The organism is Chromobacterium sp. Ag138 (assembly GCF_055181315.1).
This window is the reverse complement of sequence record NZ_JBUPWA010000001.1, coordinates 3,868,876-3,916,634: the sequence shown is the minus strand read 5'-3', so window position 1 is coordinate 3,916,634 and position 47,759 is coordinate 3,868,876. Positions and strand designations below refer to the sequence as shown.

The 47,759-nt window shown below is 63.9% G+C and carries 46 protein-coding genes, 3 tRNA genes, 1 pseudogene and 1 riboswitch; of the genes and pseudogenes, 17 read left to right on the top strand and 33 right to left on the bottom strand.

The features are described 5' to 3' along the window. A partial coding sequence (locus tag ACY3GB_RS18370; protein WP_463089998.1) for a LysR family transcriptional regulator occupies positions 1-468 on the bottom strand: 468 nt, incomplete at its 3' end. Between the two features lie 103 nt (positions 469-571). On the opposite strand from ACY3GB_RS18370, the gene ACY3GB_RS18365 reads away from it, so the two are divergent. The 3 genes from ACY3GB_RS18365 to ptsG all read left to right on the top strand — a co-directional run bounded on the left by ACY3GB_RS18365 (position 572) and on the right by ptsG (position 5,855). Continuing rightward, positions 572-964, top strand: coding sequence for a DoxX family protein (locus tag ACY3GB_RS18365; protein ID WP_463089997.1), 393 nt, complete (start codon positions 572-574; stop codon positions 962-964). A gap of 440 nt (positions 965-1,404) precedes the next feature. Further along, complete coding sequence (gene ptsP / locus ACY3GB_RS18360) at positions 1,405-3,918, top strand: phosphoenolpyruvate--protein phosphotransferase (RefSeq protein WP_463089996.1); 2,514 nt, start codon at positions 1,405-1,407, stop codon at positions 3,916-3,918. Between the two features lie 173 nt (positions 3,919-4,091). Then, a complete protein-coding gene (gene ptsG / locus ACY3GB_RS18355) occupies positions 4,092-5,855 on the top strand; it encodes a PTS glucose transporter subunit IIBC (RefSeq protein ID WP_463089995.1) in 1,764 nt (587 codons plus the stop codon). A 69-nt stretch (positions 5,856-5,924) separates the two neighbouring features. Here ptsG and cfa read toward each other — a convergent pair whose 3' ends face one another. Both cfa and ACY3GB_RS18345 read right to left on the bottom strand, forming a co-directional pair. Next, positions 5,925-7,079, bottom strand: coding sequence for a cyclopropane fatty acyl phospholipid synthase (cfa, locus tag ACY3GB_RS18350; RefSeq protein WP_463089994.1), 1,155 nt, complete (start codon positions 7,077-7,079; stop codon positions 5,925-5,927). Between the two features lie 139 nt (positions 7,080-7,218). Next, positions 7,219-8,016: a Cof-type HAD-IIB family hydrolase gene (locus tag ACY3GB_RS18345; protein ID WP_463089993.1), complete on the bottom strand. Its 798-nt coding sequence runs from the start codon at positions 8,014-8,016 to the stop codon at positions 7,219-7,221. Between the two features lie 157 nt (positions 8,017-8,173). On the opposite strand from ACY3GB_RS18345, the gene ACY3GB_RS18340 reads away from it, so the two are divergent. After that, a complete protein-coding gene (locus ACY3GB_RS18340) occupies positions 8,174-9,373 on the top strand; it encodes an MFS transporter (RefSeq protein WP_463089992.1) in 1,200 nt (399 codons plus the stop codon). A gap of 68 nt (positions 9,374-9,441) precedes the next feature. Here ACY3GB_RS18340 and ACY3GB_RS18335 read toward each other — a convergent pair. The 6 genes from ACY3GB_RS18335 to hppD all read right to left on the bottom strand — a co-directional run bounded on the left by ACY3GB_RS18335 (position 9,442) and on the right by hppD (position 13,876). Then, positions 9,442-9,517, bottom strand: a tRNA-Phe gene (locus ACY3GB_RS18335). A 6-nt stretch (positions 9,518-9,523) separates the two neighbouring features. Next, positions 9,524-9,599 (bottom strand) — tRNA-Phe (locus tag ACY3GB_RS18330). Between the two features lie 155 nt (positions 9,600-9,754). Further along, entirely contained in the window at positions 9,755-10,399 is a 645-nt protein-coding gene (gene maiA, locus ACY3GB_RS18325) for a maleylacetoacetate isomerase (protein WP_463089991.1), read from the bottom strand. Then, complete coding sequence (locus ACY3GB_RS18320; RefSeq protein ID WP_463089990.1) at positions 10,392-11,369, bottom strand: fumarylacetoacetate hydrolase family protein; 978 nt, start codon at positions 11,367-11,369, stop codon at positions 10,392-10,394. The genes maiA and ACY3GB_RS18320 overlap by 8 nt, the downstream gene beginning before the upstream one ends. 175 nt (positions 11,370-11,544) lie before the next feature. After that, positions 11,545-12,678: a homogentisate 1,2-dioxygenase gene (locus ACY3GB_RS18315; RefSeq protein WP_463089989.1), complete on the bottom strand. Its 1,134-nt coding sequence runs from the start codon at positions 12,676-12,678 to the stop codon at positions 11,545-11,547. 121 nt (positions 12,679-12,799) lie between these two features. Next, positions 12,800-13,876: a 4-hydroxyphenylpyruvate dioxygenase gene (gene hppD / locus ACY3GB_RS18310; RefSeq protein ID WP_463089988.1), complete on the bottom strand. Its 1,077-nt coding sequence runs from the start codon at positions 13,874-13,876 to the stop codon at positions 12,800-12,802. Between the two features lie 424 nt (positions 13,877-14,300). On the opposite strand from hppD, the gene ACY3GB_RS18305 reads away from it, so the two are divergent. Next, positions 14,301-14,786, top strand: a complete 486-nt coding sequence (locus tag ACY3GB_RS18305) for an Lrp/AsnC family transcriptional regulator (protein WP_463089987.1) — start codon at positions 14,301-14,303, stop codon at positions 14,784-14,786. 61 nt (positions 14,787-14,847) lie between these two features. Here the strand turns inward: ACY3GB_RS18305 and ACY3GB_RS18300 are convergent, their stop codons facing one another. The 3 genes from ACY3GB_RS18300 to ahcY all read right to left on the bottom strand — a co-directional run bounded on the left by ACY3GB_RS18300 (position 14,848) and on the right by ahcY (position 17,818). Further along, the gene (locus ACY3GB_RS18300) at positions 14,848-15,405 is read right to left on the bottom strand and encodes a TIGR00645 family protein (RefSeq protein WP_463089986.1); all 558 of its coding nucleotides are present in this window, start codon (positions 15,403-15,405) and stop codon (positions 14,848-14,850) included. Between the two features lie 52 nt (positions 15,406-15,457). Beyond that, positions 15,458-16,294 carry a methylenetetrahydrofolate reductase [NAD(P)H] gene (gene metF / locus ACY3GB_RS18295; protein WP_463089985.1) on the bottom strand — a complete coding sequence of 279 codons (837 nt, stop codon included), beginning with the start codon at positions 16,292-16,294 and terminating at the stop codon, positions 15,458-15,460. 123 nt (positions 16,295-16,417) lie between these two features. Further along, positions 16,418-17,818 carry an adenosylhomocysteinase gene (gene ahcY / locus ACY3GB_RS18290; RefSeq protein ID WP_463089984.1) on the bottom strand — a complete coding sequence of 467 codons (1,401 nt, stop codon included), beginning with the start codon at positions 17,816-17,818 and terminating at the stop codon, positions 16,418-16,420. A gap of 72 nt (positions 17,819-17,890) precedes the next feature. After that, a riboswitch (S-adenosyl-L-homocysteine riboswitch) is annotated at positions 17,891-17,982 on the bottom strand. An 89-nt stretch (positions 17,983-18,071) separates the two neighbouring features. On the opposite strand from ahcY, the gene ACY3GB_RS18285 reads away from it, so the two are divergent. Then, positions 18,072-19,661 (top strand): histidine kinase N-terminal 7TM domain-containing protein, encoded by a 1,590-nt coding sequence (locus ACY3GB_RS18285; RefSeq protein WP_463089983.1) that lies wholly within the window; start codon positions 18,072-18,074, stop codon positions 19,659-19,661. 50 nt (positions 19,662-19,711) lie between these two features. Here ACY3GB_RS18285 and metK read toward each other — a convergent pair whose 3' ends face one another. Continuing rightward, positions 19,712-20,881, bottom strand: coding sequence for a methionine adenosyltransferase (metK, locus tag ACY3GB_RS18280; protein WP_463089982.1), 1,170 nt, complete (start codon positions 20,879-20,881; stop codon positions 19,712-19,714). Positions 20,882-20,957: 76 nt separating this feature from the next. Here metK and ACY3GB_RS18275 point away from each other — a divergent pair, with 76 nt between their 5' ends. The 5 genes from ACY3GB_RS18275 (at position 20,958) to ACY3GB_RS18255 (ending at position 24,583) form a co-directional block, all read left to right on the top strand. Continuing rightward, positions 20,958-21,851 (top strand): lysophospholipid acyltransferase family protein, encoded by an 894-nt coding sequence (locus ACY3GB_RS18275; RefSeq protein WP_463089981.1) that lies wholly within the window; start codon positions 20,958-20,960, stop codon positions 21,849-21,851. Next, positions 21,848-22,714, top strand: a complete 867-nt coding sequence (locus ACY3GB_RS18270) for a lipid A biosynthesis lauroyl acyltransferase (protein WP_463089980.1) — start codon at positions 21,848-21,850, stop codon at positions 22,712-22,714. The genes ACY3GB_RS18275 and ACY3GB_RS18270 overlap by 4 nt, the downstream gene beginning before the upstream one ends. Positions 22,715-22,841: 127 nt before the next feature. Then, positions 22,842-23,510, top strand: a complete 669-nt coding sequence (locus ACY3GB_RS18265; RefSeq protein ID WP_463089979.1) for a CsgG/HfaB family protein — start codon at positions 22,842-22,844, stop codon at positions 23,508-23,510. Positions 23,511-23,542: 32 nt separating this feature from the next. Next, positions 23,543-23,911, top strand: a complete 369-nt coding sequence (locus tag ACY3GB_RS18260; protein WP_463089978.1) for a DUF4810 domain-containing protein — start codon at positions 23,543-23,545, stop codon at positions 23,909-23,911. Between the two features lie 9 nt (positions 23,912-23,920). Next, positions 23,921-24,583: a DUF799 domain-containing protein gene (locus tag ACY3GB_RS18255; protein WP_463089977.1), complete on the top strand. Its 663-nt coding sequence runs from the start codon at positions 23,921-23,923 to the stop codon at positions 24,581-24,583. A 63-nt stretch (positions 24,584-24,646) separates the two neighbouring features. Here the strand turns inward: ACY3GB_RS18255 and ACY3GB_RS18250 are convergent, their stop codons facing one another. From ACY3GB_RS18250 to tpiA, 19 genes are all read right to left on the bottom strand, one after another. Continuing rightward, positions 24,647-25,381 carry a ribonuclease T2 gene (locus ACY3GB_RS18250; RefSeq protein WP_463089976.1) on the bottom strand — a complete coding sequence of 245 codons (735 nt, stop codon included), beginning with the start codon at positions 25,379-25,381 and terminating at the stop codon, positions 24,647-24,649. Between the two features lie 148 nt (positions 25,382-25,529). Then, a complete protein-coding gene (locus ACY3GB_RS18245) occupies positions 25,530-25,826 on the bottom strand; it encodes a DUF2818 family protein (RefSeq protein ID WP_463089975.1) in 297 nt (98 codons plus the stop codon). Positions 25,827-25,836: 10 nt separating this feature from the next. Continuing rightward, complete coding sequence (gene nuoN / locus ACY3GB_RS18240) at positions 25,837-27,291, bottom strand: NADH-quinone oxidoreductase subunit NuoN (RefSeq protein WP_463089974.1); 1,455 nt, start codon at positions 27,289-27,291, stop codon at positions 25,837-25,839. A 21-nt stretch (positions 27,292-27,312) separates the two neighbouring features. After that, complete coding sequence (locus ACY3GB_RS18235) at positions 27,313-28,812, bottom strand: NADH-quinone oxidoreductase subunit M (protein ID WP_463089973.1); 1,500 nt, start codon at positions 28,810-28,812, stop codon at positions 27,313-27,315. A gap of 40 nt (positions 28,813-28,852) precedes the next feature. After that, complete coding sequence (nuoL, locus tag ACY3GB_RS18230; RefSeq protein ID WP_463089972.1) at positions 28,853-30,904, bottom strand: NADH-quinone oxidoreductase subunit L; 2,052 nt, start codon at positions 30,902-30,904, stop codon at positions 28,853-28,855. 33 nt (positions 30,905-30,937) lie between these two features. Beyond that, positions 30,938-31,243: an NADH-quinone oxidoreductase subunit NuoK gene (nuoK, locus tag ACY3GB_RS18225; RefSeq protein ID WP_011134506.1), complete on the bottom strand. Its 306-nt coding sequence runs from the start codon at positions 31,241-31,243 to the stop codon at positions 30,938-30,940. A gap of 28 nt (positions 31,244-31,271) precedes the next feature. Next, positions 31,272-31,916 carry an NADH-quinone oxidoreductase subunit J gene (locus ACY3GB_RS18220; protein ID WP_463089971.1) on the bottom strand — a complete coding sequence of 215 codons (645 nt, stop codon included), beginning with the start codon at positions 31,914-31,916 and terminating at the stop codon, positions 31,272-31,274. A 9-nt stretch (positions 31,917-31,925) separates the two neighbouring features. Further along, positions 31,926-32,405, bottom strand: coding sequence for an NADH-quinone oxidoreductase subunit NuoI (gene nuoI / locus ACY3GB_RS18215; protein WP_199776295.1), 480 nt, complete (start codon positions 32,403-32,405; stop codon positions 31,926-31,928). 29 nt (positions 32,406-32,434) lie between these two features. Further along, positions 32,435-33,481, bottom strand: coding sequence for an NADH-quinone oxidoreductase subunit NuoH (nuoH, locus tag ACY3GB_RS18210; protein ID WP_021476502.1), 1,047 nt, complete (start codon positions 33,479-33,481; stop codon positions 32,435-32,437). A gap of 3 nt (positions 33,482-33,484) precedes the next feature. Beyond that, the gene (gene nuoG, locus ACY3GB_RS18205) at positions 33,485-35,806 is read right to left on the bottom strand and encodes an NADH-quinone oxidoreductase subunit NuoG (protein WP_463089970.1); all 2,322 of its coding nucleotides are present in this window, start codon (positions 35,804-35,806) and stop codon (positions 33,485-33,487) included. 3 nt (positions 35,807-35,809) lie between these two features. Then, a complete protein-coding gene (nuoF, locus tag ACY3GB_RS18200; protein ID WP_463089969.1) occupies positions 35,810-37,105 on the bottom strand; it encodes an NADH-quinone oxidoreductase subunit NuoF in 1,296 nt (431 codons plus the stop codon). Next, positions 37,105-37,605 (bottom strand): NADH-quinone oxidoreductase subunit NuoE, encoded by a 501-nt coding sequence (nuoE, locus tag ACY3GB_RS18195; RefSeq protein ID WP_463089968.1) that lies wholly within the window; start codon positions 37,603-37,605, stop codon positions 37,105-37,107. The genes nuoF and nuoE overlap by 1 nt, the downstream gene beginning before the upstream one ends. Continuing rightward, on the bottom strand, positions 37,605-38,858 hold the full coding sequence (locus tag ACY3GB_RS18190) for an NADH-quinone oxidoreductase subunit D (RefSeq protein ID WP_463089967.1): 1,254 nt from the start codon (positions 38,856-38,858) through the stop codon (positions 37,605-37,607). The genes nuoE and ACY3GB_RS18190 overlap by 1 nt, the downstream gene beginning before the upstream one ends. Next, positions 38,851-39,447, bottom strand: coding sequence for an NADH-quinone oxidoreductase subunit C (locus tag ACY3GB_RS18185; protein ID WP_463089966.1), 597 nt, complete (start codon positions 39,445-39,447; stop codon positions 38,851-38,853). The genes ACY3GB_RS18190 and ACY3GB_RS18185 overlap by 8 nt, the downstream gene beginning before the upstream one ends. Before the next feature lie 10 nt (positions 39,448-39,457). Beyond that, on the bottom strand, positions 39,458-39,934 hold the full coding sequence (locus ACY3GB_RS18180; protein ID WP_011134497.1) for a NuoB/complex I 20 kDa subunit family protein: 477 nt from the start codon (positions 39,932-39,934) through the stop codon (positions 39,458-39,460). Further along, the gene (locus tag ACY3GB_RS18175) at positions 39,925-40,281 is read right to left on the bottom strand and encodes an NADH-quinone oxidoreductase subunit A (protein WP_011134496.1); all 357 of its coding nucleotides are present in this window, start codon (positions 40,279-40,281) and stop codon (positions 39,925-39,927) included. Before ACY3GB_RS18175 ends, ACY3GB_RS18180 begins: the two co-directional genes overlap by 10 nt. A gap of 91 nt (positions 40,282-40,372) precedes the next feature. After that, positions 40,373-40,457: transfer RNA gene (locus ACY3GB_RS18170), tRNA-Leu, on the bottom strand. A 19-nt stretch (positions 40,458-40,476) separates the two neighbouring features. Beyond that, positions 40,477-40,827, bottom strand: coding sequence for a preprotein translocase subunit SecG (gene secG / locus ACY3GB_RS18165; RefSeq protein ID WP_463089965.1), 351 nt, complete (start codon positions 40,825-40,827; stop codon positions 40,477-40,479). A 1-nt stretch (position 40,828) separates the two neighbouring features. Then, positions 40,829-41,575, bottom strand: a complete 747-nt coding sequence (gene tpiA, locus ACY3GB_RS18160) for a triose-phosphate isomerase (protein ID WP_463090956.1) — start codon at positions 41,573-41,575, stop codon at positions 40,829-40,831. 176 nt (positions 41,576-41,751) lie between these two features. Here tpiA and pstS point away from each other — a divergent pair, with 176 nt between their 5' ends. From pstS to ACY3GB_RS18130, 6 genes are all read left to right on the top strand, one after another. Further along, positions 41,752-42,789, top strand: coding sequence for a phosphate ABC transporter substrate-binding protein PstS (gene pstS / locus ACY3GB_RS18155; protein WP_231467264.1), 1,038 nt, complete (start codon positions 41,752-41,754; stop codon positions 42,787-42,789). An 83-nt stretch (positions 42,790-42,872) separates the two neighbouring features. Further along, complete coding sequence (gene pstC, locus ACY3GB_RS18150; RefSeq protein ID WP_463089964.1) at positions 42,873-43,835, top strand: phosphate ABC transporter permease subunit PstC; 963 nt, start codon at positions 42,873-42,875, stop codon at positions 43,833-43,835. Positions 43,836-43,869: 34 nt separating this feature from the next. Continuing rightward, positions 43,870-44,760 carry a phosphate ABC transporter permease PstA gene (gene pstA, locus ACY3GB_RS18145; RefSeq protein ID WP_463090955.1) on the top strand — a complete coding sequence of 297 codons (891 nt, stop codon included), beginning with the start codon at positions 43,870-43,872 and terminating at the stop codon, positions 44,758-44,760. Between the two features lie 3 nt (positions 44,761-44,763). Beyond that, on the top strand, positions 44,764-45,537 hold the full coding sequence (gene pstB / locus ACY3GB_RS18140) for a phosphate ABC transporter ATP-binding protein PstB (RefSeq protein WP_205692664.1): 774 nt from the start codon (positions 44,764-44,766) through the stop codon (positions 45,535-45,537). A 245-nt stretch (positions 45,538-45,782) separates the two neighbouring features. Then, positions 45,783-46,298, top strand: coding sequence for an inorganic phosphate transporter (locus ACY3GB_RS18135; RefSeq protein WP_463089963.1), 516 nt, complete (start codon positions 45,783-45,785; stop codon positions 46,296-46,298). A gap of 11 nt (positions 46,299-46,309) precedes the next feature. Next, positions 46,310-47,236, top strand: coding sequence for an inorganic phosphate transporter (locus ACY3GB_RS18130; RefSeq protein WP_463089962.1), 927 nt, complete (start codon positions 46,310-46,312; stop codon positions 47,234-47,236). A gap of 196 nt (positions 47,237-47,432) precedes the next feature. On the opposite strand, the pseudogene ACY3GB_RS18125 reads toward ACY3GB_RS18130, so the two are convergent. Beyond that, a pseudogene (locus ACY3GB_RS18125) lies at positions 47,433-47,759 on the bottom strand (ATP-dependent DNA helicase RecG); the annotation flags it as partial.

The following is a 47,759-nucleotide window of genomic DNA, read 5'->3' as shown; positions in this document are numbered from 1 at the left end:
GCGCGCCACCAAAGAGGAGTCGCTGAGGTTGGACACCCGCAGCGCCAGGTCGAAGCCTTCCTCCACCAGGTCCACGCGACGGTCGTTCAGGCTCAGCTCCACCTCGATCTGCGGATGGCGCTGGTGGAAGCCGCCGATGATGCCCCCCAGGTAGCGCATGCCGAAGGATACCGGCGCCGACACCCTCAGCCTGCCCACCGGCTCGCTGGCGCCATGGGACAGCAGGGCGTCCAGCTCGTCCAGTTCGCCCAGCAGGCTGCCCGCCTGGGCCAGATAGGTTTCGCCGGCCTCGGTCAGCGACAGCTTGCGCGTGGTGCGATGCATCAGCCGCACGCCCAGCCGGTTCTCCAGCGCCGCCACCAGCTTGGTCACCATCGCCCGCGACAGCTCCAGCCTTTCCGCCGCCGCGACGAAACTGCCCAGCTCAGCCACGCAGACGAAGGCGCGTATCTCGGAGAATCTATCCATATAATTTCTTATAGAGAAATAATAATTTTCAAATTGTAGTATTTATTGAATATAAAGCCGATGGTCAAATAGCGCCATACCAATCTGAACCGGAGCACCCACCATGAACCGACTGCAAAACCCCTACCTGGCCGCCCTGACCCTGCGCGTGGCGCTGGGCCTGATGTACCTGTCCCACGGCGCGCTGAAGCTGTTCGTCTTCACCCCGGCCGGCACCGCCGAGTATTTCGCCAGCCTGGGCTTGCCCGGCTTCGTCGGCTATTTCGCCATCTTGATCGAGATCGGCGGCGGCCTGCTGCTGCTGGCCGGCATCCAGGCCCGTTGGGTGGCGCTGCTGCTGATTCCGCAATTGCTGGGCGCCATCGTCCTGGTCCACGGCGCCAAGGGCTGGATGTTCACCAACGAGGGCGGCGGCTGGGAATACCCCGCCTTCCTGATCGCCAGCTCGCTCGCGCTGTTCCTGCTGGGCCAGCCGGAACGGCAGCGCCAAGCCTGACCCAGTCCGGTCCCCGATCTTCAGCCCCGCCTCCGCGGGGCTTTTCCGCTTTTTAGAGTTGCATTACAAAAATGCAACAGCGCCCGTCTTTCCTACCATTTCCCCAAGTCCGCAATATTCAAGCGCTATCTCGCGCCCGGCCGCCAATATGCTGCGACGCAGCAAACAATCAAGACAATTCCGACTTGCACATTTTCTTGATTGCCATCAAGCTGCTGCGTGATTTGAATGTAGTTAAACTACAAAAATTGGCAAGATACGCACAAGCCCAGCCGCCGGCCCGACATGGCGGCTGCCTGTATATAATTGTCAAAATCCCGTCAGGACAAGCCAGCACAACAAAGCATGCCGCGGCGCAGTCATCGCCCGGCCCCATCCAACGGCTTGATTGACGCTCGTAATAAAACGACTGGAATTATCCACGAATTGAGGAGTTTCTCATGGGCACCACCGCACCAAGACTAGATGTTCTGGCCCCCCTTTCCGGGTGGCTGGTCCCCTTGGACAGCGTTCCGGACCCCGTGTTCGCCGGCAAGATGGTCGGCGACGGCATCTCGCTCGATCCCACCTCGGGCAGTCTGCTGGCTCCGGTCAGCGGCGTGGTCAGCAATCTGCACTCCTCCCACCACGCGCTGACCATCACCACCGCGGAAGGCGTGGAAGTGATGGTGCACATCGGCATCGACACCGTGATGCTGAAAGGCGAAGGCTTTTTCCCGCTGGTCGAACAAGGCCAGCAAGTTGCCGTCGGCCAGCCGGTCATCGACTTCGACCTTGACCTGGTCGGCCGCAAGGCCGCCAGCCTGCTGACCCAGATCATCGTCACCAACGGCGAGTCCGTGGCCAGGATGAGCCTGGCAGACGGCATGGTTGACGCCGGCAAGAGCGTGGTGCTGTCGCTGCAGCTGGCCAACGGCAAGGCGGTGCTGCCTGTCGAAGCCGCCGAACCCCAACTCTCCGCCGACATCGCCATCGGCAACCCCGCCGGCCTGCACGCCCGTCCGGCGGCGGTATTCGCCAGCAAGGCCAAGACCTTCGCCTCGGACATCCAGCTGATCCTGGGCGACAAGGAAGCCAACGCCAAATCCGTGGTCGCCGTCATGGGTCTGGCCACCAAGCTGGGCGACCTGGTGCGCGTGCGCGCCGCCGGCGCCGACGCCGCGGCCGCCATCGCGGAACTGACCCAACTGTTGAACGACCGCTGCGGCGAGAAAGCCGACGAGGCGCCGGTCGCCCCGGCCGCCGCGCCGGTCTTCGCCCAGCAGCAGGACAGCGACAGCCAGCTGGCCGGCGTCGGCGCTTCGCCCGGCATCGCCATCGGCCGCATCGTTCATCACCGCCTGCAGGAATTCGACGTGCCCGAGCACGGCAAGGGCGCCAATGTGGAACAACAGGCGTTCTCCAGCGCCGCCGAAGAAGCCGCCGCCCAGCTGGATCTGGTCAAGGCCCAGCTGACCGACCCGGCCAAGCAGGCCATCCTGTCCATGCACCAGGAACTGCTGCAAGACCCAGACCTGCTGGCGCAGACCTATACCGGCCTCGCCGACGGCAAGTCCGCCGCCTGGTCCTGGCGCGCCGCCTTCAGCGCCTACTCCGCCCGCCTGGAAGCGCAGGACAATCCGCTGCTGCGCGAACGCGCCAACGACATCCGCGACGTGGGCCGCCGCGTGCTGGCACTGCTGGCCGGCGTCAAGCAGGCCGCGCTGGAGCTGCCGGCCGGCTCCATCCTGATCGCCGAAGACCTGGCCCCGTCCGACACCGCCGCGCTGGATCCGTCCAAGGTGATGGGCTTCTGTACCCGCACCGGCGGCGCCACCAGCCACGTGGCCATCCTGGCGCGCTCGCTGGGCATCCCGGCGATCTGCGGCATCTCCCAGGCCGCGCTGAAGCTGCCGAAAGGCCTGCAGGTGATCCTGAACGGCAACGAGGGCACGCTGGCCATCGCGCCGACCGCGGACGACATCGCCGCCGCCGAGCGCGACATCGCCCGCCTGGCCGAGCGCCGCGCCGCCGAAGCCGAAAGCTCGATGCGCCCGGCCGCGACCCGCGACGGCGCCCGCATCGACGTGGTGGCCAACATCCGCAACGCCGCCGACGCGCGCGAAGCGGTGGCCAAGGGCGCCGAGGGCGTGGGCCTGTTGCGCTCGGAATTCCTGTTCGACAACCGCGACACCGCGCCCACCGAAGCCGAGCAAGCCGCCGAGTACTGCGCGGTGGCCGAGGCGCTGGGCAAGGAGCGCCCGCTGGTGGTGCGCACGTTGGACGTGGGCGGCGACAAGCCGCTGTCCTACCTGCCGCTGCCGAAGGAAGACAACCCCTTCCTCGGCCTGCGCGGCATCCGCGTCAGCCTGGAACGCCCCGACCTCTTGCGCACCCAGCTGCGCGCCATTTTGCAAGCGGCCCCGTTGACCCAGCTGCACATCATGTTCCCGATGGTGGCCTCGCTGGAAGAGCTGCGCGCCGCCAAGGCGGTGCTAACCGAAGAGCAAGCCGCGCTGGGCGTGTCCGGCGTCAAGGTGGGCATCATGGTGGAGGTGCCGTCGGCCGCGGTGCTGGCCGCGCGCTTCGCGCCGGAAGTGGACTTCTTCTCCATCGGCACCAACGACCTGACCCAATACGTGCTGGCGATGGACCGCGGCCACCCGCAGCTGGCCAAGCAGGCCGACGCGCTGCACCCGGGCGTGCTGGCGATGATCGCGCTGACCTGCGAAGGCGCCCGCGCCCACGGCAAGTGGGTGGGCGTCTGCGGCGGCCTGGCATCCGACGAGCGCGCCGCGCCGCTGTTGGTGGGCATGGGCGTGACCGAGTTGTCGGTCAGCACCCCGGCCGTCGCCTCGGTGAAGGCCACGCTGGCGCGCTGGAGCATGGACGAGTGCCGCGAGCTGGCGCGCGATGTGCTGGCGCTGTCCACCGTCACCGATGTCCGCCACCACCTGAATCAACTCGCTCGTTAAAAGAATAAGCCTCGGCGCGGGCGCGGCCTGCGGCGCCGGGCGGGGAGACCGCCGGGGAAACCCGGTGCCGTCCGGCGCCGATCAAGCGGCTTGGCGCGCGAAGAGGCTTTATAGAGGGGACGGCGTCACAGCCGCTCGACATTCCATAAGCATGTCAAAGCAGGATAATAATCATGTTTAGTCAATCATTCGCTTTTCTGCAGAAGATCGGCAAGGCGCTGATGCTGCCGGTGGCGGTGCTGCCGGTGGCCGGCTTGCTGCTCGGCATCGGCGCGACCGACTTCCACACCCAGAACACCGTCTTCCTGGCGATCCTGTCGCTGATGAAGAACTCCGGCGACGTGATTTTCGGCAACTTGCCGCTGATCTTCGCCGTCGGCGTGGCCCTCGGCTTCACTGAGAACGACGGCGTCGCCGCCATCGCCGCGGTGATCGGCCACCTGGTCACCACCGTCACCCTGGGCGTGATGGCTACGCTGATGGGCGTGAAAACCGCCATGATCATGGGCTTGCCGTCTATTCAGACCGGCGTGTTCGGCGGCATTCTCGCCGGCGGCCTGGCGGCCTATATGTTCAACCGCTTCTACCGGATCAAGCTGCCCGAATACCTGGGCTTCTTCGCCGGCAAGCGTTTCGTGCCCATCATCACCGCCATCGGCGCCATCGGCCTGGGCGTGGTGCTGTCCTTCGTGTGGCCCCCGATCGGCAATGGCATCAAGTCCTTCTCGCAATGGGCGGCTGTCAGCGATCCGCGCACCGCGGCCACCGTGTACGGCTTCGTCGAGCGGATGCTGATTCCGTTCGGCCTGCACCACATCTGGAACGTGCCGTTCTTCTTTGAAATCGGCGCCTTCCCGGACGCGTCCGGCAAGATCATCCACGGCGACATCAACCGCTTCTTCGCCGGCGACCCGACTGCCGGCATCCTGTCCGGCGCCTTCCTGTTCAAGATGTTCGGCCTGCCGGCCGCGGCCATCGCCATCTGGCACTCGGCCAAGCCGGAAAACCGCGTCAAGGTGGGCGGCATCATGATCTCCGCCGCGCTGACCTCTTTCCTGACCGGCATCACCGAACCGATCGAATTCTCCTTCCTGTTCGTGGCGCCGGTGCTGTATCTGATCCACGCCGTGTTGGCCGCCTCCACCCAGTTCGTGGCCAATACGCTGGACATGCACATGGGCTTCACCTTCTCGCAGGGCGGCATCGACTTCCTGATGTTCAACCTGATCGGCGACAAGGCCAAGCACGCCGGCTACGTGTTCATCCTGGGACCGATCTACGCGGTAATCTACTACTCGGTGTTCCGCTTCGTGATCGCCAAGTTCAACCTGAAGACGCCGGGCCGCGAAGATGAAAGCGCGGAAAGCATCGGCGCCGTCAGCGAAGACCAGCGCGCCCGCGAACTGGTGCTGGCCTTCGGCGGCCGCTCCAATATCCGCAGCCTGGACGCCTGCATCACCCGCCTGCGCATCGCGGTGCAGGACACCGCCAAGGTGGACCAGCCCAAGCTCAAAGCGATGGGCGCGTCCGGCGTGGTGGTGGTGGGCAGCGGCATCCAGGCCATCTTCGGGCCGCAGTCCGAGAACCTGAAGACCGATATGGAGATCTACCTGCGCGGCGCCGGGAGCGACGCCGAACTGTCGTCGGCCCCGGTTGCCGCCCCGGCTCCGGCCGCCGCGCCCGCAGCCTCTTCGGCAGCCGCCGCCAAGGCCGACGTCGCCGCGCTGAAACAGGCGCTGGGCGGCCCGGCCAACCTCGGCAAGGTGGAGGCCATCGCCCACACCCGCCTGCGCGTGGAGCTTAAGGACGCAGCCCGCTTCAACGAGGCCGCAGCCCGCGCCGCCGGCGTCTCCGCCGTCACCCAGGTGGCGCCGGGCGTGCTGCACCTGATCGTCGGCGACCAGGCCACCGCGCTGGCCGCCGCGCTGCAAAGCTGACCGCATCCGGCCACGCCGCAACAAAAACGCCAGCGGATCTCGCTGGCGTTTTTTTATTGCCCCTGCCCTTCAGCGCGCCACTCTCAGGCCGCCCTCGATGCCCTCGCGGCTGAACAGCACCTGCCACAGCTGCAGGTCGCGCGCGCGAAAAGCGCCGGCGCAGGCATTCAGATAATAGGTGAACATCCGGTAGAAGCGGGCTGGGTAGTTGGCCATCAGCAGAGGCCAGGCCTGCTGAAAACGCTGCTGCCAAGCCATCAGCGTCAGGTCGTAATCGGCGCCGAAATTATGCCAGTCCTCCACCACCCAATAGCGCTCGCTGGCCCGGGCGATGTGCGACACCGACGGCAGGCAGCCGTTGGGAAAGATGTATTTCTCTATCCATGGGTCGATGCGCAAATCGGTTGTCTTGGCGCCTATGGTATGCAGCAGGAACAGGCCGTCCGGCGTCAGATTGCGCGCGGCGGTTTCGAAATAGACATCGTAATTGCGCGGCCCGACGTGCTCGAACATGCCCACCGACGCGATGCGGTCCGCCCGGAGCGCCAGGTGGCGGTAATCCTGCAGCAGGATTTCCACATCCAGCCCGGCGCAGCGCTGCAGCGCCAGTTGCCGCTGCTGCTCTGATATGGTGATGCCGGTGACGCGGACGCCGTAATGGCGGGCGGCGTAAGCGGCAAGGCCGCCCCAGCCGCAGCCTATGTCCAGCAGGTGCATGCCGGGTTTGAGCCCAAGCTTGTCGCAGATCAGCCTGAGCTTGGCCTCCTGCGCCTCCTCCAGCGTGGAGGCGTCCTTCCAGTAGCCGCAGGAGTACTGCATGTTCGGATCCAGCATCGCGGCGAACAGGTCGTTGCCCAGATCGTAATGGTGTTCGCCCACCTTGCGGGCCCGCCGCAAGGACTGGTAATTGACCAGCCTGGCCGCCATCAGGTACAGCGTGTCGCGCCAGCGCCGCGGCAGCTTATTCTCCAGGCCGGCGCGCATCACCCGCTGGAAGAACGCGTCCAGCCGCTCGCACTCCCACCAGCCGTCCATATAGCTTTCGCCCAGGCCCAGCGAGCCCTCCCGCAGCACGCGGCGGTAAAACTGCGGATCGCGGACTTGAATGTCGAACGGGCGGCTGCCGTTGACGGCGACGCCGGCGGCGGCCAGCATTTCCTCGATGATGGCGCGCCCCGGCGAGCGGGCGTTTTCGCTCTCGTTTTCCAGACACGATGAATTCATGGCGATCCCCCCGGCATGGCCATTCAGCACAACGAACTCGATCGACGATCAGAAACAGGGACAGACGTTTGCCCAGCTTACCGCGCTCCCGCCCCGCTTGGCCAGCGGGAGGCATTCCAGTCCGCGAACGCGCCGCCGGCTACAGCGTGAACAGCTGGCGCAAGTGCAGCGCCACGCCCGACTCCGCATGGCTGCCGATGCGCCGGGCCTGCGGCAGCATGTCGCTGAGCTGCGGATGCGCGTTGCCCATCACCCGCGGGTGGCCTGCCGTTTGCAGCAGCTCGATGTCGTTCTGGCCGTCGCCGAAAGCGAGGCACGCGTCCGCCGGGATGCCCAGCCGCTCCAGCACCCGCTCCAGCGCATGGCCCTTGGACACGCCGGCCGCCATCACTTCCAGGCAATGCTCCAGCGAGAAGGTGATGTACAGCCGGTCGCCGAAGCGCTGCCGCAGCTTGCGCTCCAGCTCCAGCAGGCGCTCATGCGGCGCGATGTACAGCACTTTGCCCACCCCATCGCCGCTGTGGCGGGCCAGGTCATCCACCCGGTAGGCCAGACCGGAGTCCTTATGCATGTCCAACAAGTCCTGGCAGGGCTCGCTGATCAGCCACTCGTCGTCGCGGTAGAAATTGACGATGGCGCCGGCGGCGAACTCCGGCTGCGAGATGGCGCGCACCAGTTCCGCGTCGATGTCCTGCCGGTAAATCAGCGCGTCGTCCGGATCGTGGACGCGCGCGCCGTTGGAGGTGATCAGATGCGCGCGCACGCCCAGCGCCTGGCGGATGCCTCTGACGTCCAGGTAATGGCGGCCGGTGGCGAGGGCGAAGCGCACGCCGCGTTTTTCCAGACTCTGCAGGGTCGAGGCGGTCAACGGGGTCACGGCGTGATGCTGGTCCAGCAGGGTGCCGTCCAGGTCGGAAGCGATGAAACGATAAGGCATGAAAACTCCAGCGCGGGGCGAGCTTCCGATTATACGCCGTCAAACCAGGGCCTCCGCCGACCGTCCTCAAATTGACAAAGACATATGGCATGGATAACTTGACCTATCGGCACCATCCTTCCGCGAATGCGCGGAAAACCGCAAGGAGAATCCCCCGATGGCCAATCGATACGGCCAATTGTTCCGCACGCCGGGCGTGCCGGCGCTGGCGCTGGCCGGCTGGGTGGCGCGCCTGCCCAGCACCATGGTGGGGGTCGGCATCATCACCATGCTGTCGCTGACCCGGGACAGCTACAGTCTCGCCGGATCGGTGGCCGCCACCTTGATGCTGGCCACCGCGCTGCTGACGCCGCAGGTGTCGCGGCTGGCCGACCGCCATGGCCAGAGCCGGGTGCTGCCGCCGGCCACCGGCATCGGCGCCCTCGCCCTGCTGGCGCTGGTCCTGTGCAGCCGTCTGGACGCGCCGCATTGGACGCTGTACCTGTGCGCGGCGCCGGCGGGCTGCCTGCCCAGCATCCCGGCGATGACACGGGCCCGCTGGGCGAAGCTGCTGGAAGGCCAGACGCTGCTGCCGACGGCCTTCGCGCTGGACAGCGTGCTGAGCGAAATCGCCTTCGTCATGGGCCCGCCGCTGTCGATAGGCCTGTGCATGGCCTGGTTTCCCGAAGCCGGCCCGCTGGCGGCCGCGCTGCTGATCCTGTTCAGCGTCTCCGCGCTGCTGCGCCAGAAAACCACTGAACCGCCGGCCCACCCCGCCGCGCCGGGCAGCGGCCGCTCCGCGCTCTTCCTGCGGCCGGTGCCGGTTCTCGCCCTGCTGATGGGCACGCTGGGCGCCATCGCCGGCATCATTGATGTCGCAGCCGTGGCTTTCGCCAAGGCGCAGGGCTCGCCATCCGCCGCCGGCTGGGTGCTGGCGCTGTACGCGCTGGGCTCCGGCATCGGCGGGTTGGCCTTCGGCGCGCTGAAGCCGGCGCTGCCGCTGGGCAGGCTGTTGCTGTGCTGTTGCGCGGCCACCGCGGCAAGCTCCGCTTTCATCGCGCTGGCGCCGAACGTCTTCTGGCTGGCTGCGGTGATGCTGCTGTCCGGGCTGTCATTCGCGCCGACGCTGATCGTGGCGATGGAAATGGTGGAGAAAGCCGTGCCGCGCGCGCGGCTGACCGAGAGCCTGACCTGGCTGGTCACCGGCATTCTGCTGGGCGTGGCCGGCGGCGCTTCCTTGTGCGGCCTGGCGATCGACGCCTACGGCGCCCGCGCCGGGCTGAGCCTGACGCTGGCGGCGGGCGCCTGCGCGCTGCTGATCGCCGCCGCCCTGCCCCGCGCGCCCTCGCCCAAAAGCGCCGTGGAGGACGCCTGCTGAGGCTGCCGAGCGACATTCCGGCGCCCAATGCAAAAAGCCGAACCCTTGCGGATTCGGCTTTTTCAATCTGGTGGCCAGTCGCGGAATCGAACCACGGACACGCGGATTTTCAATCCGCTGCTCTACCAACTGAGCTAACTGGCCTTGCTGTGGTGGCCAGTCGCGGAATCGAACCACGGACACGCGGATTTTCAATCCGCTGCTCTACCAACTGAGCTAACTGGCCACTTCTTCTGTCAGCGCTGTCACGCCGTCAGAGCCACGCATTTAATCAGAGGACGCCATTCGCGTCAAGGAATAATTGCAAAAAACAGCGGGCCGCAGGCCGTGAAAAACCAGCGGGCCGGCCGCCAGACGCGGCCGGCCCGTCGGATCAAGGGCTTACATCGCGTCCGGCTGCCGCGACGGATGCGCCTCGGCAAACGCTTGCAGATGCTCAAGCGCTTCCGCGACGCGGACGATGTTCGGATACGGCGCCAGATCCACGCCGAAACGACGGGCACTGAACACCTGCGGCAGCAGGCAGACATCGGCCAGCGTCGGCGCATCGCCTGCCGCATAGCGGCTCGGCGACTCGGCCAGCTGTTTTTCCAGCGCGTCGAAACCGGTGCGGATCCAGTGGCGGATCCACTCGGCCTTGCCTTCCTCGTCCTTGCCGTACTCGGTCTGCAAATACTTCCCCACGCGGGTGTTCTGCAAAGGATGGATGTCGGCGGCGATGGCCAGCGCCAGCGAGCGCACCCTCGCCCGCGCCGCCGGATCGGCCGGCAGCAGCCGCGGCGTGTCCGGGTAAGCCTCGTCCAGGTATTCGCAGATGGCCAGCGACTGCGCGATCCTGACGCCGCCGTCGTCCAACAGCGGCACCAGGCCCTGCGGGTTGATCGCCAGGTACTCGGCGCTGCGCTGTTCGCCCTTCAGCAGATTGACCGGCCGATAGCGGTAATCCAGCCCCTTCAGGTTCAGCGCGATGCGCACCCGGTAAGCGGCGCTGGAACGGAAATAGCCGTACAACACGCGATCAGTCATGCTTCACCACGGTCTGTTCAATCGCGCCGAAAATGCTGTCGCCGGCGGCGCTCTTCATCTCGATGCGCACCGTGTCGCCCACTTTCATGAACGGCGTCTTGGGCGCGCCCTGCTCGATGGTTTCTATCATCCGCTGCTCGGCCAGGCAGCAGGAGCCGACCGAACGATCCTTGTTGGAGATGGTGCCGGAGCCGACGATGGAGCCGGCGACCAGCTCGCGGGTCTTGGACACGTGCGCCACCAGCTGCGGGAAGCTGAATTGCATCTCCACGCCGCAATCGGGCTTGCCGTAAAAGGCGCCGTTGTAGTCGACCAACAGCGGCAGGTGCACCTTGCCGCCATCCCAGGCATCGCCCAATTCGTCCGGGGTGACCGCCACCGGCGAGAAGGCGGTGGCCGGCTTGCTCTGGAAGAAGCCGAAACCCTTGGCCAGCTCCGGCGGGATCAGGCCGCGCAGCGTCACGTCGTTGACCAGCATCAGCAGGCGGATGTGCTTCTCGTCGGCCGGCGCGCCCAGCGGCACGTCGCCGGTGACCACCGCCACCTCGCCTTCGAAATCCAGGCCCCAGGCTTCGTCGCGCAGCGGGATGTCTGCAGTCGGCGCCAGGAAGGCGTCGGAGCCGCCCTGGTACATCAGCGGGTCGGTATAGAAGCTTTCCGGCACCTCGGCGCCGCGCGCCTTGCGCACCAGCTCGACGTGGTTCAGGTAGGCGCTGCCGTCGGCCCATTGGTAGGCGCGCGGCAGCGGGCTCAGGCAGCGCTTGGAGTCGAAGGCGACCTCGTCCGGCACCTTGCCCTGGTTCAACGCGGCGTAGACTTCCTGCAGGCGCGGTTCGGCCTGCGTCCAATTGTCCAGCGCCCCCTGCAACGTGGCGGCGATGGCGGGCACCGCCACGGCGCGGCTCAGATCGCGGCTGACGACCATCAGCTGGCCGTCGCGGGTGTGGTTGTGGTAAGTAGCTAATTTCATCTTGATATTCTTTCTGCAAGCGGCCGCTGCGGGCCGTTCCTCTATGTCAATTCTTCAGCCTGGCCTGAACGCGATTGCGTCGCGAGCGGGCCGAGGTCGGCGGGAGAAGCGCAGCGGTACAAATCGTACCGCGAGCATCGCAGCGCCGAGATCGGCTCGCGCAGCAGCAAAGGCGTCAGGCCTGTTTGGGTTTCCAGCTGTCCACGTAGCCTTGCCACTCCACGCTGGCCAGCCCCGGCCCCTGCTCCAGCGCATCGCGGGCGTCTATCATCACCGCCACTTCGTCGGTGAACTTCTTCGGATCGGTCATCGCCTTGGCGAAGGCCTTCGGATGCGGGCCGTGGGTGAAGCCGGCCGGGTGGAAGGTCAGCATGCCGGGCTTGATGTTGTCGCGGCTGAAGAAATCGCCGGCGTGGTAGAAGATCACTTCGTCGTAATCGTCGTTGTTGTGATAGAACGGCACCTTCAGCGCGCCCGGATCGGACTCGATCGGCCGCGGCACGAAGGTGCAGATCACGAAGCCGTCGGCGACGAAGGTGGTGTGCGCCGACGGCGGCAGGTGGTAGCGGTGGCTCATCAGCGGGCGGATGTCGCGCCAGTTGACGCGCGCCACCGACAGATTGCCGTGCCAGCCGATGGCGTCCAGCGGGTTGTACGGGTAGGTGACGGTGGACAGCGCGCCGCGGCGCTTGATCACCACTTGCCACTCGTCCTCGGTCTGCTGCGCCTTGAAGGCATCATCGATCGCCGGCACGTCCAGCACCGCCTCGTCGAAGATCGCGTGCGGGCCGACCAGGCCCTTTTCCGGCAGCTGGTAAGCGCCGTTGCTGGTCTCCACCAGCAGCATGGTGGTCGGGCTGGCCGGCTCGATGCGCCAGCTGGTGGAGCGCGGCACCAGGATGTAGTCGCCGTCGCGGTAGCTGAGGTGGCCGTAATCGCAGAACAGCTCGCCGCTGCCGGCGTGGATGAACAGCAGGTCGTCGCCGTCGGCATTGCGGAACAGCTGGGTCATCGCCTGCTCGCAACGCCAGATGCGCAGCTTGCACTGGGCGTTATGCAACACCAGCGGCGCGTCCCAGGGCGCCGGCGTGCCGTGCGGCAGCTCGTTCAGATCGAAGGCGCGCGGGCGCAGCGGGCCTTCCCAGGCGCTCCAGCCGGTCGGCGGGTGCTTGTGGTGCAGGTGGGTGGCCGGGCCGAAGAAGCCGCTGCGGCCCACTTCGCGCTCGTAGATGGCCTCGGCCGGGAAATCGGCGTGGGCCTGCCGCGAGATGGTGCCTTCGCGGTGCGGGTAACTGATCCATTTACGCATTTTGGATGTCCTGTCGGCGCGGCCTGCGACGCGCAGGCCGCCCCATTGCATGGTGTACATACGGCAAGACGCCGCGGCGCCGGCCCGGAAACCCGGAGCCGGCCGCAGCGGCGGGAATGGATCAATCGGCCTTCAGCACGCCGCGGCGGATCTGGTCTTCCTCGATGGACTCGAACAAGGCCTTGAAGTTGCCTTCGCCGAAGCCCTCGTTGCCCTTGCGCTGGATGATCTCGAAGAAGATCGGGCCGATCACGGTCTCGGTGAAGATTTGCAGCAGGATGCCTTCCACCGGCGCGCCGTCGATCAGGATGCTGTTCTTCTTCAGACGGGCCACGTCCTCGCCATGGCCGGGCACGCGGGTGTCCACCTTCTCGTAATAGGTGTCCGGGGTGTCCAGGAAGCGGGTGCCGCGCGCTTTCAGCGTTTCCACCGTGGCGTAGATGTCGGCGGTGGTCAGCGCGATGTGCTGGATGCCCTCGCCGTTGTACTGGCGCAGGAATTCCTCGATCTGGCTCTTGTCGTCGGACGACTCGTTGATCGGGATGCGGATCTTGCCGCAGGGGCTGGTCATCGCCTTGGACACCAGGCCGGTCAGCTTGCCTTCGATGTCGAAGTAGCGGATCTCGCGGAAGTTGGCGATGCCGGTGTAGAAATCGGCCCAGGTGGCCATATTGCCGCGCGCCACGTTGTGGGTCAGGTGGTCGATCTCGGTCAGGCCGACGCCGTACGGATGCTGGTCCACGCCTTCCAGCGGCACGAAGTCGATCTCGTAGATGTCCTTGTCCTTGCCGTAGCGGTCGACGAAGTACAGCGCCGAGCCGCCGATGCCTTCCACCGCCGGGATGTTCAGCTCCATCGCGCCGACCGGGCGCTGGTAGGGCTTGGCGCCGTGCGACAGCGCGTACTCGTACGCCTTGGCGGCGTCCTTGACGCGCCAGGCCATCGCACAAGCCGACGGGCCGTGCGCCTTGGCGAATTCGCTGGCCGGCTGGCTGCGCTCGGCGTTCAGGATGAAGTTGATGTCGCCCTGGCGGTACAGGCGCACGTCCTTGCTGCGGTGGCGGGCCACTTCGGTGAAGCCCAGCGACAGGAACAGCTGGTTCAGCTTCTCGACGCCCTCGGCGTCGGGAGCGGTGTATTCGACAAACTCGAAACCGTCGGTGGCGAGCGGATTTTGCAGCATGGCTTCCATTTTCATCTGTTTCTCCTCTGTTTATAGCCCCATACCTGTCAATGGCGGCATGGACTATCAATTTTCGTTCAGACTTTTGTAAACGTGCGCGGACGGTCCGCGTTATGTAAGCTGACCGCATGCCTATCCGCGGGGCGGAGGAAGCGGTTCGACGGGGCGGGAGGAAGCAGAGACAAGGGGAAGCGGAGTGCGCGTTGGAACGCGCGCGCGCCGACGCCGGACGCTGATGGCGGTACGGCTTGGCTCTCCTCCGAACAAATCGTTGTCTGCTGTCACACACCATCGACATGCATCGGCAGTCTTGCGCCGCCGTTTGCGATTTAGGCTTTTTATTCTATGGAAAGCGGGCGGCAATTATCTTGCTAAATGAATTTTGCCGAGCGATATTGAGGAATAAAATGTCTCAACAAACCGATTATCAGGAGAAAATATGCCAAGTCTCACATTAGATAAGACAGACTTGCGTATTCTGGCCGAGCTGCAGCTTGACGGCCGGTTGACCAACGTCGAGCTGGCCGAACGCGTGGCGCTGTCGCCGTCGCCCTGCCTGCGCCGACTGAAGCAACTGGAAGAGTCCGGTGTAATCCGCCAGTACGTCGCCCTGCTCGACCCCGCTCACATCGGTTTAGGCCTGCAGGCCTGGGTGCGCGTCACGCTGGAAAAACGCGGGAATATGCATTTGCAAAGCTTCATCGATGCAGTGCAAAACTGGCCGGAAGTGATCAACTGCTTCGCGATGACCGGCGAGATGGATTACCTGCTGCAAGTGTATTTCGAAGACATGGAGCACTTCTCGCGCTTCGTGATGGACGAGTTGCTGCAGCATCCGGGCGTCGAGGACGTGAAGTCCAGCTTCGTGCTCAAGGAGATCAAGCGCACCACCGCGCTGCCGCTGGGACAGATGCGCGGCCTGTAAGCGGCGCGCGCCCCAAAAAACAAAACGGCCCGCAAGGGCCGTTCTGTTTTGGCGGCGCCGATCAATCGCGCTGATGGTGGGCGGTGGTGCCGGCCAACAGCTTGTCGGTATAGGCGATGGCCGCCGCCGACAGCAGGAAGGCCAGGTGCAGGAACAGCTGCCACTTGATGGTGTGCTCGTCGATGCGGCTGGCGTTGATGAAGGTCTGCAGCAGGTGGATGGACGAGATGCTGATGATGGCCATCGACAGCTTCACTTTCAGCACCGAGGCGTTGACGTGGTCCAGCCACTCCGGCTGGTCCGGATGAGTGTCGATGCGCAGCCGCGACACGAAAGTCTCGTAGCCGCCCACCGTCACCATCACCAGCAGGTTGGCGATCATCACCACATCGATCAGGCCCAGCACCGCCAGCATGATGTCGGTCTCGGTCAGATGGTTCAGCCCTTCCAGCAGCTCCCACAGCTGGGCGAGAAACTTCCACGCATAGACGCCCTGCACCACGATCAGGCCGAGATAAATGGGCAATTGCAGCCAGCGGCTGCTGAAAATCACCTGGCCGAGCAGCGATTTCCTGGGTTCGGATTGAATGCGTCGTTGGACGTGTTGCTGGTCTTGCATGGGCTTTCCTGTCGTTCGCGGCCGCGGGCGGCTTTGCGCCGCCCGCTCGCCGTCACAGGCCCAGCCTCTGCCAGATGGTGGAGACCAGGCCCGCCTGGTTCAATGTGTAAAAATGCAGACCGGGCGCGCCGCCTTGCAACAGGCGGTCGCACAGCTCGGTCACTACGTCCAGCCCCAGCGCGCGGATGGACGCGGTATCGTCGTAATAGGCCTGCATGCGCAGGCGCAGCCAGCGCGGCACTTCCGCCCCGCACATGTCGGAGAAGCGGCACAGCTGCCCGAAATTGGAGATCGGCATGATACCCGGCACGATGGGAATGTCCACCCCGCGCGCGCGCGCTTCGTCGACGAAGCGAAAATAGCTGTCGGCGTTGAAGAAGTACTGGGTCATCGCGGAATCCGCTCCGGCCCGCACCTTGCGCACGAAATTGTTCAGATCGTCTTCGGCCGAGCGCGCCTGCGGATGGAATTCCGGATAGGCAGCCACCTCGATGTGGAAATGGTCGCCATGCTCGGCGCGGATGAATTCCACCAGCTCGTTGGCGTAGCGGAATTCGCCGGCGGCCACCATACCCGACGGGATGTCGCCGCGCAGCGCCACCAGATGGCGGATGCCGTTGCCGCGGTATTCGTTCAGGATGGCGGCGATGTTTTCGCGGGTGGAGCCGATGCAGGACAGGTGCGGCGCGGCGGCCTGCCCTTCGCTGCGGATCTCCAGCACGGTGGACAAGGTGCCGTCGCGGGTAGTTCCGCCGGCGCCGAAAGTCACCGAGAAGAACTGCGGCTTGAACTGGGCCAGCTGCTGGCGCGTGGTGCGCAGCTTGGCCACGCCCTCGGGCGTCTTGGGCGGAAAGAATTCGAAACTGAAGGTGCGCGGCGTCTGCGTCATGGTGATCCTCTCTATCGCGGTCCTGGCTGCCGGCCTCTGTGTGCCGTTGGTCGTCTGGCTTGCCCGAAAAAAAACGGACAGATCCATTCTATGGGGCCTGTCCGTTTCGCCTAGGTTCAATAATCAATAACGATAGTGATCCGGCTTATAAGGACCTTGCTTGGGCACGCTGATGTAGGTGGCCTGCTGATCGGACAGTTCGGTCAGGCGCGCGCCGATGCGGGACAGGTGCAGACGGGCGACCTTCTCGTCCAGATGCTTGGGCAGCACGTACACTTTCTTTTCATACTGATGGCCGTTGGCGAACAATTCGATCTGCGCCAGCACCTGGTTGGTGAAGCTGTTAGACATCACGAAGCTCGGGTGGCCGGTGCCGCAGCCCAGGTTCACCAGGCGGCCTTCAGCCAGCAGGATGATGCGCTTGCCGTCGGGGAAGATGATGTGGTCGACCTGCGGCTTGATGTTTTCCCACTGGTATTGGCGCAGCGACGCGACTTCGATCTCGCTGTCGAAGTGGCCGATATTGCAGACGATGGCGTTGTTGCGCATCTTCTTCATGTGCTCGTGGGTGATCACGCCGACATTGCCGGTGGCGGTGACGAAGATGTCGGCCTGGTCGGCCACCTCGTCCATCCGCACCACGCGGTAACCCTCCATCGCCGCCTGCAGCGCGCAGATCGGGTCGATCTCGGTCACCCACACGGTGGCGCCCAGTCCGCGCAAGCTCTGCGCGCAGCCCTTGCCCACGTCGCCATAGCCCAGCACCACCGCCACCTTGCCGGCCACCATCACGTCGGTGGCGCGCTTGATGCCGTCAACCAGGCTCTCGCGGCAGCCGTACAGGTTGTCGAACTTGGACTTGGTGACGGAATCGTTGACGTTGATCGCCGGGAACGGCAGCTGGCAGTCTTTCTCCAGCTGGTACAGGCGATGCACGCCGGTGGTGGTTTCTTCGGTGACGCCCTGGATGTGCTGCAGGCGCTTGGAGTACCAATGCGGATCGATGGCCAGGTGGCGCTTGATCGACGCGAACAGCGCGGTCTCTTCCTCATTGGTGGGATGGGCGATCGCGCCGATGTCCTGCTCGGCCTTGCTGCCCAGCATCAGCAGCAGCGTGGCGTCGCCGCCATCGTCCAGGATCATGTTGGCCGGCTGGCCCTCGGGCCACTCGAAGATCTTGTGGCTGAATTCCCAGTATTCGTCGAGGCTCTCGCCCTTGAACGCGAACACCGGAATCTCGGCGGCGGCGATGGCGGCGGCGGCATGGTCCTGGGTGGAGAAGATATTGCACGAGGCCCAGCGCACTTCGGCGCCCAGCGCCGTCAGCGTCTCGATCAGCACCGCGGTCTGCACCGTCATGTGCAGGCTGCCGGCGATGCGCGCGCCGCGCAACGGCTGCGCGGCGTGGTATTCGTCGCGGACCGCCATCAGACCGGGCATTTCGGTCTCGGCGATGTTCAGTTCCTTGCGCCCCCAACCGGCAAGCGCGATGTCAGCTACATGGAAATCGGAAAAATCAGCCATCGTGAAGCATCCTTGTTCACGCGGCCAGCCAGGATGCGGCCCACCCGCCATCCCGTGCCGCCACGGTCATGAGTCAGGTGAGCGCCGTTGGGTCGCTGGCTGCTGAAACGGCCGGCGGCTGCCCGAGCCTGGGGAAAAAACTCCTCGCAGCGCTCCTCGGGAGACCAGGACATTATACCCAGTCGAATCGGAAAAGGTAGGACTTGCCATGTCAAAGCGATAAACTAAGGGCTTGTCCTTCCGCCGGACCGCCATGAGTTTCGTATTCACCCCGCTGGCCGCGCTATCCGGCCTGGCCGCGCTGCTGGCCGCCGCCATCAGCATCATCGCCTGGAGCCGCAGGCAATTCGCCGGCGTGCGCTGGCTGGCGCTGCTGATGGCCTCGGTCGCGTTCTGGGCGGCCGGCGCGATGTGCGAACTGTCCGTCACCAGCATAGCCGCCAAGCTGTTCTGGTCCAAGGTGGAATACCTGGGCACGCTGAGCACCCCGGTGCTGTTCCTGCTGCTGGCGCTGGACTACAACCACATCTCGCTGCGGCGGCGCGGGCTGGCCCTGCTGTTCGCCGTTCCCGCCGCCTGCCTACTGCTGGCGGCCACCAACGAGCGCCACAGCCTGGTGTGGACCAGCTTCCAGCCCAGCCCCTCGGGCCACAACCTGCTGATCTACGGCCACGGTCCGGCGTTCTGGCTGGGCGTGGCCGGTTATTCCTATCTGATGATGCTGCTGGGCAGCCTGCTGCTGATTCGCGCGCTGCACTACTTCCCCGCGCATTTCCGCGGCCAGTCGCTGACGCTGATGCTGAGCGCGATCGCGCCGTGGTTCGGCAACATTCTTTACCTGACCGGCGCCTTTCCGCTGCAAGGCCTGGACCCGACGCCCCACTCTTTCGCCTTCACCGGCCTGATCTTCGCGATCGATCTGCTCTATCTGCGCCAGCTGCACCTGGTGCCGGTGGCGCGCGCCCGCGCCTTCGAGGCCATGGGCGACGGCGTGGTGGTGGTCGACCACCAGCTGCGCATCCTCGACATCAACCCATCCGGGGTCCGCATGCTGGGCGGCGCGCCGGCGGACTGGCCCGGCCAGCCGCTGCCCGCCCCATGGCTGGAGGCCAGCATGCTGGAAAACGGCGCGCATCTGGAACTGACGACGCCGGACGGCGGCCGCATCCTGGACATCCGCGCCTACGAAATCGAGCCTTTCCACAAACCGGCGCGCACCCGCATGCTGGTGATGCGCGACATCACCCAGCGGCGGCAGGCCGAAGACGCGCTGCGCGAGGCCAATCTGCAGCTGACCGACAGATTGGCGCAAATCGAAACGCTGCAGGCGGCGCTGCGCGAGCAGACGCTGCGCGATCCGCTGACGCATCTGTTCAACCGCCGCTACCTGGACGAAACCTTCGAGCGCGAACGCGAGCGCGCCGAGCGCGAGGCGAAGCCGATCGCGGTGGCGATGATGGATCTGGACGACTTCAAGCGCATCAACGACCAGCATGGCCACCAGGTCGGCGACAGGGTGCTGCAGGCGCTGGCGCGGCTGCTGCAACAGCAAAGCCGGGCCGCCGACATCGTCTGCCGGCTGGGCGGCGAGGAATTCATGGTGGTGCTGCCGGGCAGCGATGCCGAGCAGGCGCAACAGCGGGTTGAAGCATGGCGCCGCGATTTCCATCGCCTGGAGCACATCGGCGAGCATCCGTTCCGCGCCAGCTTTTCCTGCGGCATCGCCGCCCTGCCCGGCAATGGCCGCGCGCTGGACGAGTTGTACCGCCGCGCCGACCAGGCGCTGTACCAGGCCAAGGCGGCCGGCAAGAACTGCAGTGTGCGCGCCGCCAGCGGTCAATAAAAAAACCGCCAGCGGAAACTGGCGGTTTTTTCAGCTGCGACCGGCCTGGCTTACAGGCCGGCGTCGGCGCGCAGCGCCTCGACCTTGTCGGTGCGCTCCCAGCTGAATTCCGGCTCCTCGCGGCCGAAATGGCCATAGGCGGCGGTCTTGCCGTAGATCGGACGCAGCAGGTCCAGCATCTGGATGATGCCCTTCGGACGCAGGTCGAAATGCTTCTTCACCAGCTCGACGATCTTCTCGTTCGGAATGCGGTTGGTGCCGAAGGTGTCGACCGCGATCGAGGTCGGCTCGGCCACGCCGATCGCGTACGACACCTGGATCTGGCACTGGCGCGCCAGGCCGGCGGCGACGATGTTCTTCGCCACGTAGCGGCCGGCGTAGGCCGCCGAACGGTCGACCTTGGACGGATCCTTGCCGGAGAACGCGCCGCCGCCATGCGGCGCCGCGCCGCCATAGGTGTCGACGATGATCTTGCGGCCGGTCAGCCCGCAATCGCCCATCGGGCCGCCGATGACGAAGCGGCCGGTCGGGTTGATCAGGAACTTGGTTTCCGGGGTGATCATCTCCGGCGGCAGCACCGGCTTGACGATGTCTTCGATCACCGCCTCGGACAGCGTCTTGTGATCGATGTCGGGGCTGTGCTGGGTGGACAGCACCACAGTGTCGATGCGCTTGGGCAGGCCGGTGGCGGCGTCGTACACGCAGGTGATCTGGCTCTTGGCGTCCGGGCGCAGCCACGGCAGGCGGCCGTCCTTGCGCAGTTCGGCCTGACGCTGCACCAGGCGGTGCGCGTAGTAGATCGGGAACGGCATCAGCGTCGGCGTTTCGTCGCAGGCGTAGCCGAACATCAGGCCCTGGTCGCCGGCGCCCTGGTTCAGGTCCAGGCCCTCGCCTTCGTTCACGCCCTGGGCGATGTCGGGAGACTGCTTGTCGTAGCAAGCCATCACCGCGCAGCCGCGGTAGTCGAAGCCCAGTTCGGAATCGTCGTAGCCGATGCGTTTGATGGTCTCGCGGGCTATCTTGATGTAATCGATGTTGGCGGTGGTGGTGATCTCGCCGGCCAATACGACCAGACCGGTGTTGACCAGCGTTTCAGCCGCGACGCGGGCGTGCTTGTCCTCGCGCAGAATCGCGTCGAGGATGGCGTCGGAAATCTGGTCGGCTACCTTGTCCGGATGGCCTTCGGAGACCGATTCGGAGGTAAACAGGTATTCACTCATTTATTATGCGTTCCCAAAAAATACAAAACCTCGTGATGGTAGAATAGGCCGCTTTCAGACCAAGACCGCTCAGATTATGTCCAAGCTAGTCCAACTGCTACTGACCTTCCTGGCGAGCCTCCCATTATCCTGGCTACAAGGTTTGGGCGCCGCTCTGGGGCGGCTGACTTATCTCGCGTCCCCGCGGTTCGCGGCGCGGCTGCGGGAGAATCTGAGTTCTAGTAAAATCTTCCAAAACTATCAGCTTTTACCGCGCCAAGTCAAACTGGCGGCGGCGGAAACCGGCAAAGGCGCGCTGGAGCTGGCCATCGCCTGGTGCCGCAGTCCGGAAGACATCGCCGCCATGGTCAGGCGGTGCCAAGGCTGGGAGCATGTCGAGACCGCTCTGGAACAGAATAACGGCATCGTCTTCATCACGCCACATCTGGGCAGCTACGATATCGCTGGCCGCTACATCAGTTCGCGGCTGCCGTTTCCGCTGACCGCGATGTATCGGCCGCCCAAGCTGCAGTGGCTTGAACCGGTGATGCAGGCCGGCCGCGCGCGCGGCAAGGGCCGCACCGCCCCGGCCACCGCCGCCGGCGTGCGCGCGCTGATGAAGGCGCTGAAGTCCGGCGAAGCCACCATCATCCTGCCCGACCAGGTGCCCGGCAACGGCGAGGGCGTATGGGCGCCGTTTTTCGGCCGCCCCGCCTATACGATGACGCTGGTGCCCCGCCTGGCGCAGATGAGCAAGGTGACCACGCTATTCTTCGTCGGCGAACGGCTGCCGGGCGGCCAAGGCTTCGCGGTGCACATCGAACCGCTGGCGCAGCCATTCACCGGCGACAAGGAAGCCGACTGCGCGCGGATGAACGCCCAGGTGGAAAGTCTGATCCGCCGCTTCCCCAGCCAGTACCTGTGGAGCTACAACCGCTACAAATGCCCGGCCGGCGTCGCCCGGCCGGACTCAGAACAAGGACACGCATGAAATTCGCTTTCGCCCTGCTGTGGCTGATCCGCCTACTGCCGATGCGGGCCATCGGCCTCATCGCCGCCGGCCTGGGCAACCTCGCCTACCTGTTGGCGCGCGGTCGCCGCCGCGTCGGCCTGATCAATCTGCGGCTGTGCTTCCCGGACATGCCGCTGGCCGAACGCAAGCGGCTGATCCGCAAGAACTGCCAGCACATGATACGGCTGGCGCTGGAGTACGGCGTGTGCTGGTGGAGTTCAGCCAAGCGCATCGACAACCTGGTGGACATCAAGAACCTGCATTACGTCACCGATCTTCGCGACAAGGGCGAGGATGTGATCCTGTTCTATCCGCACTTCGTCGGCTTCGAAATGTGCGTCTACGCGCTTAACCAGTACATCCCGCTGGTCAGCGTGTATTCGCACCAGAAGAACGAGGCGCTGGACAAGCAGATCTACGCCGGGCGCCAGCGCTACGACAACGCCTACATCGTGTCGCGCCAGGAGGGCCTGCGCCCGATCATCAAGGCGATGCGCAAGGACCACGCGCCCTTCCTGTATCTGCCGGACCAGGATTTCGGCGTCCGCGACTCGCTGTTCGTCGACTTCTTCGGCGTCAAGGCGGCTACCATCACCGGCATGTCGCGCATCGCCAAACTCGCCCGCGCCAAGGTGGTGCCGGCGATCCCCCGCCGCGTCGGCGACCGTTTCGAACTGGAGTTCTATCCCGCCTGGGACGGCTATCCCAGCGAAGACATCGAGGCCGACACCCGCCGCATGAACGCTTTCCTGGAAGACCGCGTCCGCGAAATTCCGGACCAGTACTTCTGGCTGCACAAACGCTTCAAGAACCGCCCCCAGGGCGAAACCCGCGTGTATTGATCCCACATCCGGGCGCTTGTCCCGCCTCAAATGCCAATGCATTAATCAGATAACAGTCTTCCTGTTTACGGTATATTGTTGATCCCCGTTAACATACGCACACGTATTTAAAACAGGAAGATTGTTAATGATAAAACAAACTCTTTGCAGCGCCGCTCTGGCAGCCGCCCTGCTGTCCGGCTGCGCCACCGAGTCTTCCCAGACGCTCGCTGTCGCGCAGGTCGCCAGCGCCAACAAGCCCTACAACGGTCCGCGCGCGCCGATTTCGGTCGGCAAGTTCGACAACCGCTCCAGCTTCATGCGCGGCATCTTCTCCGATGGCGTCGACCACCTGGGCAGCCAGGCCAAGACCGTGCTGATCACCCATCTGCAGCAAAGCAACCGCTTCAACGTGCTTGATCGCGACAACCTCGCGGAAATCAAGCAGGAAGCCGGCCTGAAACAGCAGGCGCAAGCGCTGAAGGGTGCCGACTACGTGATCACCGGCGACGTCACCGAATTCGGCCGCAAGGAAGTCGGCGATCACCAGCTGTTCGGCATCCTGGGCCGCGGCAAGCAGCAGATCGCCTACGCCAAGGTCAGCCTGAACGTGGTCAACACCCAGACCGCCGAAGTCGTCTTTTCCTCCCAAGGCGCCGGCGAATACTCGCTGTCCAATCGAGAGATCATCGGCTTCGGCGGCACTGCCAGCTACGACTCCACGCTGAACGGCAAGGTACTGGATCTGGCCATGCGCGAAGCAGTCAACAACCTGGTCAACGGCATCGACTCCGGCGCCTGGACGCCTGGCAAATAAGCCCCACCCCATACAAAAACAATACCGAGACAATGAAAACGAAAAGCATCAAGACGCATCGCCGCGTGATCGGCATGCTCGCTGGCTGCGCGCTGCTCAGCGCCTGCGCGACCGGCCCCAAGACACTCTACCAATGGGAGTCGTACCAACCGGAAGTGTATGAGTACCTGAAGGGCGACGGCGCGGACGCTCAGAAGCAGATCTCCGTGCTGGAAGAAGGACTGCAGAAGATCCGCGCCAAGGGCAATCAGGAGCCGCCGGGCTATCACGCCCATCTGGGCATGTTGTACGCAAATGCCGGCAACACCGACCGGATGGCGCAGGAGTTCGAAACCGAGAAGAAGCTGTTCCCCGAATCGGCTTCCTATCTGGACTTCCTGATGAGCAAGCTGAAAAAATAAGAGGACATCATGCTCAAACATCTCGCCAAGGCGACGCTGATCGCCTCTTTGGCCGCGTTGGCCACCGGCTGCGCCGCCCCGGTCGTCAATCGCGACTACACCGCCTACAAGCAAAGCCGTCCGCGCGCCATCCTGGTGCTGCCGCCGGTCAATGACTCGCCCGAAGTCAACGGCCCTATCGGCGTGCTGTCGCAGATGACCTACCCGCTGGCCGAAGCCGGCTACTACGTGGTCCCGATCACCCTGATGACGGAAACCTTCAAGCAGAACGGCCTCGCCACCGCCAATGACATTCAGGCGGTCTCCCCCGCCAAGCTGCGCGAGATCTTCGGCGCCGATGCCGCGCTGTACACCACGGTCAAACGCTACGGCGTGCGCTACAGCGTGCTGGACAGCGTCGCGGAAGTGGAAGTGCAGACCAAGCTGGTGGACCTGAAAAGCGGCCAGGAGCTGTGGGCCGGCAGCGCCGCCGCCAACAACGCCAACAGCAACAACAACAATGCAGGCGGATTGGTGGGCATGCTGATCAACGCCGCGATCAAGCAGATCGTCAACAGCGCCAGCGACGCCACCTATCCGGTCGCCGGCATGGCCACCAATCAGCTGCTGTCCGCGGGGCGCGCCAACGGCGTGCTGTATGGCCCGCGCTCGCCACAATACGGCACCGACTGAGCGCCTGGCTTAGGAATGGAACAGCCGCCCCGCCTTACGGCCGGGCGGCTTTTTCATGCGCGCTTACCACTTGGGCAGCAGGAAGGGCTGGGAGCAGGTGTCCTCGCGCTCCGCCGCCGGCGTGTCCATGAAGCTGTCCACCTCCGGGAAGCTGTCCAGCTTGTCCTTCTTCAGCGTGAACCACAACTCGGTCAGCACGTTGCGGCCCTTGGCGTCCTTGGCGCAGCGCAGCTGCAGCGCGCCGCGCTCGCCGGTGGCGTAGCCCTTGGCGAATGCATCCTTCACTTCCGCGCCAGTGCGGGTCTGGCCAGCCTGGACGCTCAGGTAGCGGCCAAAGTCGCTGTCCACCACCGCTTCGCGCAGCTGCAGCGCGGTGGAGAAAAATTCGTTGGCGTCGTAGCCGAAGCACTGGACGTGCTTCACGTATTCATGGGTCTGCAGATCGCTGGCGAGCTGCGGCATGGTTTCCTTCAAGCGCTGCCTCAACTCTTCCGACAACACCGGAATCGCCAGTACATGCGGCAGCATCGAGCAGCCCGACGCCCACCATTGCTGCACTTTCACGCCCTTGTCTTCCAGGCTCTTGGGCTCCGACGGCCACAAGCCATGCAGGCCGATCAATTCCTCCCTCGGCTGGCTGGGCAGACAGCCCTCGCCGCCGGCGCTGCAGAAGCCCGGGAGCCACGCCAGCGCGAAGGTGTAATGGGCGAAATCGCCGTGGCGGGCCGGCTTCAGCTCGTCAGCCTGGGCAACGCCCGCCAGCAGGGCGAGCAGGGAGACCGTCAGTAATTTGCGCATGATGATGACCATTGAGTTCTTTCCGCATTTCATGCGGATATAAAATGTCAATTTCAATCAAAATGCAATATTTAGCAAGCAGCCGCAACAAATGACAATAAAAAAAGCACTGCCTGGGCAGTGCTTTGTTGCTTGCGCGTTCGCGCCGCTATTGTCCCGGCTTGCGCCAGAAATACCGGTAGACGAATCCCGGAAAGGCCGCCACCACGAACAGCGCGAAAGTGGTGACGTAAAACTGCCAATTCTGCGCATGCACCGGCATCGTCTGCGCCTCCAGCAGGCGGGCCAGCAGGCCCACCAGCAGATACAGCGCGACAAGCTCCAGCGCCTGCCAGCCGAAGTGCTTGCGCGCCACCTTGAACACGCAGGCCACGCGGGAGGTGGCGAACGGCAGGTTGGCGGCCGCCAAGGCCAGCAGCAGCAGGATCACGATGCCGGTCTGCATGGCCCAGTCCTTACATCATGCCCAGAGACTGGCGCATCACCTGCGCGCACAGCTCAAGCAGCGACTGCGGCAGGATGCCCACCGCCAGCAGCGCCAGCGCGTTCAGCGACAGCACCAGCTTCATGTCGGCGCGGACGGCGATCGGGGCGTTGTCCTGGGCGTCGTCGAAGTAGATGGCCTTGACCACGCGCAGGTAGTAGAAGGCGCCGATCACCGACATCAGCACGGAGAACACGGCCAGCTTGATCATGCCGATCTGCACCACGGCCTGGATCACCGCGAACTTGGCGTAGAAGCCGGCCAGCGGCGGGATGCCGGCCATAGAGAACATGGCCAGCAGCATCAACAGCGCGTACCAGCTGTTGCGGCTGTTCAGGCCCTTCAGATCGTCGATCTTCTCGCACTCGAAACCCTTGCGCGACAGCGCCAGGATGATGCCGAAGCTGACCAGCGACATCGCCACGTACACCACCGCGTAGAACAGCGCGGCGGAGTAGCCCTGCTTGGTGCCGGCCAGCACGCCCAACAGCAGGAAGCCCATGTGCGAGATGGTGGAGTAAGCCAGCATCCGCTTGATGTTGGTCTGCACGATAGCGGTGATGTTGCCGATGGCCATCGACAGCACCGCGACGATGATCAGCATGCCCTGCCAGTCGCCCACCAGCGCGTCCAGGCCCTGGGCCAGGATGCGCAGCACGAACACGAAGGCGGCCAGCTTGGGCGCGGCGCCGACCATCAGCGTGACGGAGGTCGGCGAACCCTGGTAGACGTCGGGCACCCACATGTGGAACGGCACGGCGCCCAGCTTGAAGCTCAGGCCGGCGACGATGAACACCAGGCCGAAGATCAGCAGCACGCCGTTGGCGGAGTGCGACTTGATCGCCTTGGCGACGGCGGCCAGCTCCAGCGAGCCGGTGGCGCCGTAGATCATCGAGATGCCGTACAGCAGCAGGCCGGAAGCCAGCGCGCCCAGCACGAAGTACTTCATCGCCGACTCGGTGGCCGGGACGGAGTCGCGTTGCAGCGCGATCAGCGAGTACAGCGCCAGCGACAGCAGCTCCAGGCCCATGTACAGGGTCAGGAAGTGGGACGCGGACACCATCAGGTTCATGCCCAACAGCGCGAACAGCGACAGCGAGAAGTACTCGCCCTTGAACAGGCCGCGGTCGGCGGTGTACTGGCGGCTGTACACCAGCACGATGGCGGTGACGCCGTACATCGCCAGCTTGACCAGCGCCGCCAGCGGATCGGCGACGAACATGCCGGAGAACGTGGTCACCGGATACGGGGTAAAGGTGCATACCTGCGCGACGGCGGCGCCGACCAGGGTCAGCAGCGTCAGGCCGTAGGTGACGCAGCGCTTTTCATCGGAGATGAAAAGATCCAGCATCAGCACTACCAGCAACGCGCCGATCAGGAACAGCTCCGGCATCGCGGGTATCAGGTTGAGATCAGCCCAATTCATTTGTGTGTATTCCTTCCGTCCTTACGGCAGCTTGGTCTGCGCGACGTGCGTGATCAGGTCGTTGACCGCCAGGTGCATCTTGGCGACGAAAGCCTGCGGGTACAGACCCATGCCCAGCACCATCAAGGCCAGGATGGCCAGCACCAGGAACTCGCGCTTGTTGACGTCGGACAGCTCGGCCACATGCTCGTTGGCCACGTCGCCGAAGATCACGCGCTTGTACATCCACAAGGTGTAGGCGGCGCCGAAGATCAGCGTGGTGGCGGCCAGCGCGGCGTACCAGAAGTTCACCTGCACCGCGCCCATGATCACCATGAATTCGCCGACGAAGCCGGAAGTGGCCGGCAGGCCGGAGTTGGCCATCGCGAACAGCATCATGAAGGCGGCGAAGATCGGCATCTTGTTGGCCACGCCGCCGTAGTCGGCGATGTTGCGGCTGTGCACGCGGTCGTACATCACGCCGATGCAGAAGAACATCGCGGCGGAGACGAAGCCGTGGGACACCATCTGCACCAGCGCGCCCTCGACAGCCCACTGGTTCAGCTCGGAACCGGTGAACAGGAACAGGCCCAGGGTCACGAAGCCCATGTGGGAGATGGACGAGTACGCCACCAGCTTCTTCATGTCGGACTGAACCAGCGCCACCAGGCCGATGTAGACCACCGCCACCAGCGACAGGCCGATGATGATGGGCGACAGCTCGCGCGCGGCGTCCGGCATGATCGGCAGGATGAACCGCAGGAAGCCGTAGGCGCCGATCTTCAGCGTGATCGCGGCCAGCACCATGGAGCCGCCGGTCGGCGCTTCCACGTGGGCGTCAGGCAGCCAGGTGTGGACCGGCCACATCGGCACCTTGACCGCGAAGGACATGAAGAAGGCGACGAACAGCAGGATCTGCACCGTCAGCGAAATCTTGGCGATGTCGTGGAACGCCAGGATCTCGAAGCTCTTGCCGGCCTGGAAGTACAGGTAGATCAAAGCGACCAGCATCAGCAGCGAGCCGAGCAGCGTGTACAGGAAGAACTTGATCGACGCGTAGACGCGGCGCGGACCGCCCCAGACGCCGATGATCAGGTACATCGGGATCAGCATGCCTTCGAAGAAGACATAGAACAGGATGGCGTCCAGCGCGGCGAAGGCGCCGTTGATCAGGCCGGACATGATCAGAAAGGCGGCCATGTACTGCGCCACGCGCTTCTGGATCACTTCCCAGCCGGCGATCACCACCAACAGCGTGGTGAAGCTGTTGAGCACCACGAACAGCATCGAGATGCCGTCCACGCCCAGGTGGTAGTTGATGTTGAGCGAAGCGATCCACGGCTTCATCTCTTCGAACTGCATGCCGCCGTTCAGGTTGTTGAACTCGGTGAACAGCGGGATCGACAGCAGGAAGCCCGCCAGGGCTCCCGCCACCGCCAGCCAGCGCGCCAGCGGCGCGCGCTGGTCGCCGCCGGTGGCCAGCACTACCAGGCCGGCCAGTATCGGCGTCCAGATCACCAGACTTAACAGATTTGTGAACATAGTCAAACCTATATTGTTATTTCAATCCCGGAATCCGGACTCAGCGCAGGATCAGCGGCAGGAACCACCAGGTCATCAGACCCAGCACGCCGATGATCATCGCGGTGGCGTAGCTGTAGATGAAGCCGGTCTGCGCGCGGCGCACCACGCTGGAGAACCAGCCCACCAGCTTGGCGGTGCCGTTGACCAGCAGGCCGTCGATCAGCAGCATGTCGCCCACCTTCCAGAACAAGGTGCCCAGCGCGCGCGAGCCCTTGGCGAACACGGCGAAATAGATCTCGTCCAGGTAGTACTTGTTTTCCAGCAGCTTGTGGATCGGGGCGCACTTTTCCTTGATGGCGGCCGGGATGTGCGGCGCCTTCATGTAGAAGTACCAGGCCACGACAACGCCGGCGATGGCCAGCCACAGCGGCAGCGTGGTGAACGAGTGCAGCGTCATGGCGAAGGCGCCGTGGAACTCGTGCGCCAGCTCTTCCATGCCCGGATGCGCTTCGTGGTTGACCGCGATCACGCCCTTGAAGAAGTCGCCGTATACCAGCTTGTCGATCGCGAAGTAACCCACCAGCACCGACGGAATGGCCAGCAGCACCAGCGGCAGCGTCACCACCCACGGCGATTCGTGCGGCTTGTCGTTCGGGCCCAGGCCGTGGTGATGGTCGTGGGACACTTCTTCCTCATCGCTGTCGCCATGATGCTCGTGGTGCGAGCCATGGTTCTCCATCCAGCGCTCCTTGCCGTGGAAGACCAGGAAGTACATGCGGAAGGAGTAGAAGGCGGTGATGAACACGCCCGCCACCACGGCGAAGTAGGCGAAACCGGCCGCGGACAGATGCGAGGCGGCGACCGCCTCGATGATCGAGTCCTTGGAATAGAAGCCGGAGAAGAACGGCGTGCCGATCAGCGCCAGCGAACCCAGCAGCGAGGTCAGCCAGGTGATGGGCATGTACTTGCGCAGGCCGCCCATGTTGCGCATGTCCTGATCGTGGTGCATGCCGATGATCACGGAGCCGGCCGCCAGGAACAGCAGCGCCTTGAAGAAGGCGTGGGTCATCACGTGGAACATCGCCACCGAGTACGCCGAAGCGCCGAGCGCCACGGTCATGTAGCCCAGCTGCGACAGCGTGGAGTAAGCCACCACGCGCTTGATGTCGTTCTGGACGATGCCGAGGAAGCCCATGAACAGCGCGGTGATCGAGCCTGCCACCATCACCACGTTCAGCGCGGTGTCCGACATTTCGAACAGCGGGCTCATGCGCGACACCATGAAGATGCCGGCGGTCACCATGGTGGCCGCGTGGATCAGCGCCGAGATCGGGGTCGGGCCTTCCATCGAGTCCGGCAGCCACACGTGCAGCGGGAACTGGGCGGATTTACCCATCGCGCCGATGAACAGCAGGATGCAGGTGACGGTCAGCAGCGACCATTGCTGGCCGGGGATGATCTCGATGGTCTTCTGGGCCAGCGCCGGCGCGGCGGCGAACACGTCGCTGTAGTTCAGCGAGCCGCCGAAGTAGGCCAGCACCAGGCCGATGCCCAGCAGGAAGCCGAAGTCGCCGACGCGGTTGACCAGGAAGGCCTTCAGGTTGGCGAACACCGCGGTCGGGCGCTTGAACCAGAAGCCGATCAGCAAATAGGACACCAGGCCCACAGCTTCCCAGCCGAAGAACAGCTGGACGAAGTTGTTGCTCATCACCAGCATCAGCATCGAGAAGGTGAACAGCGAGATGTAGCTGAAGAAACGCTGGTAGCCCGGATCATCCTGCATGTAGCCGATGGTGTAGATATGCACCATCAGCGACACGCTGGTGACCACCACCAGCATCATCGCGGTCAGCGAGTCGACCAGGAAGCCGACCGAGTACTCGTAGCCGCCGACGGTCAGCCAGGTGTAGACCGGTCCGTTGAACACTTCCGCGCTTCCGTTGAGGAAGCCCAGAAGCACCTTGAGCGACAGCGCGGCGGAGACCGCCACGCCGGCTATCGTGACGACGTGCGAGGCGCGCCGTCCGATCGCCCATCCAAACAGGCCCGCAATGATGGAACCCGCCAGCGGGGCGAGTGCAATCAGCAGGTATAAGTTCTTCATATCCATGCTTTTGTGCTTTGTAATGGTTCCGGTTTGCCGTTAGCCCTTGAGGCTGCCCAAGTCTTCAACGTTGATGCTCTGCAGGTTGCGGAACAGCACCACCAGGATCGCCAGACCAATGGCGGACTCGGCGGCGGCAACCGTCAGGATGAAGAACACGAAGATCTGGCCTGCCGAATCCGACAGGTAGTGCGAGAACGCGATGAAGTTGAAATTCACCGCCAGCAGCATCAGCTCGATGGCCATCAGCAGGATGATCAGGTTTTTCCGGTTCAGGAAAATCCCGAGCACGCTGATGGCGAACAGGATGGCGGCCAGCACCAGAAAGTGAGTCAGTGTCAGCACGTTTCCTCCCTTATTGGTTGATTGGCCGTCAGGCCTGTTGCTCACTGGAATCGGCCTGTTCGGCTTCTTCCACTTTTTTCACGGCGTCCATCTTGACGATGCGGACGCGGTCTTCGCGGCGCACCTTCACCTGGACGGCGGGGTCGATCACCTTGCTGTCCTTGCGCGCGCGCATGGTCAGGCCGATGGCGGCGATCATCGCCAGCAGCAGCACGACCGCCGCGATCTCGAACGGCAGCAGATAAGTGGTGTACAGCTGGCTGCCCAGCATCTTGACGTTGCTGAAGTCGGCGGCCAGCGGCGCGGCGGCCTTGTACTGCGACAACGCGGCCTGCGGGCTAACCAGGATCAGCGCCATTTCGAACACCATGATGGCCCCGACGGTGGCAGCCACCGGCAGGTTCTTCCAGAAGCCTTCGCGCAGTTTCTCGATGTTGATGTCCAGCATCATCACCACGAACAGGAAAAGCACCATCACCGCGCCAACGTAGACCAGCACCAGCGTGATCGCCAGGAACTCCGACTCCATCAGCAGCCAGTGGCCGGCGCTGGTGAAGAAGGCCAGCACCAGGAACAACGCGGCGTGAACCGGGTTCTTAGCGGTGACCACCCGCACGCCGGCGAAAACCAGAATGGCGGACAGAACGTAGAAAATTACCGTAGTTAGGTTCATGGCCTCCCCTTAGCGATACTTGGCGTCGGCCGCCTTGTTGGCGGCGATTTCGGCCTCGTACTTGTCGCCGATCGCCAGCAGCATCGGCTTGGTGTAGTAGAGGTCGCCACGTTTTTCACCGTGGTATTCGAAGATGTGGGTTTCCACGATGGCGTCCACCGGACAGGCTTCCTCGCAGAAGCCGCAGAAGATGCACTTGGTCAGATCGATGTCGTACCGCGTGGTACGGCGGGTGCCGTCGTCGCGCTGCTCGGACTCGATGTTGATGGCCAGCGCCGGACACACCGCCTCGCACAGCTTGCACGCGATGCAGCGCTCTTCGCCGTTGGCGTAGCGGCGCTGCGCGTGCAGGCCGCGGAAGCGCGGCGAAATCGGCGTCTTCTCTTCCGGGAACTGCACCGTGATCTTGCGGGCGAAGAAGTAGCGGCCAGTGACCATCAGGCCCTTGACCAGCTCCACCAGCAGGAAGGTCTTGAAAAAGTTGCGGATCGAATTCATTTTTTCACCTATCCCCTGTCTCAGTGCCAGATGGACAGCGGGGTAAACATCCACACGCCCACCACCAGGATCCACGCCAGGGTCACCGGGATGAACACCTTCCAGCCCAGACGCATGATCTGGTCATAGCGATAGCGCGGGAAGGTGGCGCGGAACCACAGGAAGCAGAACAGCACCATCGATACCTTGATCGCCAGCCAGTGGAAGCCGCCGGCGCCCAGGATGCCCCACGACGCCGGGAACGGCGACAGCCAGCCGCCCAGGAACAGCAGCGCGGTCAGCGCGGCGACCAGGATCATGTTGGCGTACTCGGCCAGGAAGAAGATCGCGAACGCCATGCCCGAATATTCAACGTGGAAACCGGCGACGATTTCCGACTCGCCTTCCGCTACGTCGAACGGCGCGCGGTTGGTCTCGGCCACGCCGGAGATCAGGTAGACGATGAACAGCGGGAACAGCGGAATCCAGTTCCAGGACAGCAGCGAGCCGCCGCCCATGCCGAACGACTGCTGCTTGACGATGTCCACCAGGTTCAGGCTGCCGGACACCATCAGCACGCCAACCAGCGCGAAGCCCATCGCCAGCTCGTAGGAAACGATCTGGGCGGCGGAGCGCATGGCGCCGAGGAAGGAGTACTTCGAGTTGCCCGCCCAGCCGGCGATGATCACGCCGTACACGCCCATCGAGGTCAGCGCCAGGATGTACAGCAGCGAAGCGTTGACGTTGGCCACCACCAGGTGTTCGGTGAACGGAATCACCGCCCAGGCCGCCAGGGCCGGTCCGATGGACAGCACCGGCGCCAGCAGGAACAAGCCCTTGCTGGAGTTGGTGGGCAGGATGATTTCCTTCATCAGCAGCTTCACCGCGTCGGCGATGGGCTGCAGCAGACCGAAATAACCGACCCGGTTGGGGCCGATGCGGATCTGCATGTAGCCGATCACCTTGCGCTCGGCCAGCGTCAGATACGCCACGCAGCCCAACATCGGCAGCACGATGGCGATGATCTTCAGCAGGGTCCACACCAGGAGCCCTGCGTCAGTGCCAAGAATACCTTGCAAGAACTCCATCGTTTACCCCTGCTTGATCTCGATTGCGTCGAACATGCCGCCCAGCGCCAGCGTGGAAGCGTGCGCGGCGGCGACCCGTACCACATCGGCCGGCAGGCTGTCGTCGGCTTCGACCGAAACGCGCGCCTCGCCCTCGCCCTGCTTCAGCAGCGCGGTGGAACCGGCCGCCACGCCCAGCTTGGCCAGCAGGCCGCTGTGTGCTCGGACGACGGCGGCGCCCTTGGCTTCGTTGGTTTGCTGCAGCGACGGCGCGCGGCGGCAGATGGCGTCGGCCTGGTACATCGGCACTTCGCCTACGCGGACGATGCCGGAGGACACGGCCGGATCGGCGGCGACCTTGGACAGCGCGTTGTTCAGCTTGGCGGCCAGATCGCCGAACTCGGCGCGGACTTCCTCGGCGCTGTTCTGCTCGAAGCCTGACAGGTTCAGCATATTGCCCAGCACGCGCAGCACCTTCCAGGCCGGACGGGTTTCGCCCAGCGGCTTCACCACGCCGTTGAAGGTCTGCAGCTTGCCTTCCATGTTGACGAAGGAGCCGGCGGTCTCGGAGAACGGCGCGATCGGCAGCAGCACGTCGGCGTAATCGAGCAGACCCTGGCCCTTGTAGGCGGTCAGCGCGATCACGGTGGCGGCCTGCTTCATCGCGGCCACGGCGGCCTGCGGGTTGTAGCTGTCGAACTCCACTTCGGTGTTCAGCAGGAAGTAGGCTTTCTTCGGCTTGGCGATCATCGCGGCGGCGTTGTCGCCGGTCTTCGGCAACGCGCCCACCAGCTCGGCGCCCACGCTGTTGGCGGCTTCGGCCAGAACGCCGAAACGCGCGCCGGACAGGCGGGAGATTTCCTGGGCCAGCGACAGCAGCTGGCCGTAAGCCGGGTGGTGTTGCGCGACGTTGCCCAGCACCACGGACGCGGTCTCGGCGCCGGTCAGGCTTTCTGCGATGCGGCGGGCTTCAGCGGACACTTCCACCGACGCCAGGTCGATTTCGCTGGAACCGGACTTGATCTCGGCCACCGCCTTCAGCACTTGCGACAGCGCGTTCACCAGCGCCAGCGGCGACACGATCAGCTTGCCGTTGATCTTGGTCAGCAGATTGTCGTCGGCGACGTGGATAATGTTGAGCTCGGAACCCTTCTTGACCGATGCGCGCAGGCGGGAGGCCAGCAGCGGCTGTTCCTTGCGCAGCGTGGAGCCCACCGCCAGCACCGACTTGGCGTCGGCCAGTTCGGCGATGGTGGAGCCCAGCCATTCGGCGCCCTGCTTGGCGCTGTCGGCGGAGAAGTCGCTGCGGCGCAGGCGGTAGTCGACGGCGTCGACGCCGAAGGCGCGGGCCAGCTTCTGGGCCAGGTGCAGCTCCTCGGTGGTGGAGTGCGGGTTCAGCAGGAAACCGATGGCGTCCTTGCCGTGATCGGCGGACACGCCGTTCAAGCCCTTCACCACGTAGTTCAGCGCGGTTTCCCAGTCAGTCTCGTGCCACTTGCCGTCGAACTTGATCATCGGCTTGGAGAGACGCTCGGCGCTGTTCAGGCCTTCGTAGGAGAAGCGGTCGCGGTCGGCGATCCAGCACTCGTTGATGGCTTCGTTTTCCAGCGGCAGCACGCGCATCACTTCGTTGCTCTTGACCTGGACCACCAGGTTGGAGCCGAGGCCGTCGTGCGGGCTCACCGACTTGCGGCGCGACAGTTCCCAGGCGCGGGTGCTGTAGCGGAACGGCTTGGAGGTCAGCGCGCCCACCGGGCACAGGTCGATGACGTTGCCGGAGATTTCCGAGTCCACGGTCTTGCCCAGGAAAGGCAGAATCTCGGAGAACTCGCTGCGGTTGGCCATGCCGATTTCCTGGAAGCCGCCCACTTCTTCAGTGAAGCGGACGCAGCGCGTGCAGTGGATGCAGCGCGACATCTCCTCGGCGGAAACCAGCGGGCCCATGTCCTTGCCCACCACAACGCGCTTCTCTTCCTCGTAGCGCGAGGTGGAGTTGCCGTAGCCCACGGCCAGATCCTGCAGCTGGCATTCGCCGCCCTGGTCGCAGATCGGGCAATCCAGCGGGTGGTTGATCAGCAGGAATTCCATCACGCCCTGCTGGGCCTTCTTGGCCAGCGGCGACGCGGTGTGGACCTTCATGCCGTCGGTGACGGGGGTGGCACAGGCCGGCAGCGGCTTCGGCGCCTTTTCCACTTCCACCAGGCACATCCGGCAGTTGGCCGCGATGGACAGCTTCTTGTGATAGCAGAAGTGCGGAATATAGGTGCCCACCGAGTGGGCCGCCTCGATGACGGTGCTGCCTTGCGGCACCGTCAGTTTCTTACCGTCGATTTCGATTTCAAGCATCGCTCAACACCATTTGTGATCCACCAAGGTCTTTCCGTGTTCGATCGCGTACTCGAACTCCTCGCGGAAATGCTTGGTGAAACTGCGAACCGGGAACACCGCGGCGTCGGCCAGCGCGCAGATGGTGCGGCCGGCCATGTTGTTGCCCACGGAATCCAGAAGCTCCAGATCGCCCTTGCGGCCCTGGCCGTTGACGATGCGATGGATCACCTTATACAGCCAGCCGGTGCCTTCGCGGCACGGCGTGCACTGGCCGCAGGATTCTTCGTGGTAGAAATAGGCCAGACGCTCCAGCGCCTTGACCATGCACACGTCCTCGTTCATCACGATCACGGCGCCCGAACCCAGCATCGAACCGGCTTTGGCGATGCTGTCGTAGTCCATCGTGCACTGCATCATGATGTCGGCAGGCAGCACCGGAGCGGACGAGCCGCCCGGAATCACCGCCTTCAGCTTCTTGCCGTCGCGCATGCCGCCGGCCATTTCCAGCAGCTCGGAGAACGGGGTGCCCAGCGCGATCTCGTAGTTGCCCGGGCGATTGACGTGGCCGGAAACCGAGAACAGCTTGGTGCCGCCGTTGTTCGGCTTGCCCTTCTCGAGGAAGGTCTGCGCGCCGTCGCGGATGATGAACGGCACCGAGGCGAACGATTCGGTGTTGTTGATGGTGGTCGGCTTGCCGTACAGGCCGAAGCTGGCCGGGAACGGCGGCTTGAAGCGCGGCTGGCCCTTCTTGCCTTCCAGCGATTCCAGCAGCGCGGTTTCCTCGCCGCAGATGTAGGCGCCGTAGCCGTGGTGGGCGAACAGGTCGAAGTTGAAGCCGGAGCCCAGGATGTTCTGGCCCAGGAACCCCGCCTTGCGCGCCTCTTCCAGCGCTTCCTCGAACAGCACGTAGTCTTCGAAGATTTCGCCGTGGATGTAGTTGTAGCCCGCCTTGGTGCCCATCGCGTAACCGGCGATGATCATGCCCTCGATCAGCGAGTGCGGGTTGTAGCGGATGATGTCGCGGTCCTTGAAGGTGCCCGGCTCGCCCTCGTCCGTATTGCAGACGACGTATTTGTCGCCCGGGAACGAGCGCGGCATGAAGCTCCATTTCAGGCCGGTCGGGAAGCCCGCGCCGCCGCGGCCCCGCAGGCCGGAGTTCTTCACTTCCGCGATCACGTCTTCCTGCGTCATCTTGGAGTCGAGGATGCGGCGCAGCGCCTGGTAGCCGCCGCGGGCCACGTAGGCGTCCAGACGCCAGCAGTCGAGCTGGCTGGTGTCGACGCCGTCGAAAATCACGCCATTAGCGAAGACAGCCATTATTTCAACTCCGCCAGTTTTTTATCGATTGCTTCGGGCATCATGAAGCTGCACATCTTGTGGTTGTTCACCAGCAAGACCGGCGCGTCGCCGCAGGCACCCATGCATTCGCCTTCCAGCAGGGTGTACATGCCGTCGGCGCTGGTTTCGCCGATGGCGATGCCCAGCTTCTTCGAGATGTACTCCGCGGCGTTGACGCCGCCGGACAGCGCACAGGGCAGGTTGGTGCAGACGGTGATCTTGAATTTGCCCACCGGCTTCATGTCGTACATGTTGTAGAAGGTGGCGACTTCGTAGGCGGCCACCGGGGCGATGCCCAGGTAGTTCGCGACGAACTCGATCAGCTCCTGGTTCAGGCAGCGCGCTTCCGGGGTTTCACCGGCGGCGCGCCGCTCGTCCAGCGCGATGCGCAGCGCGCCCATGACGGCGGAGCGCTTCTGGTCGGCCGGATATTTGGCGACCTCGCGGTCGATCAAGGCTAGCGATTGTGCGGACAGCATCAGCGGTCAATCTCCCCAAACACGATATCCTGCGTACCGATGATCGCGACGACGTCGGCGATCATGTGGCCCTTGGCCATCTCGTCCAGCGCGGCCAAGTGGGCATAGCCCGGCGCGCGGATCTTGAGGCGGTACGGTTTGTTGGCGCCGTCGGACACCAGGTAGATGCCGAACTCGCCCTTCGGGTGCTCCACCGCGGCGTAAGCCTCGCCTTCCGGCACGTGCATGCCTTCGGTGAACAGCTTGAAGTGGTGGATCAGGTCTTCCATATTCGACTTCATGCCTTCGCGCGAAGGCGGAGCCACCTTATGGTTGTCGGTGATCACCGGGCCGGGGTTGGCGCGCAGCCAGGCCACGCACTGCTGGATGATGCGATTGGACTGGCGCATTTCCTCGACGCGGACCAGGTAGCGGTCGTAGCAGTCGCCGCCCACGCCCACCGGCACGTCGAAGTCCATCTTGTCGTACACGTCGTACGGCTGGGTCTTGCGCAGGTCCCAGGCGATGCCGGAACCGCGCAGCATCGGGCCGGTCATGCCCAGGTTCAGCGCGCGCTCGGGCATCACCACGCCGATGCCCACGGTTCGCTGCTTCCAGATGCGGTTGTCGGTCAGCAGGGTTTCGTACTCGTCGACGTAGCCCGGGAAACGGTCGGTGAAATCGCTGATGAAGTCCAGCATCGAGCCCTTGCGGCCTTCGTTCAGGCGCGCCAGCTCTTTGGCGTTCTTGATCTTGGACACGGTGTACTGCGGCATGCTGTCCGGCAGGTCGCGGTAGACGCCGCCCGGACGGAAGTAAGCCGCGTGCATGCGAGCGCCCGACACCGCCTCGTAGCAGTCCATCAGGTCTTCGCGCTCGCGGAACGCGTACAGGAACATGGTCATCGCGCCGATGTCCAGCGCGTGGGCGCCGATCCACAGCAGGTGGTTCAGCACGCGGGTGATTTCGGCGAACATCACGCGGATGTACTGCGCGCGCTCCGGCACCTCGATACCCATCATCTTCTCGATGGCCAGGCAGTAGGCGTGCTCGTTGCACATCATCGACACGTAGTCGAGACGGTCCATGTACGGCAGCGACTGGATGAAGGTCTTGCTTTCGGCCAGCTTCTCGGTGCCGCGGTGCAGCAGGCCGATGTGCGGGTCGGCGCGCTGGACGACTTCGCCGTCCAGTTCCAGCACCAGGCGCAGCACGCCGTGCGCGGCCGGGTGTTGCGGGCCGAAGTTGAGGGTGTAGTTACGGATCTCAGCCACCGTAATTCTCCTCGCGAATGATGCGCGGCGTGATCTCGCGCGGTTCGATGGTGACAGGCTGATAGATCACGCGCTGCTGGGTCGGGTCGTAACGCATTTCCACGTGGCCGGACAGCGGGAAGTCCTTGCGGAACGGATGGCCGACGAAACCGTAGTCGGTCAGCAGGCGGCGCAGGTCGGGATGGCCTTCGAACACGATGCCGTACAGGTCGAACGCTTCGCGCTCGAACCAGTTGGCGGCGTTCCAGACGTCGTTGACCGAGGGGAGCACCGGGAAGTCGTCGTCTGCGGCGAAGACGCGCAGGCGGATGCGATGATTCAGCTTGACGGACAGCAGGTGGTACACGGCGGCGAAGCGCGGGCCGTCCCACGGCTCGTCGCGGTAGGCGCTGTAGTCCATGCCGCAGACGTCGATGCACTGTTCGAAGGCGAGATCGGCGTGGTCGCGCAGCGTCAGCGCCACGGACGGCAGATCGGACGCCTTGCAGACGATGGTCAGCTCGTCCAGAGCCTGCGTGCTGCTCACGAGCTTGTCGCCCAGCGCCGCGGCAACGACCGAACCCAACGCTTCCATTTTCTTGGAGGCCATAGTTTCTACCTTAGCGGGCGATGGTGTTGGTACGTTTGATCTTGTTCTGCAGCTGGATGATGCCGTACAGCAGCGCCTCGGCGGTCGGAGGACAGCCCGGCACATAGACATCGACCGGCACGATGCGATCGCAGCCGCGAACAACGGAGTAAGAATAGTGGTAGTAACCGCCGCCGTTGGCACAGGAGCCCATCGAGATCACCCAGCGCGGCTCGGCCATCTGGTCGTAAACCTTGCGCAGGGCCGGCGCCATCTTGTTACACAGCGTGCCGGCGACGATCATCAGGTCGGACTGCCGGGGGCTGGGGCGGAACACGACGCCGAAGCGGTCGAGGTCATAACGCGCCGCGCCGGCGTGCATCATTTCCACCGCGCAACAGGCCAGGCCGAAGGTCATCGGCCACAGAGAACCCGTGCGGGTATAGTTGATAAGCTTGTCGGCTGTCGTGGTGACGAAGCCTTTCTCCAGAATCCCTTCTACTCCCATTCCAGAGCTCCCTTCTTCCACATGTAGACGAAGCCGAGCGTCAGCACGGCCAGAAATTCGACCATCACGCCAAGACCATAGACGCCCAGATCCTTCAACACCACGGCCCACGGAAACAGGAAGGCGATTTCCAGGTCGAACAGGATGAAGAGAATGGCGATCAGGTAATAGCGGACGTCAAACTTCATGCGGGCATCTTCGAAGGCCTCGAAGCCGCATTCGTATGGAGAAAGTTTCTCAGCGTCGGGACGATTCGGTGCCAGCAGTTTGCCCAAGACAATAGGGCCCACGCCGACCAGAAGTCCGACGATGACAAACATCAGAATGGGAAAGTAGTTTTGCAGCATTTCCCGTACACCCCCAAAAAAAGAGGGGTCGCCCCCTCTTGGCTCCAAATAAAACAGGCCACCGGAGTCCCGGTGGCCTGTTTTTGAATGGTGGTGCCGACAGTGAGACTCGAACTCACACAGCTTTCGCCACTACCCCCTCAAGATAGCGTGTCTACCAATTTCACCATGTCGGCACAGCAAAGCTTTAAATTGTTACTCCGGGATTTTGGAAGCCGTTCCCGAAGCATTTTTATTAGGCGCGCCTGCCGGGATTTGCGGCACAGCCTGTTCAATCTTACCGCCCATCACGCCGAGATCGCTCTTTCCACCCCCGGAAAGAAAGACCAGCGCCAAAGAAGTCGAGAAAAACACCGCAGCAGCAACCGCGGTCGTTCTGCTCAAGAAATTCGCAGAACCAGACGCCCCGAACAGACTGCCGGACGAGCCACCACCAAAAGCCGCGCCCATATCCGCACCCTTGCCATGCTGCATCAGAACAAGGACGATGATAGATGCTGCGGACAGCAGATTTACAATCCAAATAAGCGTCTTGAGAAGTTCCATACTATATCATTTTTCCTGCGGCTTGGCAAATCACTCTGAATGAACCGGCGTCCAGAGAGGCCCCTCCGACCAGTGCTCCGCCGACGTTTTCCGTCGCCAGGATCGCCTCGGCATTCTCTGCTTTGACACTGCCGCCGTAGAGGACGCGAATCTTATCGGAGCCGGAAACGTTTTGCAAGCACCAATTTTTGATGAATGCATGGATTTCGGCGATCTGCTCAAGCGACGCCACCTTGCCGGTGCCGATGGCCCACACCGGCTCGTAGGCGACAACGTATTCACCATCGGCGATATCGGCCAGGATGGCAAGCTGTTCCCGCACCACTTCGAGATAAGCGCCGGACTCGCGCTGTTCCAGCGTCTCCCCGACGCACAGCACCGGCACCACGCCGGCGGCGATGGCGTTGCGCATCTTGGCGAGCAAAGCGGCATTGTCTTCGCGGAAATACTGGCGGCGCTCGGAGTGGCCGACCAGCGCGTAGCGGCAGCCCACGTCGGCCAGCATCGCGGCGCTCACCTCACCGGTGAACGCGCCGTCGGCGGCGAAGCGGCTGACATCCTGAGAGGACAAGGCGATGTTGCCGCCTTTCAGCTGTTCCGCCAACGCAGCCAGGTAGACGGCGGGAGCGGCGATGCCGACGCCTTCGCGATTGGTTTCTTCGTCGGCGAGCAGGGCCGCCGCCAGCTGGCGGGCGCTGTCGCCGCGGGTATTCATCTTCCAGTTGCCAATCACCAGTTTGCCGGACATGCGTTTCTCCACTTCATGTTGCTTTGGTTGGCGCCGATTATAGCGCGCCCGCGCCCGCCGCTCCAATAATGGGCCTGGATCAAGCATTTACGACTTGTAATATTACTGAAAGATTCGCCCGATAGGATGGCGACCATCACAAACGCAGTCCCATCCTTTCGTTCGGGAGTTAAGCAATGAAACAGTCTGTTCGTCTGGCCGCAGTCCTCGGCTCCACGCTGATCGCAGGCTCGGTCTACGCGGCTGACATCACCGGCGCCGGCGCGACCTTCCCCTACCCGCTGTACGCCAAGTGGGCGGCGACCTACAAGGGCAGCACCGGCAACAACATGAACTACCAGTCCATCGGCTCCGGCGGCGGCATCAAGCAGATCCAGTCCAAGACCGTGGATTTCGGCGCCTCCGACATGCCGCTGAAGCCGGAAGAGCTGGAAAAGTCCGGACTGACCCAGTTCCCGACCGTGATGGGCGGCGTGGTGCCGGTCTACAACATTCCGGGAGTCGCCGCCGGCCAGATCAAGTTCACCGGCGCGCTGCTGGCCGACATCTATCTGGGCAAGGTGGGCAAGTGGAACGATCCGGCCATCGCCAAGCTGAACCCCGGCGTCAAGCTGCCTGACCAGCGCATCTCGGTCGTTCGCCGCTCCGACGGCTCCGGCACCACCTTCATCTTCACCAACTACCTGTCCAAGGTATCGCCGGAATGGGCGAAGGACGTCGGCTCCAACACCGCCGTCAGCTGGAAGGGCAGCTCGGTGGGCGGCAAGGGAAACGAAGGCGTGGCCAACTACGTGTCGCGCATCAAGGGCGCCATCGGTTACGTCGAATACGCCTACGCCAAGCAGAACAAGCTGGCCTACGGCCTGCTGCAGAACCAGTCCGGCGCCTTCGTGAAGCCGGACGAGGCCTCGTTCAAGGCCGCCGCCGCCAACGCCGACTGGAAAAAGGCGCCGGGCTTCTACCTGCTGCTGACCAACCAGCCGGGCAAGCAGAGCTGGCCGATCGCCGGCGCCACCTTCATCCTGATGCACAAGAAGCAGGACAAGCCGGCGCAGGCCGTCGAAGTGCTGAAGTACTTCGACTGGGCATACAAGAACGGCGACAAGACCGCGCAGGAACTGGATTACATCCCGATGCCCGATAGCGTGAAGGGCGTGATCCGCACCAGCTGGAAACAAATCACCGACGGCAGCGGCAAGGCTGTCTGGAACTGACAGGCGACGCTTATACTGTCGCACCCAGGCCGGGGGGAGTTCGCTCTCTCCGGCCTTGTGTCTGAACCATCAAGAATCGGCGCATGCAAAAACTGAGCTATGAGCAGCAGCTGGGACGCCAGCAGCTGCTGGACAAAATCTTCCGGGTGACCACCCGCTGTTTCGCCTTCCTGGTGCTGGCGCTGCTGGTGGGCATCCTTCTTTCGCTGCTGGTAGGCGCCATGCCCAGCATCAAGGGCTTCGGCTGGAGCTTCCTGTTCAATACCGACTGGGATCCGGTGCAGGAGAAATTCGGCGCCGTGGTGCCCATCTTCGGCACCCTGGCCACGTCCTTCATCGCCTTGCTAATCGGCGTGCCGGTCAGCTTCGGCATCGCGCTGTTCCTGACCGAGCTGTGCCCGACCTGGCTCAAGCGCCCGCTGGGCATCGCCGTCGAGCTGCTGGCCGGCATTCCGTCCATCATCTACGGCATGTGGGGCCTGTTCGTGTTCGCCCCGTTCTTCGCCGACCACATCCAGCCGTGGCTGATCGACAACCTGGGCGAGTTGCCGTTGCTGGGCTTCCTATTCCAGGGCGCGCCGATGGGCATCGGCCTGTTCTCCGCCAGCCTGATCCTGGCCATCATGGTGATTCCGTTCATCGCCTCGGTAATGCGCGACGTATTCGAAGTGGTGCCCACCATGCTGAAAGAGTCGGCCTACGGCCTGGGCTCCACCACCTGGGAAGTGGTGCGCTACGTGGTGCTGCCCTACACCAAGACCGGCGTCGTCGGCGGCATCATGCTGGGCCTGGGCCGCGCGCTGGGCGAGACCATGGCCGTCACTTTCGTGATCGGCAACTCTACCCGCTTTTCCACCAGCCTGTTCGAGCCGGGCAACTCCATCGCCTCCTCGCTGGCCAATGAATTCGCCGAAGCCAACGGCGACCTGTACATGGGCTCGCTGATCGAGCTGGGCCTGATCCTGTTCTTCATCACCTTCGTGGTGCTGTCCTGCTCCAAACTGCTGCTGCTGCGCCTGAAGAAGCAGGAAGGCAAGCCTTCCTGACATGAAAGACGTCAAAACAATGAGCCAAGCGACAATGAACGACGCCTTGCGCACCGCCCCCGCCTCCGGCCTGAAGCAGGATAGCCCCACTTACCGCCGGCGCCGGCTGGTCAACCGGCTGACCATGGCCGCGTCGATGCTGACCATGGTCTTCGGCCTGTTCTGGCTGTTCTGGATCCTGATCACGCTGCTGCAGCACGGCCTGTCCGGCATCAGCTGGCAGGTGTTCACCGAAAGCACGCCGCCTCCGGGCTCCGCCGGCGGCCTGGCCAACGCCATTTACGGCAGCCTGGTGATGACCGCCTTCGGCACGCTGTTCGGCACGCCGATCGGCATCCTGGCCGGCATCTATCTGGCCGAATTCGGCCAGCGCGGCTGGCTGGCGCCGATCACCCGCTTCATCAACGACATCCTGCTGTCCGCGCCGTCCATCGTGATCGGCCTGTTCGTGTACGAGGTGTACGTGGTATCGGTCGGCCACTTCTCGGGCTGGGCCGGCTCCTTCGCGCTGGCCATCCTGGTGATCCCGGTGGTGGTGCGCACCACCGAGAACATGCTGCGCCTGGTGCCGAACAGCCTGCGCGAAGCCGCCGCCGCGCTCGGCGCGCCGCAATGGAAGGTGACGCTGACCGTGACGCTGCGCGCGGCGCAGGCCGGGGTGCTGACCGGCATCCTGCTGGCGGTGGCCCGGATTTCCGGCGAAACCGCGCCGCTGCTGTTCACCGCGCTGAACAACCAGTTCTTCAACAGCAATATGAACCAGCCGATGGCCAACCTGCCGATCGTGATCTTCCAGTTCGCGATGAGTCCCTACGAGGACTGGCACACGCTGGCCTGGGCCGGCTCGCTGCTGATCACTTTCAGCGTCCTCGCCCTGAACATCGTCGCCCGCTGGATGGGCGGCCGCAAGAATCAATCGAATTAAGGCATGACAACCATGACCAGCACCGCCTCCAAGCTCGAGGTCCGCGACCTGAACTTCTTCTACGGCAACTTCCACGCGCTGAAGGGCATTCAGCTGGAGATCGCGCCGCGCAAGGTGACCGCCTTCATCGGCCCGTCCGGCTGCGGCAAGTCCACGCTGCTGCGCACCTTCAACCGCATGTACGAGCTCTACCCCGGCCTGCGCGCCGAGGGCGAGATCATGCTGGACGGCCAGAACATCCTGGCGCGCGACATCGACGTCAACCTGCTGCGCGCCAAGGTCGGCATGGTGTTCCAGAAGCCGACGCCGTTCCCGATGTCGATCTACGACAACATCACCTTCGGGGTGAAGCTGTACGAGAAGCTGTCCAAGGGCGAGATGGAAGACCGCGTCGAGTGGGCGCTGCGCAAGGCCGCGCTGTGGGACGAGGTGAAGGACAAGCTCAAGCAGTCCGGCAATTCGCTGTCCGGCGGCCAGCAGCAGCGGCTGTGCATCGCCCGCGCGGTGGCCTCCAAGCCGGAAGTGCTGCTGCTGGACGAACCGACCTCGGCGCTGGACCCGATCTCCACCGCCCACATCGAAGAGCTGATCCATGAACTGAAAGAGGACTACACCATCGCCATCGTGACGCACAATATGCAGCAGGCGGCGCGGGTGTCTGATTACACCGCCTACATGTATCTGGGCGAGCTGGTGGAGTTCGGCCATACCGACACCATCTTCACCACGCCGCAGAAGAAGGCGACCGAGGACTACATCACCGGCAAATTCGGCTGATCCGCCTCCTCCCGGCGGCTGGCGCGTCTCTCCGCGCCAGCCGTTTCTCATGCCGCCCGGCTAAGCAACAATGATGATGCCATTTTGCAAAATCATGGACTTAGCCGTCTTGCAACCCTGGCCTGTCAAGAAGATTTTGCCGTTTTCACAGGCAAAACCACACGCTTTATTTTTTTTTTATAAAGACTTGACGGCCATGGCGCGGAACACAACAATCCCGCCTTTACGATAAACGCTGACACGCCATGCTGGACCTGTTTTCCGGGCTCGATACCCATGTAGCCATCACTCTGATGCTTTCTCTGGGCTTCGTGCTCGCCTTTGAGTTCATCAACGGTTTTCACGATACCGCCAACGCCGTCGCCACCGTCATCTACACCCAGTCGATGAAGCCGCGCCTCGCCGTGTTCTATTCCGGCGTCTGCAACTTTCTCGGCGTGATGAGCGGCGGCCTGGCCGTCGCCTACGCCATCGTGCACCTGCTGCCGGTGGATCTGTTGATCTCGGTGAACACCAGCCGCGGCATGGCGATGGTGTTCGCCCTGCTCGCCGCCGCCATCCTGTGGAACCTCGGCACCTGGTATCTGGGCCTGCCGGCGTCCAGCAGCCACACGCTGATCGGCGCCATCCTGGGCGTCGGCGTGGCCAACAGCTTCATCAACAATACCTCGCTGTCGCACGGCATCAACTGGGGCAAGGCGATCGACGTCGGCGCCTCGCTATTGGTGTCGCCGATCGCCGCCCCAGTGATGCGGGCCTGATCGTCATCCTGTTGCGGCGCTTCCGGCCGCGCAGCAATGTCCATAAGACGCCGTACCAGCGCCAGCAGGTGGAGGGCCGCAAGCATCCGCCGTTCTGGACCCGCTTCATGTTGATCGTGTCGGCGATGGGCGTCAGCTTCGCCCACGGCTCCAACGACGGCCAGAAGGGCGTGGGCCTGGTGATGCTGGTGCTGATCGGCATCGTGCCGGCCAAGTTCGTGCTGAACCTGGACAGCACGCCTTACCAGCTGGAGCGCACCCGCGACGCGGCTCAGCATCTGCAGCAGTTCTACCAGCGCCACGAGGCCGATCTGTCCAAGATCATCGTCAAGTCCACCAGCACCAGCCAGTACGAGTGCCACCCGCAGCAAACGGTGGCCACCGCCGACCAGCTGCTGAAGCTGATGGGCGACGGCAACGACTACCACACCCTGAGCGCTTCGCAGCGCTGGGACGTGCGCACCCAGCTGTTGTGCCTGGACGACGCCGCCAAAAAGGCCGCCGACCTGCCCAAGCTGTCCTCCGACGACAAGCAGCTGCTGAGCAATCTGCGCAAGGATCTGACCACCACCACCGAATACGCGCCCACCTGGGTGATCGTGGCGGTGGCCTTGGCGCTGGGCATCGGCACCATGATAGGCTGGCGCCGCGTGGTGAAAACGGTGGGCGAAGGCATCGGCAAGAAGGACATGACCTACGCCCAGGGCGTGGCCGCGCAGACCACCGCCGCCGTGTCCATCGGTCTGGCCAGCTGGTTCGGTTTCCCGGTCTCCACCACCCACGTGCTGTCCAGCGGCGTGGCCGGCACCATGATCGCCGACAAGGCCGGCCTGCAGATGAGCACCGTGCGCTCGATCGCGCTGGCCTGGTTGTTCACGCTGCCGGCCTCGATGGGCCTGGCCGCCGGCCTGTACTACCTGGCGGCGCAGTGGTTCTGACCCAAGCGACGTCCAAACGCCAAGGCCGCTCGATGAGCGGCTTTTTTCATGCTTGATCCAGGTCAACGGAGCTGCTGTCCGCGCTTGAACGAAAAATTCACTAATTGCTAATATACGCCTGCTTCATTAATGGTTTCTTTTGTTTGCAGCAATCCTCCCTCGCCGCCGCGATTTCCCCCAATCGCGGTGGATTTTTTTACGCCTTGAGGAATTGCTCGCGGCCGGCCAGCCAGCGCTCCAGGTGCGCCTCCGCCTCCCGCGGCCAACGCTCCAGCAAGACGGGCGCCAGATCGCGCGCCGCCTCCAGCAGCGCCTGGTCCTGCTCCAGATCGGCGAAGCGCAGCATCGGCAAGCCGCTCTGCCGCGCGCCCAGAAACTCGCCGGGACCGCGGATCTGCAGATCCTGGCGGGCGATCTCGAAACCGTCGGTATGCTCGTAGATCACCTTTAGCCGCGCCTTGGCCAAGTCGGACAAGGGATTCTCGAACAACAGCACGCACACGCTGCGCGCGCTGCCCCGCCC

Bases quoted from the DNA above. Each gene is read 5' to 3' on its own strand.
- ACY3GB_RS18235 (WP_463089973.1), bottom strand. From the start codon at position 28,812: ATGTTCACAAATCTGTTAAGTCTGGTGATCTGGACGCCGATACTGGCC.
- ACY3GB_RS18300 (WP_463089986.1), bottom strand. From the start codon at position 15,405: ATGCAAGACCAGCAACACGTCCAACGACGCATTCAATCCGAACCCAGG.
- nuoF (WP_463089969.1), bottom strand. From the start codon at position 37,105: ATGGCTGTCTTCGCTAATGGCGTGATTTTCGACGGCGTCGACACCAGC.
- ACY3GB_RS18345 (WP_463089993.1), bottom strand. From the start codon at position 8,016: ATGCCTTATCGTTTCATCGCTTCCGACCTGGACGGCACCCTGCTGGAC.
- tpiA (WP_463090956.1), bottom strand. From the start codon at position 41,575: ATGTCCGGCAAACTGGTGATTGGCAACTGGAAGATGAATACCCGCGGC.
- ptsG (WP_463089995.1), top strand. From the start codon at position 4,092: ATGTTTAGTCAATCATTCGCTTTTCTGCAGAAGATCGGCAAGGCGCTG.
- ACY3GB_RS18340 (WP_463089992.1), top strand. From the start codon at position 8,174: ATGGCCAATCGATACGGCCAATTGTTCCGCACGCCGGGCGTGCCGGCG.
- metF (WP_463089985.1), bottom strand. From the start codon at position 16,294: ATGACGCAGACGCCGCGCACCTTCAGTTTCGAATTCTTTCCGCCCAAG.
- nuoN (WP_463089974.1), bottom strand. From the start codon at position 27,291: ATGAATTGGGCTGATCTCAACCTGATACCCGCGATGCCGGAGCTGTTC.
- ACY3GB_RS18245 (WP_463089975.1), bottom strand. From the start codon at position 25,826: ATGCAGACCGGCATCGTGATCCTGCTGCTGCTGGCCTTGGCGGCCGCC.
- maiA (WP_463089991.1), bottom strand. From the start codon at position 10,399: ATGACTGATCGCGTGTTGTACGGCTATTTCCGTTCCAGCGCCGCTTAC.
- ACY3GB_RS18255 (WP_463089977.1), top strand. From the start codon at position 23,921: ATGCTCAAACATCTCGCCAAGGCGACGCTGATCGCCTCTTTGGCCGCG.
- ACY3GB_RS18320 (WP_463089990.1), bottom strand. From the start codon at position 11,369: ATGAAATTAGCTACTTACCACAACCACACCCGCGACGGCCAGCTGATG.
- ptsP (WP_463089996.1), top strand. From the start codon at position 1,405: ATGGGCACCACCGCACCAAGACTAGATGTTCTGGCCCCCCTTTCCGGG.
- ACY3GB_RS18180 (WP_011134497.1), bottom strand. From the start codon at position 39,934: ATGGGAGTAGAAGGGATTCTGGAGAAAGGCTTCGTCACCACGACAGCC.
- cfa (WP_463089994.1), bottom strand. From the start codon at position 7,079: ATGAATTCATCGTGTCTGGAAAACGAGAGCGAAAACGCCCGCTCGCCG.
- metK (WP_463089982.1), bottom strand. From the start codon at position 20,881: ATGAGTGAATACCTGTTTACCTCCGAATCGGTCTCCGAAGGCCATCCG.
- ACY3GB_RS18220 (WP_463089971.1), bottom strand. From the start codon at position 31,916: ATGAACCTAACTACGGTAATTTTCTACGTTCTGTCCGCCATTCTGGTT.
- ACY3GB_RS18265 (WP_463089979.1), top strand. From the start codon at position 22,842: ATGATAAAACAAACTCTTTGCAGCGCCGCTCTGGCAGCCGCCCTGCTG.
- ACY3GB_RS18305 (WP_463089987.1), top strand. From the start codon at position 14,301: ATGCCAAGTCTCACATTAGATAAGACAGACTTGCGTATTCTGGCCGAG.
- nuoL (WP_463089972.1), bottom strand. From the start codon at position 30,904: ATGGATATGAAGAACTTATACCTGCTGATTGCACTCGCCCCGCTGGCG.
- nuoE (WP_463089968.1), bottom strand. From the start codon at position 37,605: ATGCTGTCCGCACAATCGCTAGCCTTGATCGACCGCGAGGTCGCCAAA.
- ACY3GB_RS18260 (WP_463089978.1), top strand. From the start codon at position 23,543: ATGAAAACGAAAAGCATCAAGACGCATCGCCGCGTGATCGGCATGCTC.
- nuoH (WP_021476502.1), bottom strand. From the start codon at position 33,481: ATGGAGTTCTTGCAAGGTATTCTTGGCACTGACGCAGGGCTCCTGGTG.
- secG (WP_463089965.1), bottom strand. From the start codon at position 40,827: ATGGAACTTCTCAAGACGCTTATTTGGATTGTAAATCTGCTGTCCGCA.
- ACY3GB_RS18185 (WP_463089966.1), bottom strand. From the start codon at position 39,447: ATGGCCTCCAAGAAAATGGAAGCGTTGGGTTCGGTCGTTGCCGCGGCG.
- ACY3GB_RS18315 (WP_463089989.1), bottom strand. From the start codon at position 12,678: ATGCGTAAATGGATCAGTTACCCGCACCGCGAAGGCACCATCTCGCGG.
- ahcY (WP_463089984.1), bottom strand. From the start codon at position 17,818: ATGGCTGATTTTTCCGATTTCCATGTAGCTGACATCGCGCTTGCCGGT.
- pstB (WP_205692664.1), top strand. From the start codon at position 44,764: ATGACAACCATGACCAGCACCGCCTCCAAGCTCGAGGTCCGCGACCTG.
- ACY3GB_RS18270 (WP_463089980.1), top strand. From the start codon at position 21,848: ATGAAATTCGCTTTCGCCCTGCTGTGGCTGATCCGCCTACTGCCGATG.
- nuoG (WP_463089970.1), bottom strand. From the start codon at position 35,806: ATGCTTGAAATCGAAATCGACGGTAAGAAACTGACGGTGCCGCAAGGC.
- pstS (WP_231467264.1), top strand. From the start codon at position 41,752: ATGAAACAGTCTGTTCGTCTGGCCGCAGTCCTCGGCTCCACGCTGATC.
- ACY3GB_RS18135 (WP_463089963.1), top strand. From the start codon at position 45,783: ATGCTGGACCTGTTTTCCGGGCTCGATACCCATGTAGCCATCACTCTG.
- ACY3GB_RS18285 (WP_463089983.1), top strand. From the start codon at position 18,072: ATGAGTTTCGTATTCACCCCGCTGGCCGCGCTATCCGGCCTGGCCGCG.
- ACY3GB_RS18275 (WP_463089981.1), top strand. From the start codon at position 20,958: ATGTCCAAGCTAGTCCAACTGCTACTGACCTTCCTGGCGAGCCTCCCA.
- ACY3GB_RS18365 (WP_463089997.1), top strand. From the start codon at position 572: ATGAACCGACTGCAAAACCCCTACCTGGCCGCCCTGACCCTGCGCGTG.
- hppD (WP_463089988.1), bottom strand. From the start codon at position 13,876: ATGAAAATGGAAGCCATGCTGCAAAATCCGCTCGCCACCGACGGTTTC.
- pstC (WP_463089964.1), top strand. From the start codon at position 42,873: ATGCAAAAACTGAGCTATGAGCAGCAGCTGGGACGCCAGCAGCTGCTG.
- ACY3GB_RS18250 (WP_463089976.1), bottom strand. From the start codon at position 25,381: ATGCGCAAATTACTGACGGTCTCCCTGCTCGCCCTGCTGGCGGGCGTT.
- pstA (WP_463090955.1), top strand. From the start codon at position 43,870: ATGAACGACGCCTTGCGCACCGCCCCCGCCTCCGGCCTGAAGCAGGAT.
- ACY3GB_RS18175 (WP_011134496.1), bottom strand. From the start codon at position 40,281: ATGCTGCAAAACTACTTTCCCATTCTGATGTTTGTCATCGTCGGACTT.